The sequence below is a fragment of the Janthinobacterium sp. KBS0711 genome (assembly GCF_000988085.1).
Taxonomy (GTDB): domain Bacteria; phylum Pseudomonadota; class Gammaproteobacteria; order Burkholderiales; family Burkholderiaceae_D; genus Janthinobacterium; species Janthinobacterium lividum_E.
Genome location: NZ_LBCO01000033.1, coordinates 660,680 through 714,350 on the forward strand (window position 1 = coordinate 660,680; position 53,671 = coordinate 714,350).

The 53,671-nt window shown below is 63.1% G+C and carries 57 protein-coding genes, 1 other RNA gene and 1 pseudogene (1 of these 59 only partly in view); 20 read left to right on the forward strand and 39 right to left on the reverse strand.

What is annotated here, in order from left to right; translation table 11 throughout:
- The 3 genes from ssrA to VM94_RS27910 all read left to right on the forward strand — a co-directional run.
- Window positions 1-177, forward strand: a transfer-messenger RNA (tmRNA) gene (ssrA, locus tag VM94_RS29425) (it extends 107 nt beyond the left edge of the window).
- 400 nt (window positions 178-577) lie between these two features.
- A protein-coding gene (locus tag VM94_RS21540; protein ID WP_138829046.1) for an IS3 family transposase occupies window positions 578-1,740 on the forward strand; the annotation gives its coding sequence in 2 pieces (ribosomal slippage) (window positions 578-833 and window positions 833-1,740; 1,164 coding nt in all).
- Complete coding sequence (locus VM94_RS27910) at window positions 1,737-1,922, forward strand: GNAT family N-acetyltransferase (RefSeq protein ID WP_200899249.1); 186 nt, start codon at window positions 1,737-1,739, stop codon at window positions 1,920-1,922. Before VM94_RS21540 ends, VM94_RS27910 begins: the two co-directional genes overlap by 4 nt.
- Before the next feature lie 184 nt (window positions 1,923-2,106).
- On the opposite strand, the gene VM94_RS29405 is transcribed toward VM94_RS27910, so the two are convergent.
- The 3 genes from VM94_RS29405 to VM94_RS21555 form a co-directional block, all read right to left on the reverse strand.
- A complete protein-coding gene (locus tag VM94_RS29405) occupies window positions 2,107-2,556 on the reverse strand; it encodes an HD domain-containing protein (RefSeq protein ID WP_046685259.1) in 450 nt (149 codons plus the stop codon).
- A gap of 2 nt (window positions 2,557-2,558) precedes the next feature.
- Window positions 2,559-3,398: a hypothetical protein gene (locus VM94_RS21550; RefSeq protein ID WP_138828899.1), complete on the reverse strand. Its 840-nt coding sequence runs from the start codon at window positions 3,396-3,398 to the stop codon at window positions 2,559-2,561.
- A 134-nt stretch (window positions 3,399-3,532) separates the two neighbouring features.
- Window positions 3,533-5,134: a sensor domain-containing diguanylate cyclase gene (locus VM94_RS21555; protein ID WP_046685261.1), complete on the reverse strand. Its 1,602-nt coding sequence runs from the start codon at window positions 5,132-5,134 to the stop codon at window positions 3,533-3,535.
- 330 nt (window positions 5,135-5,464) lie between these two features.
- Between VM94_RS21555 and VM94_RS21560 the strand changes: the two genes are divergently transcribed.
- Window positions 5,465-6,619: a sensor histidine kinase gene (locus tag VM94_RS21560; RefSeq protein ID WP_046685262.1), complete on the forward strand. Its 1,155-nt coding sequence runs from the start codon at window positions 5,465-5,467 to the stop codon at window positions 6,617-6,619.
- 47 nt (window positions 6,620-6,666) lie between these two features.
- Here VM94_RS21560 and VM94_RS21565 read toward each other — a convergent pair whose 3' ends face one another.
- Window positions 6,667-6,909 carry a hypothetical protein gene (locus VM94_RS21565; protein WP_034759639.1) on the reverse strand — a complete coding sequence of 81 codons (243 nt, stop codon included), beginning with the start codon at window positions 6,907-6,909 and terminating at the stop codon, window positions 6,667-6,669.
- Between the two features lie 248 nt (window positions 6,910-7,157).
- Between VM94_RS21565 and VM94_RS21570 the strand changes: the two genes are divergently transcribed.
- Window positions 7,158-7,400 carry an Imm32 family immunity protein gene (locus tag VM94_RS21570; RefSeq protein ID WP_046685263.1) on the forward strand — a complete coding sequence of 81 codons (243 nt, stop codon included), beginning with the start codon at window positions 7,158-7,160 and terminating at the stop codon, window positions 7,398-7,400.
- Between the two features lie 63 nt (window positions 7,401-7,463).
- Entirely contained in the window at window positions 7,464-8,408 is a 945-nt protein-coding gene (locus tag VM94_RS21575; RefSeq protein ID WP_200899250.1) for an SMP-30/gluconolactonase/LRE family protein, read from the forward strand.
- 88 nt (window positions 8,409-8,496) lie between these two features.
- On the opposite strand, the gene VM94_RS21580 is transcribed toward VM94_RS21575, so the two are convergent.
- Window positions 8,497-9,564 (reverse strand): SDR family oxidoreductase, encoded by a 1,068-nt coding sequence (locus VM94_RS21580; RefSeq protein ID WP_046685264.1) that lies wholly within the window; start codon window positions 9,562-9,564, stop codon window positions 8,497-8,499.
- 98 nt (window positions 9,565-9,662) lie between these two features.
- Between VM94_RS21580 and VM94_RS21585 the strand changes: the two genes are divergently transcribed.
- Complete coding sequence (locus VM94_RS21585) at window positions 9,663-10,562, forward strand: LysR family transcriptional regulator (protein ID WP_046685265.1); 900 nt, start codon at window positions 9,663-9,665, stop codon at window positions 10,560-10,562.
- Between the two features lie 4 nt (window positions 10,563-10,566).
- On the opposite strand, the gene VM94_RS21590 is transcribed toward VM94_RS21585, so the two are convergent.
- The 13 genes from VM94_RS21590 to VM94_RS21650 form a co-directional block, all read right to left on the reverse strand.
- Complete coding sequence (locus VM94_RS21590; protein WP_034760291.1) at window positions 10,567-11,502, reverse strand: ABC transporter substrate-binding protein; 936 nt, start codon at window positions 11,500-11,502, stop codon at window positions 10,567-10,569.
- 80 nt (window positions 11,503-11,582) lie between these two features.
- Window positions 11,583-12,557, reverse strand: a complete 975-nt coding sequence (locus tag VM94_RS21595; protein ID WP_034759656.1) for an ABC transporter permease — start codon at window positions 12,555-12,557, stop codon at window positions 11,583-11,585.
- 20 nt (window positions 12,558-12,577) lie between these two features.
- Window positions 12,578-14,089 carry a sugar ABC transporter ATP-binding protein gene (locus tag VM94_RS21600; protein WP_235432981.1) on the reverse strand — a complete coding sequence of 504 codons (1,512 nt, stop codon included), beginning with the start codon at window positions 14,087-14,089 and terminating at the stop codon, window positions 12,578-12,580.
- An 81-nt stretch (window positions 14,090-14,170) separates the two neighbouring features.
- Window positions 14,171-15,037: a fumarylacetoacetate hydrolase family protein gene (locus VM94_RS21605; RefSeq protein WP_046685267.1), complete on the reverse strand. Its 867-nt coding sequence runs from the start codon at window positions 15,035-15,037 to the stop codon at window positions 14,171-14,173.
- Between the two features lie 21 nt (window positions 15,038-15,058).
- Complete coding sequence (locus tag VM94_RS21610) at window positions 15,059-15,814, reverse strand: SDR family oxidoreductase (RefSeq protein WP_046685268.1); 756 nt, start codon at window positions 15,812-15,814, stop codon at window positions 15,059-15,061.
- Between the two features lie 20 nt (window positions 15,815-15,834).
- Window positions 15,835-16,149, reverse strand: a complete 315-nt coding sequence (locus tag VM94_RS21615; RefSeq protein WP_235432982.1) for an L-rhamnose mutarotase — start codon at window positions 16,147-16,149, stop codon at window positions 15,835-15,837.
- 115 nt (window positions 16,150-16,264) lie between these two features.
- Window positions 16,265-17,095 carry an amidohydrolase family protein gene (locus VM94_RS21620; RefSeq protein WP_200899251.1) on the reverse strand — a complete coding sequence of 277 codons (831 nt, stop codon included), beginning with the start codon at window positions 17,093-17,095 and terminating at the stop codon, window positions 16,265-16,267.
- Window positions 17,092-18,111 (reverse strand): aldo/keto reductase, encoded by a 1,020-nt coding sequence (locus VM94_RS21625; RefSeq protein WP_046685270.1) that lies wholly within the window; start codon window positions 18,109-18,111, stop codon window positions 17,092-17,094. The genes VM94_RS21620 and VM94_RS21625 overlap by 4 nt, the downstream gene beginning before the upstream one ends.
- Window positions 18,112-18,122: 11 nt before the next feature.
- Window positions 18,123-19,346 carry a UxaA family hydrolase gene (locus VM94_RS21630; protein WP_046685271.1) on the reverse strand — a complete coding sequence of 408 codons (1,224 nt, stop codon included), beginning with the start codon at window positions 19,344-19,346 and terminating at the stop codon, window positions 18,123-18,125.
- Window positions 19,343-19,678: a UxaA family hydrolase gene (locus tag VM94_RS21635; RefSeq protein ID WP_046685272.1), complete on the reverse strand. Its 336-nt coding sequence runs from the start codon at window positions 19,676-19,678 to the stop codon at window positions 19,343-19,345. Before VM94_RS21635 ends, VM94_RS21630 begins: the two co-directional genes overlap by 4 nt.
- 25 nt (window positions 19,679-19,703) lie before the next feature.
- Complete coding sequence (locus tag VM94_RS21640) at window positions 19,704-20,621, reverse strand: GntR family transcriptional regulator (RefSeq protein WP_046685273.1); 918 nt, start codon at window positions 20,619-20,621, stop codon at window positions 19,704-19,706.
- Between the two features lie 114 nt (window positions 20,622-20,735).
- The gene (locus VM94_RS21645; protein WP_046685274.1) at window positions 20,736-21,872 is read right to left on the reverse strand and encodes a D-mannonate oxidoreductase; all 1,137 of its coding nucleotides are present in this window, start codon (window positions 21,870-21,872) and stop codon (window positions 20,736-20,738) included.
- Window position 21,873: 1 nt separating this feature from the next.
- Window positions 21,874-22,884: a zinc-binding alcohol dehydrogenase family protein gene (locus VM94_RS21650; protein WP_046685611.1), complete on the reverse strand. Its 1,011-nt coding sequence runs from the start codon at window positions 22,882-22,884 to the stop codon at window positions 21,874-21,876.
- Window positions 22,885-23,223: 339 nt separating this feature from the next.
- Here VM94_RS21650 and VM94_RS21655 point away from each other — a divergent pair, with 339 nt between their 5' ends.
- A complete protein-coding gene (locus VM94_RS21655; RefSeq protein ID WP_046685275.1) occupies window positions 23,224-24,258 on the forward strand; it encodes a MerR family transcriptional regulator in 1,035 nt (344 codons plus the stop codon).
- 65 nt (window positions 24,259-24,323) lie between these two features.
- Window positions 24,324-25,403, forward strand: coding sequence for a hypothetical protein (locus tag VM94_RS21660; protein WP_052755875.1), 1,080 nt, complete (start codon window positions 24,324-24,326; stop codon window positions 25,401-25,403).
- Here VM94_RS21660 and VM94_RS21665 read toward each other — a convergent pair.
- Both VM94_RS21665 and VM94_RS21670 read right to left on the reverse strand, forming a co-directional pair.
- Window positions 25,400-26,602, reverse strand: coding sequence for a D-amino acid dehydrogenase (locus VM94_RS21665; protein ID WP_046685276.1), 1,203 nt, complete (start codon window positions 26,600-26,602; stop codon window positions 25,400-25,402). The two genes, VM94_RS21660 and VM94_RS21665, sit on opposite strands and share 4 nt — an antisense overlap.
- Complete coding sequence (locus VM94_RS21670) at window positions 26,599-27,051, reverse strand: winged helix-turn-helix transcriptional regulator (protein ID WP_046685613.1); 453 nt, start codon at window positions 27,049-27,051, stop codon at window positions 26,599-26,601. Before VM94_RS21670 ends, VM94_RS21665 begins: the two co-directional genes overlap by 4 nt.
- Window positions 27,052-27,137: 86 nt before the next feature.
- On the opposite strand from VM94_RS21670, the gene VM94_RS21675 reads away from it, so the two are divergent.
- The gene (locus tag VM94_RS21675; protein ID WP_046685277.1) at window positions 27,138-28,328 is read left to right on the forward strand and encodes an MFS transporter; all 1,191 of its coding nucleotides are present in this window, start codon (window positions 27,138-27,140) and stop codon (window positions 28,326-28,328) included.
- Between the two features lie 10 nt (window positions 28,329-28,338).
- Here VM94_RS21675 and VM94_RS21680 read toward each other — a convergent pair whose 3' ends face one another.
- The 4 genes from VM94_RS21680 to VM94_RS21695 form a co-directional block, all read right to left on the reverse strand.
- A complete protein-coding gene (locus VM94_RS21680) occupies window positions 28,339-29,037 on the reverse strand; it encodes a Crp/Fnr family transcriptional regulator (RefSeq protein WP_046685278.1) in 699 nt (232 codons plus the stop codon).
- A 155-nt stretch (window positions 29,038-29,192) separates the two neighbouring features.
- Window positions 29,193-29,840: a response regulator gene (locus tag VM94_RS21685; RefSeq protein ID WP_046685279.1), complete on the reverse strand. Its 648-nt coding sequence runs from the start codon at window positions 29,838-29,840 to the stop codon at window positions 29,193-29,195.
- A 32-nt stretch (window positions 29,841-29,872) separates the two neighbouring features.
- A complete protein-coding gene (locus VM94_RS21690; protein ID WP_046685280.1) occupies window positions 29,873-31,105 on the reverse strand; it encodes a GAF domain-containing sensor histidine kinase in 1,233 nt (410 codons plus the stop codon).
- 64 nt (window positions 31,106-31,169) lie between these two features.
- Window positions 31,170-31,751 (reverse strand): DJ-1/PfpI family protein, encoded by a 582-nt coding sequence (locus tag VM94_RS21695; protein WP_046685281.1) that lies wholly within the window; start codon window positions 31,749-31,751, stop codon window positions 31,170-31,172.
- Between the two features lie 171 nt (window positions 31,752-31,922).
- Between VM94_RS21695 and VM94_RS28605 the strand changes: the two genes are divergently transcribed.
- From VM94_RS28605 to VM94_RS21710, 3 genes are all read left to right on the forward strand, one after another.
- Window positions 31,923-32,342: a hypothetical protein gene (locus VM94_RS28605; RefSeq protein WP_046685282.1), complete on the forward strand. Its 420-nt coding sequence runs from the start codon at window positions 31,923-31,925 to the stop codon at window positions 32,340-32,342.
- Between the two features lie 25 nt (window positions 32,343-32,367).
- Complete coding sequence (locus VM94_RS28610; RefSeq protein ID WP_046685283.1) at window positions 32,368-32,841, forward strand: host attachment protein; 474 nt, start codon at window positions 32,368-32,370, stop codon at window positions 32,839-32,841.
- An 83-nt stretch (window positions 32,842-32,924) separates the two neighbouring features.
- Window positions 32,925-33,224 carry an antibiotic biosynthesis monooxygenase family protein gene (locus VM94_RS21710; protein ID WP_046685284.1) on the forward strand — a complete coding sequence of 100 codons (300 nt, stop codon included), beginning with the start codon at window positions 32,925-32,927 and terminating at the stop codon, window positions 33,222-33,224.
- A gap of 114 nt (window positions 33,225-33,338) precedes the next feature.
- On the opposite strand, the gene pncB is transcribed toward VM94_RS21710, so the two are convergent.
- Entirely contained in the window at window positions 33,339-34,541 is a 1,203-nt protein-coding gene (pncB, locus tag VM94_RS21715) for a nicotinate phosphoribosyltransferase (RefSeq protein ID WP_046685285.1), read from the reverse strand.
- Window positions 34,542-34,620: 79 nt separating this feature from the next.
- Complete coding sequence (locus VM94_RS21720) at window positions 34,621-35,484, reverse strand: cysteine hydrolase (RefSeq protein ID WP_046685286.1); 864 nt, start codon at window positions 35,482-35,484, stop codon at window positions 34,621-34,623.
- Window positions 35,485-35,556: 72 nt separating this feature from the next.
- On the opposite strand from VM94_RS21720, the gene VM94_RS21725 reads away from it, so the two are divergent.
- A complete protein-coding gene (locus tag VM94_RS21725; RefSeq protein ID WP_046685287.1) occupies window positions 35,557-35,796 on the forward strand; it encodes a TIGR02450 family Trp-rich protein in 240 nt (79 codons plus the stop codon).
- Here the strand turns inward: VM94_RS21725 and VM94_RS29205 are convergent.
- The 3 genes from VM94_RS29205 to VM94_RS21740 form a co-directional block, all read right to left on the reverse strand.
- Window positions 35,778-35,921, reverse strand: a complete 144-nt coding sequence (locus tag VM94_RS29205; RefSeq protein WP_217916871.1) for a hypothetical protein — start codon at window positions 35,919-35,921, stop codon at window positions 35,778-35,780. The two genes, VM94_RS21725 and VM94_RS29205, sit on opposite strands and share 19 nt — an antisense overlap.
- A 360-nt stretch (window positions 35,922-36,281) precedes the next feature.
- The gene (locus tag VM94_RS27430) at window positions 36,282-36,788 is read right to left on the reverse strand and encodes a nuclear transport factor 2 family protein (protein ID WP_160309314.1); all 507 of its coding nucleotides are present in this window, start codon (window positions 36,786-36,788) and stop codon (window positions 36,282-36,284) included.
- 141 nt (window positions 36,789-36,929) lie between these two features.
- The gene (locus VM94_RS21740; RefSeq protein ID WP_046685289.1) at window positions 36,930-37,535 is read right to left on the reverse strand and encodes an FMN-dependent NADH-azoreductase; all 606 of its coding nucleotides are present in this window, start codon (window positions 37,533-37,535) and stop codon (window positions 36,930-36,932) included.
- Between the two features lie 134 nt (window positions 37,536-37,669).
- Between VM94_RS21740 and VM94_RS21745 the strand changes: the two genes are divergently transcribed.
- The gene (locus VM94_RS21745) at window positions 37,670-38,584 is read left to right on the forward strand and encodes a LysR family transcriptional regulator (RefSeq protein ID WP_046685290.1); all 915 of its coding nucleotides are present in this window, start codon (window positions 37,670-37,672) and stop codon (window positions 38,582-38,584) included.
- A gap of 146 nt (window positions 38,585-38,730) precedes the next feature.
- On the forward strand, window positions 38,731-38,958 hold the full coding sequence (locus VM94_RS21750; protein ID WP_046685291.1) for a hypothetical protein: 228 nt from the start codon (window positions 38,731-38,733) through the stop codon (window positions 38,956-38,958).
- Between the two features lie 3 nt (window positions 38,959-38,961).
- On the opposite strand, the gene VM94_RS21755 is transcribed toward VM94_RS21750, so the two are convergent.
- The 6 genes from VM94_RS21755 to VM94_RS21780 form a co-directional block, all read right to left on the reverse strand.
- Window positions 38,962-39,273 carry a MerR family transcriptional regulator gene (locus VM94_RS21755; protein WP_046685292.1) on the reverse strand — a complete coding sequence of 104 codons (312 nt, stop codon included), beginning with the start codon at window positions 39,271-39,273 and terminating at the stop codon, window positions 38,962-38,964.
- Between the two features lie 3 nt (window positions 39,274-39,276).
- Entirely contained in the window at window positions 39,277-40,197 is a 921-nt protein-coding gene (locus VM94_RS21760; protein WP_046685293.1) for a DnaJ C-terminal domain-containing protein, read from the reverse strand.
- A gap of 97 nt (window positions 40,198-40,294) precedes the next feature.
- Window positions 40,295-40,975 carry a beta/gamma crystallin-related protein gene (locus VM94_RS21765; protein ID WP_046685294.1) on the reverse strand — a complete coding sequence of 227 codons (681 nt, stop codon included), beginning with the start codon at window positions 40,973-40,975 and terminating at the stop codon, window positions 40,295-40,297.
- A 160-nt stretch (window positions 40,976-41,135) separates the two neighbouring features.
- Entirely contained in the window at window positions 41,136-42,128 is a 993-nt protein-coding gene (locus tag VM94_RS27435) for a beta/gamma crystallin-related protein (RefSeq protein ID WP_052755878.1), read from the reverse strand.
- A gap of 102 nt (window positions 42,129-42,230) precedes the next feature.
- Entirely contained in the window at window positions 42,231-43,100 is an 870-nt protein-coding gene (locus VM94_RS27440) for a beta/gamma crystallin-related protein (RefSeq protein WP_052755879.1), read from the reverse strand.
- 189 nt (window positions 43,101-43,289) lie between these two features.
- Window positions 43,290-43,955 carry a beta/gamma crystallin-related protein gene (locus VM94_RS21780; protein WP_046685295.1) on the reverse strand — a complete coding sequence of 222 codons (666 nt, stop codon included), beginning with the start codon at window positions 43,953-43,955 and terminating at the stop codon, window positions 43,290-43,292.
- Between the two features lie 189 nt (window positions 43,956-44,144).
- Between VM94_RS21780 and VM94_RS21785 the strand changes: the two genes are divergently transcribed.
- From VM94_RS21785 to VM94_RS21795, 3 genes are all read left to right on the forward strand, one after another.
- Window positions 44,145-45,539 (forward strand): MATE family efflux transporter, encoded by a 1,395-nt coding sequence (locus tag VM94_RS21785; RefSeq protein ID WP_046685296.1) that lies wholly within the window; start codon window positions 44,145-44,147, stop codon window positions 45,537-45,539.
- Between the two features lie 17 nt (window positions 45,540-45,556).
- Window positions 45,557-46,396 carry a PhzF family phenazine biosynthesis protein gene (locus VM94_RS21790; protein ID WP_046685297.1) on the forward strand — a complete coding sequence of 280 codons (840 nt, stop codon included), beginning with the start codon at window positions 45,557-45,559 and terminating at the stop codon, window positions 46,394-46,396.
- A 191-nt stretch (window positions 46,397-46,587) separates the two neighbouring features.
- Window positions 46,588-48,795, forward strand: a complete 2,208-nt coding sequence (locus tag VM94_RS21795; RefSeq protein WP_046685298.1) for a S9 family peptidase — start codon at window positions 46,588-46,590, stop codon at window positions 48,793-48,795.
- A 69-nt stretch (window positions 48,796-48,864) separates the two neighbouring features.
- Here VM94_RS21795 and VM94_RS21800 read toward each other — a convergent pair whose 3' ends face one another.
- The 3 genes from VM94_RS21800 to VM94_RS21810 all read right to left on the reverse strand — a co-directional run bounded on the left by VM94_RS21800 (window position 48,865) and on the right by VM94_RS21810 (window position 52,025).
- Window positions 48,865-49,050, reverse strand: coding sequence for a CsbD family protein (locus VM94_RS21800; protein WP_034759763.1), 186 nt, complete (start codon window positions 49,048-49,050; stop codon window positions 48,865-48,867).
- Window positions 49,051-49,225: 175 nt separating this feature from the next.
- Window positions 49,226-49,870, reverse strand: a complete 645-nt coding sequence (locus VM94_RS21805; RefSeq protein WP_046685617.1) for a class I SAM-dependent methyltransferase — start codon at window positions 49,868-49,870, stop codon at window positions 49,226-49,228.
- Window positions 49,871-49,940: 70 nt separating this feature from the next.
- A complete protein-coding gene (locus VM94_RS21810) occupies window positions 49,941-52,025 on the reverse strand; it encodes a M13 family metallopeptidase (protein ID WP_235432983.1) in 2,085 nt (694 codons plus the stop codon).
- A gap of 289 nt (window positions 52,026-52,314) precedes the next feature.
- On the opposite strand from VM94_RS21810, the gene VM94_RS21815 reads away from it, so the two are divergent.
- Window positions 52,315-52,566, forward strand: a complete 252-nt coding sequence (locus VM94_RS21815) for a flagellar protein FliT (RefSeq protein ID WP_313902965.1) — start codon at window positions 52,315-52,317, stop codon at window positions 52,564-52,566.
- A 395-nt stretch (window positions 52,567-52,961) separates the two neighbouring features.
- Here VM94_RS21815 and VM94_RS21820 read toward each other — a convergent pair.
- Window positions 52,962-53,671 (reverse strand): annotated as a pseudogene (locus VM94_RS21820) (hypothetical protein); the annotation flags it as partial.

Genomic DNA, 53,671 nt, shown 5'->3' on the forward strand with positions numbered 1-53,671 from the left:
TTTACAGGGACTCGTCGTATGCTGGGTTACTTAGCGTCCGACTAAATAATAGGTAACTCGCTTGCCCATAACGTGCACATCCGTGCTGGCTGAGTTAAATTAAATGATAGTGCTAAGTATGTAGAACTGTCTGTAGAGTGCTTGCGGACGCGGGTTCGATTCCCGCCGTCTCCACCACTGAATTTTTTAGAATCAAGTAGTTAGCAAGAAGAAGGCTGTCATTATTTGGGTTGTTTTTGGGCTGTTTAGCCTGGGAATGACAACAAAATGACAGCCTTTTTTGTTGAAGAAGACCATCGCCTGACTAACGCGTCCAATCATTTATTTATCGCAAAGCAATCTTAGATTTGCTAGAATTTCAACACTAAATCCCCCCTGTTTACAGAGGGAATGTGCTGGTAGTACGCCATAAACGACACATCAATACTTACCAAATGACAACAACGCAAGACCTTCGCATGCTAGCAAAAGTATTCACGCGGCCAGTCTTCGCGAATTTGGCACGAACTGGAGTGTAGTGGTTTAATGTACCCGGACACTGATTTAGGCGAGAATGCTCGCCATGGAGAGGTGTTTGATGAGCAAGCAAAGACGTACGTTTTCCCCTGAGTTCAAACAGCAGGCGGCATGCCTGGTACTGGATCAAGGATATAGCCATACGGAGGCAAGCCGTTCGGTCGGCATCGGCGAATCAGTGCTGCGCCGCTGGGTGCAGCAGCTTCAGTTGGAGCGGCAAGGCATCACGCCACAGAGTAAGGCAATGACGCCTGATCAGCAGCGAATACAGGAACTCGAAGCGCGCATTGAGCGTCTCGAGCGGGAGAAGTCCATTTTAAAAAAGGCTACCGCGCTCTTGATGTCGGAAGGGATAGAACGTACGAGGTAATCGATCAGATTTGTGGTAACGAATCAATCGAGTTGATCTGCGCGGTGTTCGACGTAGCGCGGTCATGCCTGTACGCGCATCGGGAGCGCGCCCGGCACATTGATGTTGAGCGCATGGCATTGCGTAGCCGCGTGCACGAGCTGTTTGTAGAGAGTCGCAGTTCGGCGGGAAGCCGTAGCATCATGGGCATGATGCGTGAGGAAGGCACGGCAATTGGCCGCTTCAAAGTCAGTCGTTTGATGGAAGAGCTGGGGCTGGTCTGCAAACAGCCTGGCAGCCATGCCTATAAGCAGGCTACGGTGGAGCGGGTCGATATTCCGAACCACCTCAATCGTGAATTCACAGTCGAGGCGCCAAATCAGGCCTGGTGCGGAGACATCACCTATGTCTGGGCGCAAGGCCGATGGTATTACTTGGCAGTGGTGTTGGATTTGTTCGCTCGCCGAGCGGTGGGCTGGGCATTCTCGCTACGGCCCGACGCCGACCTTGTTGTGCAAGCGCTGGAAATGGCTTACGAGCAGCGAGGTCGACCGCAGGGCCTGCTGTTTCATTCGGATCAAGGTAGCCAGTACGCCAGTCGAAAATTCCGTCAGCGCTTGTGGCGCTATCGGATACGACAAAGTATGAGCCGTCGGGGAAATTGTTGGGATAACTCCCCGATGGAACGGCTGTTCCGCAGCTTCAAAACTGAATGGCTGCCGTCAACTGGTTACATGACGGCACAGGAAGCACAACGGGACATCAGCCATTACCTGATGCACCGGTATAACAGGATACGGCCACATCAGTTTAATCACGGATTGGCACCGGCCGTCGCCGAAGAAAAACTTAACGTAGTGCCCGGGATGGGTTGACCACTACACTGGCGGTGGAGCGCAGGGAGAGATTGATATGGTTAGATGTGCTCAAAACCAACTTAAATGCTCGCCGCTTCTACGCGAAACAGGGTTTTCAAGAGCGCGGCGAAATCCCCTTCCAAACAGACAAAGTTGCTATTGGAATGGTGGTGATGGTATGCCAGCTTCCAATGGCGTGACGCCTCAGCTCGCGTTCACTGCGTACCGGTATGAGCGTCAACAAACCCGCGCACAGGAAAAAGAGAAGTATCGGCGACCGGGATCAGTTTTGCCATTTGCACAAGACCTCAACCTTGTACCAACATCTTCACAAGTGCGCCGAGGCTAAATTAAACATTCGAACACGATCTCGGCACACAAGAATCATTGCTGCGACATAAGTTGCTGAATCGCCCTCCGATACTTCTCCACCCTCTCCAAATCCTTCTCCGTCGGCCTATCTATCCTCGACAAATCGCTATTCTCAGCCAGATCAGCCAGCTTGACGGCCTTGCCCACCGGGTTCAACGCCGCGCGGGCGATGAACGCCTCATACGACTCGCCTTCGATCTTGCTCACGGCGCGCACGCCGTCGATGACTTCCTGGGAAAATCCTTCGCGCGCCAGGTCGTCGAATGTGACTTTGCCGTCGCTGTCTTCTACCACGTCATGCAGCACGGCGACGATCTGCTGGGCACCGGGGGCGACGCGCAGCATGACGCGCAGGGGGTGCAATATGTATGGCGCGCCGCCCTTGTCCGTCTGGCCGGCATGGGTGGCGGCGGCGATTTCAATCGCGCGCTCGAGGGTGCCTCGTCTTGCGTGTTCACTCATATTCACTCCACTTTGATTAATGCATGCGTTGCGCGCCAGCCGCGGCGCTGCAAATGGCAAACGCTGGTGCACAGCACGGCTGGCAACAGTAAATTGAGGACTGGGACGAGCATCAGCAAGCACAGCAGCAGGCCCAGAGCAAAAATCGCCGGGCGCTGTTCGCGGCGCAACGCCGCTTGCTGTTCCGCGCCGAGCACCTCCTCGGCCGCCGCGCCGTAGACCATCTGGACGTTCCAGGCCAGCAAGTACGAGATCAGCACGCACATGGCCCACACGGGAATCAAGAGGGAAAGCAGCAGCAACAGACGCCGCCGCCAGGCGGGGCGTGCGGAGGATGCATCCAGGCCGGCCGGAGGCTGCCACGCGATATAGCGTCGCGCCGCCACCGCCTTGGCGCGCTCCAGCAAGAGCCAGCGCAGCGGCAGGCGCGCCGTGCCGATGGCGCCGACGATAAAGACCATCACATAGAAAAAAGCAGCCAGCGCCAGCAACGCCAGGGCAATCTGGCCGATCGACAGCATGGCCTTGGCGGCGCTGCCCAGGCCGCCGGCAATATTGCCCATCTGCGACACGGTGGCCGGCCCGTTGGCAAGCGCCCCGACGCCATCCATCACGCCCAGACCCAGCAAGCCGGTGACGGACACCAGCGCCAGCATGGCGCTCAGCTCGACAAAAAAACGGCCAAAGTAGCCATACAGTCCCAGCCACAGGGCCACGACCGCCATGCACCACAGCGCGGAGCGCCACCACAGGCCCGCATGACGCGCATCGCGCAGCCCCAGGCCGACGCATGTGAAGGCTTCCCGCCAGGCCAGCAGCCAGGTTTGCAATGTTTGTGTCACGCTTGAACGTACTCCGCAATGAGAGGGCGGATACGTCGATCCGAATGTTGCCGATTGTACATGGACAGGGCTGGCGCACGCGCCACCGAGGACGCAGCCCAAAGCCGCCCCGGCTCATGCACCGTCAACAACGGCTATCGAAACGCAAAAGCAGTCGCGGCCTGCTCGGCACTTTTGTCAGAAGACTCATAACAGACCTGATTTCTCCCCGATGCCTTGGCCTTGTACAGTGCTCTATCAGCAAGCTCAACCAACTCGACCGGCAGGTTTTCCCGGTGCATCGGCATAAAAGCCGCCACGCCGACGCTGGCCGTCACTACGCCGAGAGGATTGCCACTATGCTCGATTCCCAGCGATTGCACGGCCTGGCGAACGCCTTCCGCCACCGCCAATGCGCCCTGCATATCCGTACCGGGCAATAAAACGACCATTTCCTCGCCGCCGTAGCGCGCCGCAAGGTCGCCCGGCCTGCGCATGCTGTAGCCGACCACTTTGCCGATTTTTCTCAGGCACTCGTCGCCGGCCACATGGCCATAGATATCGTTGTATTGCTTGAAGAAGTCGACGTCGATCAACACCAGCCCAAGCGAGCTGTCCTCACGCTGAGCACGGCTGAACTCGGCAAGCAGCGACTGGTCGAAGTGGCGCCGGTTCGCCAGCCCCGTCAACCCATCCTGATTGGCAAGGCGGGCCAGGGTTTCATTGATCATTTCCAGTTCATTGCGCGCCTCGACCAGTCCCGCCTCGCTCTTGACCCGCAAATCGATCTGCCGCACCACGCGGTATCCGATGAACGCGATCAGCAATACCAGCACGCCCCCCACCGCATTTTGCATCACCGCATCGACACACCACGCAGCGAGCACTTCATCCTGCGACAACGCGGCGGAGACCACCAGCGGGTATTCCTCGACTCTACGATAGCTATTGATACGCGTCACGCCATCGACTCGCGACTTGATCACAGCCGTCCCAACGGGACTTTTGGGCAAATAATCATGAAATAAGGGAAACTGCGAAAGATCGCGTCCCAGCAAACTTTCGTCGAACGGCCGTCTCAATAACAGAATACCGTTTCCATTTGCAATGAAAATGGCGCCTTTTTTTCCTATCGAAAAGCGCTCATAAAACAGCCTGAAATAATTCATGTCGATGGTCGCCAGCGCCACGCCGCCGAAACTGCCGTCAGGCATATTGATACGCCGCGACACCGTGACTATCCAGTGTCCCGTCGATTTGCTGCGCACGGGGGGCCCGACATAGGGGCCTCGATCTGCATGCGTTCGATGGTAGTTGAAGTAATCGCGATCGGAATTATTCAAATTGCTCAACAGCGTTTGCTGCGAGTTCACCAGCCAGCTGCCATCCCTGGCATAGATGAAGATGCCGTGCAACTGGCGCAGCTCGGCGACACGCGTGACCAGCAACTTGTGCATGCGGGCCAGTTCAGGATCGGAAACACCGTCTGTTTGCACCCGCTCCACCAGTCCGACCAGCACCGTATCGGCTTCCTTGATGGTGTCATAGGCATGCTGCGCAACAGATTGCGCCAGGTTGGCGCTTTCGCGCCCCGCTTCATTGAGTTGCACTTCGCGGGCGCGCCAGGTCATCCATAGCTGGATCGCCAGCAGCGACAGGCATACCAGCACGACAAATGAAATGGCCAGCGGCAGCAAGGAAAAGCCACGGAAGCGTGCTCCCAGCAATCGTGGCGGCAAGCTGCGTGACCTGGTCATGGCGGCACTCCCGGATTTATATCCGGCAAAGTGTGCACCAAATAGGCGGCAACATACTCACACATCGTCACAAACACGATATAAAAAAGTCACTACCATGGCATCGATGAATCCGATTCATGCTTGCCATTGTTTGCGATACCGCAACTCCAGCCACCTGCACAGCATGAACGCAAGATTTCTTTCATGGCCAAGGGGCCGTTGGCAAGGACATGTTTGACGCCATGGCGCCGGGTCACACGTAGATAACACCCGGCACAGGGAAGCAATCCCCCATCCCCGCCTCAACAGCGTACACTGGCTCCTCTTCCATCAACGCATTGGTCCTCCGTGAAACTATCGCGCTTTATTACCGGCCATCTGGAGCCGATCCTGGAAGAGTGGGAACTCTTCGCCAGGTCGCTGCCCATTCCGGGAGCCGCCATCTCGAAAGTGGAATTGCGCGATCATGCCAAGCAGATGCTGCAAACCATCGTGCGCGACATGGACGTCATCGAGAACGCGGCGCAGCGAAAAAAGAAATCGACCACGGGCGTATCGGAAATAACGGGCAAGGAAACGGCAGCCGCCACGCATGGCTCGCTGCGCCAGCAGATCGGCTTCACGCTGCCGCAGCTGACGGCGGAATTTCGCGCGATGCGGGCCAGCGTGCTGCGCCTGTGGATGGCACAGGTGCCGGTAACGTCGAAAACGGCAACGGACGACATCTTGCGCTTCAATGAAGCGATAGACCAGGCGCTGCAGGAATCAGCCATACGCTACTCGCAGCAGAGCGACCGCACCCGCAATACCTTTCTCGCCATCCTCAGCCACGATCTGCGCAGTCCGCTGAGCACGATGACGATGGCCGGTGCTCTGCTGAGCAGGCCGAGCGCGACCTCCGCTTCCACGGTGCAGATCGGTGCGCGGGTTGCCCGCAGCGCGGCCACCATGACAACCATGGTGAACGATCTGCTGGAGTTCGCCAGGACGCAGCTGGGGGGACACATGCCCATTTCACCCGCCTTGGGCGACCTGGGGGAAATCTGCAAGACGGCCGTCGAGGATGCATCGGCCGCTCACCCGCAATGCAAGTTTGAACTGAGCACCACGGGCGAAATGATTGGCGACTTCGATGCGGCCCGCCTGTCCCAGCTGTTTTCCAATTTGCTCAACAATGCTGCGCAATACCGCACCGACGACCAGCCGGTGACCATCACGGCTTTCGGCGATGCCGATACGACCGTGGTGCAAGTGAAGAATTTCGGCCGCCAGATCCCGGAAGCGTCGCTGAAAAGCATTTTCGATCCGCTGGTCCAGCTGGCCATTTCCGACGATCACAAGGCGCCCAATGCCACCAGCATCGGCCTGGGTCTGTTTATCGCGCGTGAGATCGCCAGCGCGCACGGCGGCACCATCGGCGCCGAGTCCAGCCTGGAAAGCGGCACGATATTTACCGTGCGCCTGCCCAGGGTATCGCTGAACGACACAGGGAACGGCGGCTAGGGACTATCCCGGCAGATATCTGCATCCCCTGCCGGGACAGGCTCGCCCTACCTGCGGTTGAGCGGCACATATTCCCCCGGCAAGCTGGCCGCTTCCAGCGCATCGGCAAACGCCAATAAAAACTTTGCAGGCCCATGCTCGGAAACGAGCAAGGAGGCGCCCTTGTGGCGCAGCAGTTTCAGCACTTCCTGCTGGTGCGCCTGGTATTCGCTGGAGTGGCCGTAAAACGTTTGATACATCTCCAGCGTTTCCATGGCCTTGGCGGCCAGGATGAATTCGGGTTTGTCCATGATGTCTCCTCGTTGTCATTGCTGCCAAAACCACGAAAAAAACCTGCAAGATGTGCGGCCCATGCCGATCGCACTGCCTTGCGGCAACCACATCCGTATTTCCATCATACGCCTCAACCCGGCCATTGCGCTGTCCTGTCGCGCATCTTTTTCCATTCCGCCCGTCCGGCGTCAATTGCAGCTCGTTCACCTTACAGATACTGCGCGCGCATGGCATCATGTGCGGTGCCCATCGACAACTGACACCCATGACCACACATTTATCGCTGCACTGCTATCTGCAAGACACACCGTCCGAGCAAGCTCTGCCCTGCTCCGACGTGACCATCCACGCCGACCCGGCCACCCTGCGCGCCATCGCCCATTTTCTGCTGGCTAGCGCGGACACCTTCGATCAGGCGCAAGAGCGCGCCGGCATGCACGCCCATCTGCAAGACGAGTGGGACGGCTGGCAGGACGACTTTCCCGACCTCGTCGTCGTGGCGGCCTAGCCAGGCGCCCCGGCTGGCACGCGTCGGGTAACATACGCCACCTTTGCCATACAGAGAACACCGATGCACCAATCCCGATATGCCCTGCCGTCGCTGCGCACGGCCGTAATGGCCGCCGCGCTGGCCAGCCTGTCCGCCTGCGCCAGCCAGCCCGCGCACGAGACGCTGTTCCTCGCCACCACCCTCACGCCCGCGCACTCCTTTACAAAAGGCATCGAAGGCCCGGCCGTGGATGCGGACGGCAATATCTATGCCGTCAACTTTGCGCGCCAGCAAACCATCGGCAAGGTCAGCCCCGGCGGCGCCGGCGAGGTGTACCTGACCCTGCCCGGCACCAGCATCGCCAACGGCATCCGCTTCGGCAGCCGCGGGCAGATGTATTTGGCCGACTACATGGAACACACGATCTACGTGGTCGACCCGGCCACGCGCGCGCTCACCATCCACGCGCGCGAGCCGCGCATGACGCAGCCGAACGACATCGCCATCACGGCCGACGACGTGCTGTATGCGAGCGACCCGAACTGGAAGGAAAACACGGGCCGCGTGTGGCGCATCGCGCAGGACGGCACGGTGACCCTGGCGCTCGACACCATGGGCACGGCCAACGGCATCGAGGTGAACCCCGACGGCAAGATCTTGTATGTGAATGAAAGCGTGCAGCGCAATATCTGGATGTACGACATCGCCGCGGACGGCAGCCTGAGCGGCAAGCGCTTGCTGATCAAGTTCGACGATTTCGGCATGGACGGCATGCGCGTCGATGTCGACGGCAACCTGTACGTGACGCGCTATGGCAAGGGCACGGTGGTGAAATTATCGCCTCAGGGACGCATCCTGCGCGAAATCAGCGTACCCGGCGCCAAGCCCAGCAACATCACCTTCGGCGGCCCCGATGGGCGTACGGCCTACGTGACGGAAGTGGTGCAGGGACGGCTGCTGCAATTTCGCGTCGACCGTCCGGGGCTGGAGTGGCAGCGGGCGCAGGAGAGGCGCAAGCCCGAATAGCATGTCGGCTTACGCACTACCACGATGGCCCGGTAGGTCGGCTTAGCGCGGAGCGCGTAAGCCGACGACATGGTTGGCCGCGACCAGGTCAGCGGGGAATGACGCGCTCCGCCTTCAGCTTGTCGAACAGATTGAAGAAGGCATCCTGCGTATCCTGGTAATCGAGGAAGCCCGCCTTGCGGCTTTTGCCCATGTCCGTCATCACTTCCATCGGCCGCCCAAGATCGGCATCCGTATGCCACCAGGAAGCAAGGCGGCCGACATCAGCCTCCACCAGGCCCTGCTGCTCGGCGATGGCGCGCCACTGTTCGGGGGCGTCCTGCATGCGGTCGGCCAGCGGCGCCATCGCCTCGGGCAGATCGGCCGCCTCGACGCCGAAATAAGCGGCCAGGCGCGGCCACAGCCACTTCCAGCGGAACACGTCGCCATTGACGATATTGAAGTCTTCGTTACGCGCGGCGGGACTGTCGGCCGCCCACGCCAGGTGGCGTGCGATCTGGCCCGCGTCCGTCATGTCGGAGAGGCCATGCCATTGCGCAGGCGAACCGGGAAAGACGAAGGGCTGGCCGCCGGCCTTGCACAGATTCGCATACACGGCCAGGGTCAGGCCCATGTTCATGGCATTGCCCAGCGCGTAGCCGATGATGGTGTGCGGACGGTGCACGCTCCACGTAAAACTATACCGCGCGGCCGCGTCGAACAGCCGGTCTTCCTGCTCATAGTAAAAGTTCTCGACCGTTTGCCGGCCCTGCTCTTCGCGGAACGGCGTGACTGGCACGCTGCCCTTGCCATAGGCGTCGAACGGTCCCAGGTAGTGCTTGAGGCCAGTGACCAGCGCCGCATGGCGCAAGTGGCCGGTGGGCCCCAGCGCGGCCAGCACATTGGCCACCATGGCGCCATTGACGCGGATGTTTTCCTGCTCGTTGGCCTGGCGCGCCCAGGCCGTGAAAAAGACGTGGCTGGCGTCCAGGCCCGCCAGGGCGGCGCTGACCGCCGCGCCATCCGTGGCATCGAGCGGCAGGAATGCGCAACCGGCAGGCACGGGGGTGCGGCCACGCGAGACGCCCGTCACCTGCCAGCCCTGCGCCAGCAAGTGCGTGGCCAGGTTGCTGCCGATAACGCCGCTGGCGCCGATAATCAATGCGTGCTTGTTCATGGATGCTCCAGTGCCTGTGTAAAAAGCCATGATATAGCGGACAGAAATTCTTATCCGCGATAGTATTTCACCTTATTCATGAAAAATATTCTGCAATCATGTCCGAACACTTGAAAGGCATCGCGCCTTTTCTTGCCACCGCCGACGCCGGCAGTTTCACCAAAGCTGCCGCACGGCTGCACCTGAGCAGCTCGGCCGTGAGCAAGAGCGTGGCGCGCCTGGAAGCGCGTCTGGGCGTGATGCTGTTCGAGCGCAGCACGCGGCGTTTGCAGTTGAGCAGCGCGGGGCATGCCTATTACGCCACCTGCAAGCGCGTGCTGCAGGAACTGGTCGAGGCGGAAAACGTGCTGGCCGAGCAGGATGGGGAACTGGCAGGCAAGGTGCGCATCGGCGTGCCCGCCTCGTATGGCCGCATGCGCGTGATGCCGGCGCTGATTGCACTGTGCGAAAAGTATCCGCAGCTGCAGCCGTCGATCAGTTTCAGCGACCGCTTTGCCGACCTGTTCGAAGAGCGCATCGATATCGCCGTGCGCATCGGCGCGCCTGGCAGCTGGCCGCCAACGCTGGGACAAATGCCCTTGGGCGAAGAACGCCTGATCTTTTGCGCGGCGCCCGCCTATCTGGCGCGGCGCGGCACGCCCGTCGCCATCGCGGACCTCGATGGCCACGACTGCATCGGCTATGGCCGCGGCGACGGCACGGCGGCGCCGTGGCTGTTTGCCGACGAGGACGGAGTGCAACGGAGGGCCGTCCATCCGCGCCTCACCGTGGGGGACGCCGAAGCGCAGACGGCCGCCGTGCTGGCCGGCCTGGGCATCGCGCAGCAGGCGACCTGGCTCGTGCACGAGCACCTGGCCAGCGGCGCCATCGTCGAAGTACTGCCGGCCTGCGCCACGCCAGGCTTGCCGCTCTCGCTGGCCTGGCCGCTGGCACGCCAGCTGAGTGCCAAGACGGGCACGCTGCTCAAGGAATTGAAGCAGCGCCTGACGATCAGCTGATCACTCAATACAAAACGTTCTTCGCTTCCGGCAGGTCGACATTGGCCTTGGTGACGATCACCACGCCCGTGTTGACGAACGGTGCGACCTTCTTGCCTTCGATCAGGCTGACGAGGGTTTTCACGCCCAGCGCGCCCATCGAGTACGAACCCTGCACGGCGGTCGCATACAGGGTGCCGTCCTTGACGAAGTTTTTCAGGTCTTCATTGCCGTCGAAGCCCACGGCGATCACCTTGCCGGCCTTGCCCGCCTGCGCGATGGCGCGGCCCATACCCACGGCCGTCGGTTCATTGGCGCCGAAGATGCCCTTCAAGTCCGGATTCGAGGCCAGCACGTCGGTCGTCTGGTTCAGCGCCGTGGCCATCTGCGACTGCGAGTAATACGTGCCGACGATCTGCAGCTGCGAGTTCTTTTCGATATAGCGCTTGAAGCCGCCCACCCTGCCCGTCTCGGAACCGGCGCCCGCCACGTACGACATCACGGCGATCTTGCCCGTCTTGCCAACTTGCGAGATAAGGGCCTTGGCGCTTTGCTCGCCGGCCGCTTCATTGTCGGTCGACAGGAAGGACTGGTAATAGCGCTTGCCGCTGTCGGCCACCAGCGAATCGATCAGCACGACGGGAATCTTCGCTTCCCACGCCTTCTTCAGGGCCGGCACCAGCGCGTCCGGGTCCGACGCGGCCAGCACGATGCCGGCCACCTTGCGCGTGACGGCGTTTTCCACCATGCTGACCTGGTCGGCAATCGCCGATTCCGAAGCCGGTCCCTGGAAGGTCAGGCTGTAGCCCTTGGCATCGGCGGCGCTGGCCGTGGCGCCCTTTTTCACGTTTTGCCAGTAGTTGGAATTGGTCGTCTTGACGATCACGGCGATTTCGCCCGGGGCGGCGAAGGCGGCGCTGGAGCTCAGGGCAAATGCTGCGGTCAACAGACCCAGCGACATGGCTTTGATGGTTTTCATTGTCGTCCTCATTTAATAATTATAGATTTGGTGGATTGACTTCATGCGTGCTGCTTGCTGCTTCAGGCGCGGTTGCGCTTCTGATCGATCCAGACGGTCAGCAAGATGACCAGTCCGATAATGATTTGCTGGATAAAGCTCGATACCCCGTTCATGTTCAAGCCGTTGCGCAGGATGCCGATGACGAAGGACCCGATGACGGTGCCGGAAATGGTGCCGATGCCGCCGATCAGCGAAGCGCCGCCGATCACGGCGCTGGCGATCGCATCGAGTTCATACATCACGCCCTCGTTCGGCTGCGCCGTCACCAGACGCGACATCAGCACGCAGCCCGTCAGGCCCGACAAGGCGCCGGACAGGGTATACACGAGCAGGGTCACGCGACCCACCTTCACGCCCGACAGGCGCGCCGCTTCCGCATTCGACCCGACGGCATAGATATGCCGGCCAAAGGTGGTACGGCTGAGCATGATGGACACGGCCACGGCGATCACCACCATCAGCACCACCGGATACGGAATGCCGGGAAAGACGACCTCGGGAAAAGTGCCGCCCGTGTCGCGCTCGATGCGCCACAACACGCCGTTACCGAGTTCGCCGAACGACTCGCCCAGGCCGGAAATGGCGCGCGCCCCCGTCACCTGCAGCGCCAGGCCGCGCGCGATCAGCATCATGCCCAGGGTGGCGATGAAGGGCGGCAGCTTCAGTTGCGTGATGCAGAAACCGTTGACGGCGCCGCACATGGCGCCCACCACGACGCCGCCCAGCATGGCGACGGGCACGGGCACGCCGCTCTTGACCAGCAGCGCGGCGGCCACGCCGGCCAGCGCCAGCACGGAGCCGGAACTCAAGTCGATGCCGCCCGTGATGATGACGCAGGTGGCGGCAATGCCCAGGTAAGCGATCGACGTCACTTGCAAGGCCACGCTCATGCCGTTGCTGACGGAGAAAAAGGCGTTGCTGGTGAGGGAAAACACCAACAACAGCAAGGACAGGCTGCCCAGCGCGGCGAATTTTTGGATCAGTTCTTTATTCATTTTCTTGTGGCTTTCTGATGTTAATGCATTGCTGCCTGGCGGCCCGATGCGAGCTGCATGATCTCTTCCTGCGACGACTCGCGCGTATTGACGATGCCGCTGATGCGCCCTTCATGGAACACGGCCACCCGGTCCGTCATGCCCATGATCTCGGGCAGCTCGGACGTGATCAGCACCACGCCGATGCCTTCCGACGCGAGCTTGTCGAGCAGCTGGTAGATGGCGAACTTGGCGCCCACGTCGATGCCGCGCGTGGGTTCGTCGAAGAAGATGATTTTCGATTCGCGGTACAGCCATTTGCTGATGACAATCTTTTGCTGGTTGCCGCCCGAGAGGTTGCGCGCGATCTGTTTCGAGGTTGGCGTCTTGATGCCCAGCGCCGCAATGTACTGCTGCGCCACCGCCTCTTCCCTGGCGAAATCGATGAAGCCGAAGCGGTTCGCCAGCCCCGATACATTCGTCAAGGTCAGGTTGGCCGCCACCGACATGCGGATCGCCAGGCCGTGGCTCTTGCGGTCTTCCGACAGGTAGGCGATGCCGTGGCCGATGGCGTCGATGGGGCTGTCGATCGTCACCGCCACGTCGCCCAGGTGGATGGCGCCGCTGGTGAGAGGATCGGCGCCAAAGATGGCGCGCGCCACTTCCGTGCGCCCCGCCCCCATCAGGCCGGAAAAGCCGAGGATCTCGCCGCGCCGCAAATCAAAACTCAGCGGGCCGAAGACATCCTTGCGGTGCAAATCGGTCACGCGCAGCAGTACGTCAGCCGTCGGCGCCGAGACGCGGTCGGGAAATTTTTCATCGAGGGTGCGGCCCACCATCTTGGCCACGATGGCGTCCAGGCTGGTGGCGGCAAAATCGTCGGTGCAGACGAATTTACCGTCGCGCAGCACCGTCACCCTGTCGATGATGTGCTGCATCTCTTCCAGGCGGTGCGAGATGTAGACCACGCTCACGCCATTGCGCTTGAGTTCATTGATGATGTCGAACAGCTGGCCCGTCTCGCTCTCCGTCAGCGACGACGTGGGCTCGTCCATGATCAGCACTTCCGTATTGAGCGACAGCGCCTTGGCGATTTCCACCATCTGCTGCTGCGCGCAGGACAGGTTTTTCACCAGCTGGCGCGGGTCGATGCGCAGCTTCAACCGGTCCAGCAACGCCTGCGCGTCGGCGCGCATTTTCTTGCGGTCGATGAAAATGCCGCGCACCGGTTCGCGCGCCAGGAAAATATTCTCGGCCACGCTCAGGTGCGGGATCAGGTTCAGTTCCTGGTGGATGATGGCGATGCCGGCCGCCTCCGCATCCACGCTGCAGGAAAAACTGCACACCTTGCCCTTGTAGACGAGTTCTCCCTCGTCGGCCTGGTACACGCCGCTCATCACCTTCATCAGGGTGGACTTGCCGGCGCCGTTTTCGCCGCACAGCGCATGGGCTTCGCCCTTGCGCAGGCTGAAACTGACGTTGTCCAGCGCCAGCACGCCGGGAAAGCGCTTGCTGACCTTGTTCAGGGCCAGTATCTCTTCGGATTGATTCATGGTGTGTCTCCTCCACTCCACTGCCATAGGCCGGCGCGCCGATGTCTGAGCACCTTGGCGGCACGCCGGTCTGCTACTCGTTTAACCGTCGATCAGTTCCGGATTCCACCCATGCACGGTCTGCTTCTGTTCACCAAGTCCGCTGATCCCCAGGCGCATGGTGTCGCCCGGCTTCAGGTACACGGCCGCCGGTTTCTGTCCCATGCCCACGCCTGGTGGCGTGCCGGTGCTGATGATGTCGCCCGGGTACAAGGTCATGAAGCGGCTGATGTAGCTGACCAGATTGGCCACGCCGAAGACCATGGTTCTGGTATTGCCATCCTGGACGCGCTTGCCGTTCACTTCCAGCCACAGGCCCAGGTTTTGCGGGTCCGCCACTTCGTCGCGTGTGACCAGCCAGGGGCCGATCGGGCCGAAGGTGTCGCAGCCCTTGCCCTTGTCCCACTGGCCGCCGCGTTCGAGCTGGTACTCGCGTTCGGACAAATCGTTCACCACGCAGTAGCCGGCCACGTGCGACAGCGCATCGGCTTCGCTCACATAGCGCGCGGTGGTGCCGATCACCACGCCCAGCTCCACTTCCCAGTCGCTTTTCTTCGAATCCTGCGGCATCACCACGGCGTCGTTGGCGCCGATGATGGCGCTGGTGGCCTTCATGAACAGCACCGGTTCAGCCGGCACGGCCATGCCCGATTCGGCCGCATGGTCGGCATAGTTCAAGCCCACGCACAAAAACTTGCCCACGCCCTTCCACGGCGGCGCGATGCGGCCAGGATTCGCCACCACCGGCAGGCTGGAGATATCGAGGGCGGCCAGGGTCGCCAGGCCATCCTTGCCCAAGGTCGCGCCGGTAATGTCAAGCAGCACACCGGACAGGTCGCGCACGGCGCCGTCGGCATCGATCAGTGCAGGTTTTTCAGCGCCCTTGGCGCCATAACGCATCAGTTTCATGTGTGTCTCTCGTCGTTGTAATTAGTTTGACCAGCCACCGTCGATCACATGGACCATGCCGGTGGTAAAAGCGGATTCATCGGAAGCCAGGTAGACGGCCAGCGCGGCGATTTCCTCTGCCCTGCCCACTCTGCCCATCGGCTGGCGGGCGACAAACGCGGCCTGCACTTCATCGATGCTCACGCCCGTCGCTGCCGCCTGCGCGGCAATGCGTTCCTTCAGCGAGGGCGACTCGATGGTGCCGGGGCAGATCGCATTGCAGCGGATGCCGCGCGTGACAAAGTCCGCCGCCACCGACTTGGTCATGCCCACCACGGCCGCCTTCGAGGTGCCATAGATAAAGCGGTTCGGCGCGCCCTTCACGCTCGACGCCACGGACGACATATTGACGATGGAGCCGGCGCCCCTGGCCAGCATGCCGGGCAGCACGGCGCGCATCAACCGGTACATGGAGCGCGCGTTGATGTCGAAGGAACGGTCCCAGGCCGCATCGTCGCAGTCGAGGATGGTGCCGCCGTCGACGAAGCCGGCGCAGTTGAACAGGATATCGACGGGGCCGATCTCGTCGGCCAGCGCGGTGATGGCCGCGCCATCGGTCACGTCGAGCCGGCGGATGGCGCAACCCGTTGCTTCCTTCAGCGCGTCGAGCTGGGCCTGGTTGATATCGGTGGCGATCACGGTAGCGCCTTCGCGCACGAACGCTTCGGCCGTGGCGCGGCCGATGCCCTGGCCGGCGGCGGTGAGCAGGGCGATTTTGCCTTGTAGTCTGGCGGTCATGTTGTCTCCTTTTTTTAGGCCTAAACCATATGAAATACGTGTTCCATCATCGCCCAGTGCTCGCCCTCGGCACGCGAAGCCAGCGGCTCCTGGCACGGTGCGCAAAAGGTCCACCAGCGCTGCGTTTCCGGGTCGGCGGCAATGGCCGCCATGTCGGCCTCAAAATCCTCGCCGTGGTATTCCCAATAACCGAACAACAGGTTTTCCGGCTCGCGCAGGAAGATCGAATAATTGCCAACATGCGCGGCAGCCAGTCTGGCCAGCACCTGCGGCCAGACTGCGGCGTGCAGGGTTTTGTATTCAGCGATGCGCTCCGGCGCGATGCCGATGACCATGCCCATTCTTTGCATTGCGACTCCTTTTTGCTGGCTTACGCCAACCTACCAATACCGTTGACGATGACCGTAGGTCGGCTTAGCCGGAACGGCGTAAGCCGACACGCCCACCACCTCATTCAAAACCATAAAACCGGCACGCATTGCGTCCGAAAATATCGTCCCTGTCCTCTTGCCCCAGATGCGCCAGCAGCGCCTCGCTGGCGGCCAGCCATGCCGGATAGCCGCCGGCCAGGTCGACCACGGGCCAGTCGCTGCCCCAGATCACGCGCCGGGGACCGAACACGTCCAGCACATGTGCGGCATAGGGGCGCAGGTCGTCCACGTTCCAGCCGGGCCGCGCTTCCGTCACCAGCCCGGACAGCTTGCAGTGCACGTTCGGCAGCGCGGCCAGTTGCGCCGTGTCTGCACGCCAGGTGCCGAACGCGGCATCGGCGATCGGCGGCTTGGCCGCATGGTCGATCACGATGGCCAGTTGCGGATAAGCGCGCGCGCAATGCAGCAGCGCGGGCAAGTGGCGCGGCAGCACCAGCGCGTCCAGCCGCAAACCGTGTTCCACCATGGCGGCCAAGGCCGGCGCCAGCGCGGGATTGGCGATCCATTGATCATCTTCGATATCCTGCAGCATGGGCCGCAAGCCTTTGAGCTTGCCGTGCGACGCCAGACGGGCGATAGTGGCCGGCGCGTCAGGCGCCAGCAGATCGGTCCAGCCCACGACGGCCCGAATAAAGCTGTTCTGTTCCGCCAGCGCCAGCAGGTAGTCGGTATCGGCAGCCGACGGCAGCGACTGCACCAGCACCGTGCCGGCGATGCCGTGCGCCGCCAGCAGCGGCGCCAGGTCGGCCGGTGCAAAATCGCGGTGGATGGCGCCCAAGGATAGCGGCGGCCAGCTGCCGGCACGCGCGGCCAGCTGCCAGAAGTGCTGGTGGGCGTCGATGCGCATCATGCGGCCACTCCCGCAGGCAGCGGCGCGCGCGCATCGAGCAAGTCCGCGTCCCGCAGCGCCAGCCACAGGGCGTCGGGCAGCGGCGTGGCGAACCAGTCCAGGTTTTGCCGCAGCTGCGCCAGGTCCTGGCCGCCCGGGATGCAGGAAGCGACGGCCGGATGGGCAAGCGGGAACTGCAGTGCGGCAGCCTGCAGCGGCACGCCGAATTCACGGCAGACGGCGTCCAGGCGCGCCACGCGCTGGAGTATGGCGGCCGGCGCATCGGCGTAGTTGAACTTGCCGTTCCCGGCCAGCACGCCCGAGTTGAACGGGCCGCCGATCACGATGGCGTTGCCGCGTTCCACGCAGGCGTCCAGCAACGGCGACAGCGAGGCCTGTTCCAACAAGGTGTAGCGGCCGGCCAGCAAGGTGCAATCGAGGTCGAATTCCGCCATTGCGCGCAGCACGATTTCGCATTCGTTCACGCCCAGGCCCACGGCCTTCACCTGGCCGGTGGCGCGCAATTGGTCCAGCGCGCGAAAACCGCCACCGTGCGTCAGCTGGCGCCAGTATTGCTGATCGTGTTCGCCATGCGTGGCCTTGCCGATATCGTGCACGAACAGGATATCGATGCGCTCGAGCCCCAAGCGCTGCAGGCTGTCGTCGTGCGAACGCAGCACGCCGTCATACGTGTAGTCGTAATGGGGGCGGAACGGCAACGGCGCGGCAAAGCCGTCGTCGCCGGGGCGCACGGAAGCGTCGGGCCGCATCAGCCGTCCCACCTTGGTGCTAATCACAAATTCATGGCGGGGCCGCTCGCGCAGCGCCGCGCCGAGGCGGCGTTCGGACTGGGTATAGCCATAGAACGGCGCCGTGTCGAAGAAGCGCACGCCGGCATCCCAGGCGCCATCCAAGGTGGCGCGCGCCTGCGCGTCGCTGACGGGCTGGTACAAGCCGCCTATCGGGGCGCAGCCCATGCCGATGCAGGGCAGCGACAGGCCCCCGCGCGGCAAGGTATGCAATTGTGTGACATCCATGAATCAGGCCCTCAAGCGGCGCGCAATGGGAAGCAGCCTGGCCCCACCGCGTCGAATTGTTTATAGGTCAGCACGAATTCCTGGTGGCCCAGGTCTTCCGAGCGGCTCAGTTCCCCGTTGGCCACGTTCAGCACGGCGGCGACGATCTCCGCGCCCACTTCTTCCAGGGTGGCTTCGCCCGTGAGGATCTTGCCCGCATTGATATCCATGTCGTCGGCCAGGCGTTCGAAGGTTTGCGGATTGGCGCACACCTTGATGACGGGCGAGATCGCCGAGCCGACCACGGAACCGCGTCCGGTCGTGAACAAGGTGATGTGGGCGCCGCAGGAAATCAGTTCGACGATCTCCGCGTTGTCGGACACGTTCGGGAAGCCGAAGCGCGGCTCTCCGTCCGGCACCACGTCGAGCAGGTACAGGCCGCCGCCGGCCGGCTGGTCGCCCGGTTTCAAAATGCCGACGATGGGCGAGGATCCGCTCTTGGCGTAGGCGCCCAGCGACTTTTCTTCCTGCGTGGTGAGGCCGCCATCGGCGTTCCCCGGCGAGAAGCTGCCATGGCCCATGATGGTGTAGTAGCGGGCTGCCTTGGCTACGGTTTCCACGATGGCGTTGCCCAGCTCCGGACTGACGGCGCGCCGCTGCATGTGGTATTCGCAGCCCACCAGTTCGCCCGTCTCTTCGAAGATGCAGGGGCTGCCGGCCGCGATCAGGGTGTCGAACGCGACGCCGACGGCCGGGTTGGCGCTGATGCCGCTGGTGCTGTCGGAGCCGCCGCAGATGGTGGCGACGACCAGTTCATCGATCCCCATCGGCACGCGCTCCTGCCGCGCCAAAAGCTCGAGTGCCCAGCTGATCCACTCGACGCCGCTGCTCACGCTGGGGCGCGTGCCGCTGTTTTCCTGGATCGTGATCGTGTGCACGGGACGGTCGCTGTCGGTCACGGCGCTGGAGAGGCCATATTTGTTGAATCCTTCGCAGCCCAGGGACACCAGCAGCACGGCGCCCACGTTCGGGTGCGTCAGCAGACGGCGCATCACCTGGTCCGCGTATTCGTTGGGGAAGCAGCCCGTAAAGCCGATCAGGTGCACGGGCTGGCCGGGAAAGGCGTTGACCATCAGGCGCGCCACATGGTGCGCGCATTCGACCATATAGGCCACCACCACGATATTGCGGATGCCCTTGCGGCCATCGGCGCGCAGATAGCCCGACAGGGCCGGTGTCGTTACGGGAGCGTTCATGCTTGGTCGTCCTTGTCCAGGAAATGGTGGCCGTCCTGGCCCAGGGTAAACGTGGGGATGTAATCGCTTGCCAGATTGTGCGTGTGGATATGCTCGCCGATGGCGACGGGGGCCGTGATGCTGCCGATTAGGGCGCCGTAGCGCAGCACCTTGTCGCCCACGGCCAGCGCGCGGCGCGCCACCTTGTGGCCGATGTGGATATTTTGCGCCAGGGTGACGGGCACGCCGTCGATGGCGACGACGTCGCCGCTGGCCAAGGCTGTCCTGGCGATCAGGCAGTTATCCTCGGGCGACATCAACAGCAGGCTGGCAGGTTGGGAAGCGAGGCTCATGGCGCACCCTCCCCGGCAAAGACGGTTAAATACCCGGCTGGCTCAGTTTTTCCCGCGTGCCGATCGAGGACAGCATGGTGCTGCGCGAGGAATCGAGGTGGGAGCGCATGGCCTCGAGCGCCTTCGGTATGTCGTGCTCGGCCAGCGCGCGTAGGATGGCCAGGTGCTCCTGCACCGCGTACTGGTTGCGGCCCTTTTCCTCGCCCTTGTCCCACTGGTAGTGATAGTGAAACACGAACGAGACGATATCGTAGAAGCCCTGCGCGAAGCGGTTGTTCAAGAGGCCGATCAGGAAGGTGTGGAACTCGCGGTCCAGCGCCGGAAACGCATTGTGGCGCGTGTCTATCCTGGCCGCCAGCTTCTCGTGCTGCTTGATCAGCCGCGCCAGTTCCGCATACGCCGGATCGCCATGCGGCAAGTGCGCAAACTGCTCCACGGCCGCCATCTCGAACATGCGCCGCATGTCCGCCAGTTCGGTGGCGAACGAGCGGTCGAACGCGCACAGGCGCCAGCCGCCGCGCGGCTTCTTTTCGATCAGGCCGAAGCGCGAAAAGCCGATCAAGAATTCGCGCACGCTGACGGTACTGGCGCCCGCCTCGCGCGCCAGCTCCGCTTCCGAAAATTCCGCGCCGGGCGGCATGTCGCGCTGGTACACGCGTTCCATCAGCACTTGCTGGATGCGCTCCGCCCCCGACTGCAATTCGGAGATATCGAAGTAGTCGCCTGGTATGGGTTTGCGCAGCAGGCGCCGGTCCGCCGGACTGGCGATCAGGCGCCGCGTCGACAGATACGCGATCGCGCTGCGAATCGCCGTGCGGCTGCCCTGGCAGATGGTGGTCAGGAACTGCTCCGTCGGCAGCATCTCGCCCACTGCGACATTCTCGGCGAGAAATTGCAACAGCAGATTGGTACTGCGCTTGAAGACGGTGGCGGGTTTGGACATGGATGAATGAACGCGCTATGCCAGCGAAAGGGAAAGTGGATGAGTGGGCCATTTTAGTCGATATCGGATTGGATCGGCATGCTAAAAAAGAAACAACTGCGCTGAGCGGGGCGTTCATGGCTGCGCTCCCGGCGCCAGCATGGCGCACAGTCGCGGCTGCGCCAGGGCGGGACACAGCTGCCGCGCCAGCGCCGCCACGGGCGCCATGCGCCGCTCGATCTTGCCGGCGTGGTGCTGGGCGATGTCGGCCAGGCGGTGCGCGAGGAAGGGATTGCCGAAGCGTTCCCTGACCTGCGCCACATAGGCCAGCGCGGCGTCACCGTGCCGCGCGCCCATGGCGGCAAACACGGGCAGCACCTCCTCGTGCCACACGGCTTCCAGCGCGGCGCGCATGGCGCCATCGTCCATCGCCTCGCGCACCGTCATGCCGGCCGGGCTGCCCCGTTCCAGCCACAGCTGCGCCAGATAGGTGTGGCCCAGGTTGAGCAAAAATAGCTTGCGCTGCTCATACTCGCGCAGGCTGTCCGTCACCACCAGTTGCGGATGGCGGCACGGCAGCAGCATGCCTTCCTGCGCCTCGACGGCCCACAGCGCATAGGGTTCGGCCACCGCGCCTATTGGTTCGATCGGTTCGGAAACGATGCGGTCGACGAGGGAATTGATCCACAGGCAGCCCGTTTGCAGGTAGGCGATGAACGCGGCATCGCAGCGCCACTGCCGCGCCAGGGTCACGACCACCTGGCGCAATACATGACCGTTGTCGGCCACCAGTTCGCACGGAAAAATCGAGATGGGCGCGGCGCCGGCCAGAAAGCGGCCGTGCAGCAGCACCAGCAGCTTGGCGGGAAAGCTGGCGGGAACGGTCGCGCCATCGAGCATGCCGGCGTGGTCGGCGTCATCGAGCTGGTAGCCCGTGTCGCCCGTATTCGAGACCATCACGCGCGCGGCCAAGGCCGCATCGCGCACCTGTCGCCAGTCGCTGCCGGCCTGCCACGCCTGCGTGACGGCGTCGGCGCGGCGCTTTTCATCGACTTGCGCGCCGCCCTGCCAGCCGCGGATGCGCACCGGGTAGCCGCCGGCCTGGCGAAACGCCGCCACCCGCGCCGCGCCCTGCGCGCTGCCGGTCGTTTGCACGACGGTGATATGGCCCAGCGCCTCGCCAGCCTTGGCCGCTTCGCTGACGAACAGGTCGGCGTGCGCCTGCAGGAAGCGGCTGGTGCCGAACTGCAGTATGGGATTGAGATCGTTCATCTCAGACCTCGACGATGGCCTTGATGACGCCAGCTTCTGGCTGCATCCAGCGATCGAGCACGCCTGTAAATTCATCGAGCGTGGTGCGGTGGGTATTGAGCAGCGCGGTGGGGACTTTCCCCGCCTTCATGGCCGCCACCACTTCCTCAAAATCGTCGACGGTGGCGTTGCGGCTGCCCAGCAAGGTCGTTTCGCGCTTGTGGAATTCCGGGTCGGAAAAGGACAGGCGGTCGCGCACGATGGACACCAGCACATAGGAGCCGCCATGGGCGACGAAATCGAGGCCCCGCTCCATGGCGGCGATATTGCCGGTGGCGTCAAACACCACGTCGAAGAATTCGCCGCCGGTGGCGTCCGACAACTGTTCCTTGTCGCCGTCGCCCAGCTGCACCGTGCGGGCGATGCCGAGTGCGTCGCGGCAGAACTGCAAACGGTCGGCGCGGCCGTCGAGCACCGTCACGTCGGCGCCTTTCAACGATGCGAACAGCATCACGGCCATGCCGATCGGACCGGCACCCACCACCAGCACGCGCTTGACGGCATCGACCGCGCCGCGCTTGACGGCATGCGCGCCGATGGCGAGGAATTCGATCATGGCCGCATCGTCGAGCGAAATGCCTTCCGTCTTGAAGACAAAGCGCTCGGGCAGCGCCAGGTATTCCGTCATGCCGCCGTCGCGGTGCACGCCCAGCACTTCGATGCGGGTGCAGCAGTTGGTCTTGCCCTGGCGGCAGGCCACGCAAGTACCGCACGACAGGTAGGGCATCACGTAGACCTGGTCGCCCACGGCCAGGCGCGAGCCGGCTGGCGCGCTATCGATATGGCCGGACAATTCATGGCCCATCACGCGCGGATAGCTGAGAAAAGGCTGGGTGCCGCGGAAGATATGCATGTCGGTGCCGCAGATGCCGACGCGGCGTATGCGCAGCAGCACTTCGCCCTCGGCGGGCACGGGCACGGCGCGCTGCTCCATGCGCAAACTGCCGGGCGTATCGCAAACGATACTTTTCATCATGGTCGTCTCTCTCGCCGCCCGGGTCTTGCCGGTGGCATATTATATTTAACGTACAAAGCAACTGTGAAAAAAATCCGTCTGCGCGGATTGTCTTTCCAGTCCTGCCAACGGCGCCTCTTGCTGCGCCGCACAACGATTTTTTCGTCATTCCATGTGGCTCGAACGCGCCGATCATGCTGCAGTCGTCGTTCGGTTTTATAAATATACCGTACAAAAAAATGAAGGTCAACGGATTCTTTTTACGGTTTTTTTGAGGTCTCTGCTACATTCCTGCTTGACCCTGACGTTACGTCAGGCGCCATCGTGGCGGCACGCACTGAAGACAAGGAGTAGACGATGCTGTTGAAAATCGGGGAACTGGCCAGGCTCACGGGCCTGACTGTCCGCACCCTGCACCACTACGACAGCATCGGCCTGCTCTCGCCTTCGGCGCGCACGCAAGCTGGCTACCGCCTGTACCAGCACGGCGACATGGACCGGCTGCACCGGATCATGGCGCTGCGCAAGTTCGGACTGTCGCTGGCCGATATCGCCAACGCCCTCGCCGGCCCGGAGCTGCCGCTCTCCTCCATTGTGGCGCGGCAAATCGCCATGCTGGAACGCCAGATTGCGCAAGCTTCCACCCTGCGCGAACGCCTGCGTACCCTGCAAACGCAGCTGACGCAGGGGCAGGCGCCGGAACTGGCCGAGTGGCTCACCACTATGGAGTTGATGACCATGTACGACAAATACTTTAGTCACGAAGAACTGCAACAACTGCCGCTGCTGTCCGATGCGGCCGTGGAACAGGAATGGAAAGCACTGGTAATGAGAGTGCGCGCCGCCAAGGACGCGGGCGCGGACCCCGGCGATGCGCCAGCACAGGCGCTGGCCACGGAATGGATGGTCAAGCTGGTCCGCGACACGGGCGCCCACCCTGGCCTGTTCGCGCGCCTGAACGACATGCATGCGCAGGAACCATCGATGCAGGCGACGACCAGCATCGATGCGGACCTGATGCAGTTCATCCTCGCCGCCTTCAACGCCTCGCGCATGGCGCTGTACAAACCCTTCCTCGACGAGCAGGAATACGCGCACCTGGTGGCCAACTACGGCAAGCGTTCGGGCGAGTGGCCAGCCCTGATCGCCGCCGTGCGCGCCGCCATCGATGCGCGCACGCCGCCCACCGATCCGGCCGTGCTGCAACTGGCGCGGCAGTGGCTGGAACTGTTCCGCTCCTATGCGGGCACGGACCCGGCCACGCAGCTGAAATTCCGCCAGGCGCACCAGCAGGAACCGCGTCTGATGGAAGGCAGCTTCGTCGACGCAGCCATGCTGCAGTACCTGGGCGCGGCGATGGCGATCGTGGCGCAGGAGCGTCCCGGCGCATAGCAGCGTGTGGCATCTCGTGGGTGGGGCCATGTAGAATCGGCCTTCGCCCACGAGAGGATTAACCGATGCGCCGCTTTCTGTTTGCTTGCCTGACCCTGCCCGCCCTGAACCTCGCCATGGCTGGCGATACGCCCGCGCAAGGGGTATGGCAGGGCACCGTTGGCAAGGCCAATATCGTGGCGTGCTTCAACCAGCCCAGCCCCACGCAAGAGTCTGACCGCAGCGGCAGCTATTACTACACGCGCTACAAGACGCCGATCATGCTGTCCAAGCCGAACGGCAAGACCTTGTGGCAGGAACTCGACGCCAAAGGCAATACGACGGGCACGTGGTCGCTGAACGCACTGCAAGGCGGAAAACTCGTCGGCACCTGGACGGAGCCGAAAACTGGCAAGACCCTGCCCCTGGCCTTGACCCTGCTGGAAGCGGCGGGCGACCGCGAACACCCATCCTGCGCCAGCGACGCCTACAACCTGGCGCTGGAAGACTTTCCCGCCACCAAGGTGAGCAAACCCGTCACCTTCGAAGACAAGCAATACCGCAACCTGCAAGTGGGCGACACCATCACCGTGGAACTGATGGCGCCCGGCGACGGCGTCGCGAAAATCAATGCGCAGCTGCGCGCCGTGCTGGCGAAGAATAAAAAGGACTTGGAAGACTTCTATGCCACGCGCCGCGAATACCTGGGCCGCAACGGTTTCACGACGGAAGACGAAGTGTATGCGGATCCCACCTACTGGTCGCCGCGCTGGGTGACGGTCAAGTTCTACCGCTGGGCGGCCGGCTATGGCGCCAGCGGCATCTCCATCAAGTTCCGTACCTGGGATGTGAAAACGGGCCAGGAAACGGACGTGTGGAACTGGTTTGGCGCCAGCGCCAGCGATGGCGACGACAAGGCCGCATTGCCGGACCGCCTGCGCCAGGCCCTCTTCAAGGGCGTGAAAATCGACGCCGAATGCAAGGGCACGGATTACGATGGCCGCGGCCGCTTCCACCTGTCATTGAAACCGGAAGGCGTATCGTTCTGGGAAGATCCGAACGGCAGCGGCTGCGAAAACGACTTTTTAATGCCCTACAGCAAGGTCGGCCCCTTCCTCACCGTCAAGGGCCGAGCCGCGCTCAGCGATTTGCTGCCGAAGAACTAGCCAGCACCAATCATCGCGGCCACCATCTCCGCCGTGGCGGCCGCCAGGGTCCAGCCCAGGTGGCCGTGGCCCGTGTTGTAGTACACGCCCGGCGCCTTGCCCGGCCCCACTTTCGGCAGCATGTCGGGCAGCATGGGACGCAAGCCGGCCCAGGGCACGACCTTGCGCGTATTCACGCCAGGAAAGCACTGCTCCACCCATCCCAATAGCGGGCGGATGCGGTCGGCGCGGATGTCGTAATTGACGCCGTTGAATTCCGCCGTGCCCGCCACCCTGAGCCGGTCTTCGCCCAGGCGGCTGCTGACCAGCTTGGTCGCGTCGTCAAGCAGGCTGACCTTCGGCGCCGCCGCGCGGCTGGCGGCGTCATCCAATTGCACGGTAATCGAATAGCCTTTCACGGGATACACGTTGACATGGTCGCCCAGGCTGGCCGCCAGGGCGCGGCTGGCCGTGCCCGCGCAAATGACGACGGCGTCGAACAGGCTGCTGTCCTCCCTCATGGCGACGCGCACCTTGCCGTGTTCGCGCGCCAGCGCCGTGACTTCCTCGCCATAGCGGCACGCCACGCCCAGGCGGACGCAGGCGTCGGCCAGGCCGCTGGTGAATTTGTGGATATCGCCCGTGGAATCGCTGTCCGTGTAGTAGCCGCCGTAAAAGTCGCCAGCCAGGGCCGGTTCGATGGCGCGCATTTCCTGCGGCGTGACGGCGCGCCGCTGCAAGCCGCCCTGCGCCAGCAGGCGCGACACGCCGGCCGCCCGCTCGAAACCGGTCTTGTCACGGTAGACGTGCAGGATGCCGGCGCGGCGGTGATCGAAGTCGATGTTTTCCGCTTGCGCCCACGCAAACAAATGTTCACGCGCGGCAATCGCCATGCGGGCCGTCGCGATGGTGTTGCGCTCGTAGGCCGGCATGGCGGCGAGAAACTGCGCAAACCAGCTCAGCTTGTGCCAGCTGGGCCAGGGATGCAGCAGCAAGGGCGCATCGCGCCGCGCCATCCATTTCAGGGCGTTCAAAATCGTTGCCTTGTGGTTCCACACTTCCGCGTGCGAGGCCGACAATTGCCCGCCGTTCGCATACGACGTTTCCATGGCGGCGTAGCGGTGGCGTTCGATCAGGGTCACGTCCACGCCCCGTTTCGCCAATGCATACGCCGTCGTCACGCCCGTGATCCCTGCGCCCAGCACGGCCACGCGCTTCATTGCGGCAACACCTTGTGCACGACCGTGTCGCCCGCCTGCAATACGCGGCCGTCCGGCGCCAGCACGTCCATGCGGCGCACGGGGGCGTGCGTATCGCGTTGCAGCAAGGTCGAATGCGCCTCGCCCGCTTCAAACAATTGATCCTCGCTCCACTGGCGCAAGCCGACGACGACGGGAAACAGCGCCAGCCCCTTTTGCGTCAGCACGTATTCCTGGTAAGCCGTGCCGTCCGAGGCGGGCGCAACCGTAAAGATGCCCTCTTCCACCAGGGTGTGCAGGCGGTCGGCCAGGATGTTCTTTGCCACGCCCAGGCTTTTCTGGAATTCGCCAAAGCGGCGCATGCCGTCGAAGGCGTCGCGCACGATCAGGAGCGACCAGCGCTCGCCGATCACGTCGAGCGCGCGCGCCACGGGACAGGAATCGGTTTTCAGGCTCTTGCGCTTGGCCACGGGCATTCTCCAGGGTTGAGTGGTTGCATTTTAAAACTTCTCGGCGTAGACTCCAACTGGTTTTAATTTGAAACCACTTAAATACCATGCGCGATACGAACTCCCCCATCACGACAGCACTTCCCCCCACCCTCGTCTGGCTGTTTGCCACGGCGGCCGGCCTCAGCGTGGCCAATGTGTATTACGCCCAGCCCTTGCTCGCCACCCTGGCGCACGAGTTCGGCATGACGGAGGCGGCCAGCGGCATGGTCATCACGGCCACGCAGATCGGCTGCGCGCTGGCCCTGCTGCTGCTCGTGCCCCTGGGTGACATGCTGAACCGGCGCCGTTTGACCCTGTTCCAGCTGGGCATGCTTGCCATCACCCTGGTGGCGCTGGGCTGCGCCCGTTCCACGGCAGCCTTGCTGGGCGGCATGCTGCTGGTGGGCTTGCTGGGCACGGCCATGACGCAGGGTTTGATCGCCTACGCGGCCAGCGCGGCGGCCAGCCATGAGCGGGGAAGAGTCGTCGGCATGGCGCAGGGCGGCGTGGTGATCGGCTTGCTGCTGGCGCGCACCCTGTCCGGCGTGGTGGCCGATGTGGCCGACTGGCGAGCTGTGTATTTTGTTTCGGCGGCCATCGCTTGCGCCCTGTTGCTGCTGCTGTGGCGCATGCTGCCGCCGCCGGCGCTGTCCAGCAAAAAGCTCGCGTATGGCGCCCTGCTCGCCTCGATGCTGGACATGCTGCTGCACAACAAGGTCTTGCGCGTGCGCGGCATGCTGGCCCTGCTGATGTTTGCCGTCTTCAATATTTTCTGGAGCGCCCTGGTGCTGCCTTTGACGGCACAAGGCTATAGCCATGCGGCCATCGGCGCGTTTGGCCTGGTGGGCGTGATCGGCGCGCTGGGCGCGGCGCGCGCGGGCGCCATGGCGGACCAGGGCCGCGCGCAATGGACGACGGGCGCGGCCCTGCTGCTGCTGCTGGCCGCGTGGCTGCCGCTCAGTTTTGCGGGCGCGGCCCTGTGGCCGTTAATCGTTGGCATCATCGCGCTGGATCTGGCGGGCCAGGCCATCCACGTGACGAACCAGAGCCTGATTTTCAAGCAGGATAGCGACGCGCACAGCCGCCTGGTGGCGTGCTACATGCTGTTTTATGCGGTGGGAAGCGGACTCGGTGCGATTGCCGCCACCAGCGTGTATGCGCTGGCGGGCTGGCATGGGGTATGCGCGCTGGGCGCGGCGGTCAGCTTGCTCGCCCTGCTGTTCTGGCGGCTGACCTTGCCTGCTGAAAAAACCTAGTGATAAACGCTTAGTTCAACATGGCCGCAGTGGCAGAACCATGGCGGTAGGTTTTCAAGGCATCGGGCTGGATCTGGATCAGCGAACCGCTGACTTTAATCAGGTGCAAGTCCGTCAGCTGGTGCAGCACGCGCGACAGGGTGGCGGGCGCCAGGTTCAGGAACGATGCCAGCAGACTTTTCTTCAGGTCCAGCTTGACCTCGTTCGAACGCTGCTGGTCCGAGGCCTGCAGCAAATACTCGACCACGCGCTGGGTCGCGTTCTGCACGGAGCAGCGCTCCACGTTGCGGATGAAACCCATCAGGTGATGCGACAGGCTGTTCATCATCTGGCGCGCGATGCGGGGCGACTGGTCCAGCAGGCGCAGCAGCGCGTGCGGCGGGATGCGCAGCAGCAAACAGTGCTCGAGCGCTTCGGCGCAGAATGGATACGGTTCATCGAGGAAAATCATGGCTTCGCCGAAACTCTGGCCCGGACGAATCAGTTCCAGTACCTTGTCGGTCCCTTCCATGGAAAACACGCTCAGCTTGACGAGGCCGAAGACCACCACATAGGCGCCTTCCGCCACTTCGCCCTTGCGGAACAGCACTTTGCCTTTTTCCACTTCGACGCGCACGACATCCTGGCGCAATTGCTCTAATTGCGAAGGGGAAATATGGCGGAACAGAGCCTGGCTCGATAGCAAGCCATCGACGTTGACCTTATGCATGACACTCTCTTATTAGATTAGCGAATGACTAAGAGTGTAATGGGCCGGCACGGTCAAGGCCATACGTCAAAGGAACTAGGGTTGTCTAGGCCGGAACGCCATGCAGATCAAACAATCGCGGATTCCTTGCGCACTAATTTCGCTTTGTTTGATCTTTATTTGCTCAACTCGCGCTCGACGGCGTAGACGGCAATCTGCACGCGGCTGCTGAGCTTAAGCTTTTTGAGGATGTTTTGCACGTGGATTTTCACCGTGCTTTCGGCCACGTCCAGCTGGCGCGCGATTTCCTTGTTGCTCAGCCCTTGCGCCAGGCAAGCCATGGCTTCGCGTTCGCGCGGCGTCAGTTTGTCATAGTCTTGCTGGGGCGCGTTCTGCCCCGCGCGGAATTGCGACACGAGCTTGGCCGTCATGGCGTCGGCAATCACGGATTCGCCGGCGGCGGCGCGGCAAATGGCCTGGCCCAGCTGCTCGGCCTCGATATTTTTCAGCAAATAGCCGCGTGCGCCCGCGCGCAGGGCAGCGCCCAGGTCGGCCGCGTTTTCCGACACGGTCAGCATCAGCACCACCATCTGCGGCAGATCCTGCAAGATCAGCTGCAGCGCCTCGACACCGGACACGCCGGGCATGTTCAAGTCCATCAGCACCACGTCGGGCTGCAGTTCGGCCGCAAGGCGTACGCCGTCCAGCCCGTTCGATGCCTCGCCCACCACCTGGAATTGAGGATTGCGCTGCAGCAGCAGCTTGACGCCGCTGCGCAGCAAGGTGTGGTCGTCGACCAGCAGGATTTTGATTGGTGCGTTCACGTGTTTGTTGCCTGATAGAGATGATTCATTTGTTACGCGGCCTGGCGCCGGGCTGCCGGCAAGGCCAGCGAGATCGTCGTGCCGCCACCGGGCGTGCTGTCGATGGCAAATTGCGCACCGAGCCGCTCGGCCCGTTCCTGCATGATACGCAAGCCGATCTGCAATTCCGTTTTCTTGTCGCGCAGGTTGGCGGCGAAACCTTCGCCATCGTCGCGCACTTGCAGCGCAAAATCGCGCCCGTTGTCCACGCGCAGCGCCACATTGCTCGCCTGCGCGTGCTTGCGGATATTCGACAGCGCTTCCTGCACGATGAACAGGATCTGCAACTGCTGCTCGGGCGCCAGCGGCGCACCGTTGCCGCTCATCTCCAGCGTGCCCACCACGCCCGTCTGCAGCTCGAACTTGGCCAGCACTTCCGACAGCTTGCTTTCCAGGTCGCTGCCATGCCAGCGCGTGCGGAAATTGACGAGCAATTCGCGCACGTCCTGGTAGCTTTGCTCGACGCCCATGCGCATCAGCGGCAACACTTCGGCCGCTTCGTCGAGCTGGCCACGGCGCACGGAATCGTCGAGCATCTGCACTTGCAGGCTGATGAAGTTCAGGCTTTGCGCGATGCTGTCATGCAAGCCTTCGGCCAGCAGGCTGCGTTCGCGCGCCACGGCAAATTCCTTTTCGCGCGCGATCAGGCGCTGGTTTTCAATGGCGATGCCCAGGCTCTGGCCCAGGGTTTCCAGCCAGCCCTGCTGCTGCGCATGCACGGCTTGCGGACGCGCAAAGTGCAGCGAAAAACTGCCGACCACCTGCTCGCGCGCAAGGATGGGAAAGACGGCGATGGCGATGAACCCTTCTTCCTGGCAACGGTAGCGCTGCAGCGCATCGACCTGGCGGAAATCGCGAATCTGGATCACGCCTTGCGCCACGGCCGCACCGCACAGACAATCGTTGTTGCGGATGCAGTGCTCCTCTTCCACCATCGCATCGGAAATGCCTTCATGCACGATGATATGCACGGTATCCTGCTGCGGGTCGAGGATGCGCACGGTGCCGCCCTCGGCCTGCGCGAACTGCATCACGTGGCGCAAAAAACCGCGGCATAGCGCATCGATGGCGTGCTGTCCCGCCAGCAAGGTGGAAATCTCGTGCAGGGTGGCCAGCTGGCGTTCCTGCGCGGCGCTCAGGCCCGATGCGGCTTGCGCCAGGCGGCGCTGGCGCCAGCGTGACGCTGGAAGTTGTTTGCGGGAAGGTTGACTGCGCGGCGCATGCATGAAGAACTCGAATCTGAAAAGTGATGCGCCCGGCAAGCGCTGCGGCCCGCCGGGCTGGTGAAGGTTACAAATGAATCTCGGTACCGAGCAGCTTGACGAACTGCGCCAGCCAGGCCGGATGCGCGGGCCAGGCGGGCGCCGTGACGAACTGGCCATCCGTGACGGCGTCCGTGACGGCGATGTCGGCATACGTGCCGCCTGCCAGTTTCACTTCCGGCGCGCAGGCTGGATAGGCGGAAATGCGCTTGCCGCGGATGACGTCGGCGGCAGCCAGCAATTGCGCGCCGTGACAGACGGCGGCGACGGGCTTGCCCGCCTCGGCGAAATGGCGCACGGCGGCGATGACTTTTTCGTTCAGGCGCAGGTATTCGGGGGCGCGGCCGCCGGCGATCATCACGGCGTCATAGTCGGCCGGGTCGAGCTCGTCGAAGCTGGCGTTCAGGGTGAACAGATGGCCCGGCTTTTCCGTGTAGGTCTGGTCGCCCTCGAAATCGTGGATAGCCGTCTTGATCGTCTCGCCGCTTTTCTTGCCGGGACAAACGGCATGCACCGTATGACCGAGCATCAGCAGGGCCTGGAACGGCACCATCGTTTCATAATCTTCTGCAAAATCGCCGGTCAAAAACAGAATTTTTTTCGCTGCCATTTGGTTCTCCTATGAAAGATTGATTCCCCAAGACGTATCTTAGCGCGACTTGGCAGCCATACTGGATATTTATCAAACTTTTACCTCTTGATCGAGGATTTTACAGGCTGAGGCAGAATTATTTGCAGCCTCGCCGGTCCAATCAGGCATACCTCCTTGAAAGGCCGGGCCATGGACAGCAACAGCGGCAGCACCCTGATACGTATCTTCGACCATTTGCCCGATGCCGAGCACGCCCGCAACCGGCTGCTGGCCGAGGGCTTTCCCCCTCACGCCGTGCAGCTGGACGCGGGCGACGACGAGGCGGGCCCCGTGCAGGGCAATTTCACGGTCGGCAATCGCGACACCCTCAGCGGCTGGCTGGAACGGGCCGTCCATGCTTTGTTTGGCGGCGACAACGATCTGTACCGGCGCCACTACGGCAAGACGGCGTTTCGCGGCATGGTCCGCCTGGTGGTGGCCACGCGCCACGCCGATGAACAGGAGCGCGCACACGCCATCGTGCAAGCTTGCGGCGGCAGCGATATCGAACAGCGCACGGCCCGCTGCGGACAGGACGGGCACGATGGCGTGGCGGCCCTGTCCCACTAGCCAGGCGCACAGCAAGGAGAACGAGATGGACGTCACGTGGGTGGTAGTGGCCGACAGTAGCCGGGCGCGGCTGTTTGCGCTGGGGCAGCAAAACCAGCTGGGCGAACTGCAAGATTTTGTCAATCCGGCGGGCCGCGAAACGGAGAACGCCTTGAACAGCGACGCCAGCGGACGCTTCGGCAGCGGCATGCGCGCCGGTACCCAGGCGGGCACGCAGGCGCATACGACCGAGCCCAGGGTGGCGCCGGTCGAGCATGCGAACGAACAGTTTGCCCGGCAGATCGCGCAAGTGCTGCAGCAGGGCTTGCAACAGCGGCGCTACAGCAAGCTGTGCCTCGTCGCCGCGCCCAAGTTCCTGGGGCAGTTGCGTCTAAGCCTCGACGCCCAAGTGGAAAAGCGGCTCAACCATGCCCTGGCCAGGGATGTCGCCAGCATGAACGTGCCCCAGCTGGAAGCCTATTTGCAGCAAGCACTGGACAGGGACGGCGGCGACAACTGAACGGCAGGTGGCCCGGCGCCACCCGCAAGCGGGCACAATCTGTGGCAAGATCTGCGTTCTTTCTTTCAAAACCGGAACTTGCCATGATTTTTGAAATTGCCCACATCCAGATCAAATCGGCCACGCACACTGCCTTCGAAGCGGCCGTGGCGAAAGCCGTCCCCCTGTTCCAGCGCGCACGCGGCTGCGAATCGATGCGCCTGGAGCGCTCGATCGAAAACGGCGATGCCTACCGCCTGGTCGTGGGCTGGACAACCCTGGAAGACCATACCGTGCATTTCCGCGGCAGCGACGACTTCCAGGCATGGCGCGGCCTCGTCGGTGAATTTTTCGCCGCACCGCCGCAGGTGGAGCACATGGATACAGTGGTGACGGGGTTTTAAAGCGGGGTTGCACACACACTAGAGTACACGGGCTGCCCGCCGGGCTTGTCAGCTTTGTCGGATTACGCGCGGCTTTGCCCCACCTCGGCGGCCCCGCTAATCCGACCTACCTCACTAGACAGGCGCCTGGACGGCGGGATGGTGGAACACCTGTCGCAGGTACGCGAGGAAGGTTTCATCCTTGCACAGGGTCTTGCCCGGCGAATCGGACAGTTTCGCCACGGACTGGCCATTGCAGCGCACCAGTTTCATGACGATGTTGAGCGGCGTCAAGCCGACGTCGTTGGTGAGATTGGTGCCGATGCCAAAGCCTGTCATGATGCGGTCGGCAAAGTGCTGGTACAAGGCAAACGCCTTGTCCAGGTCCAGGCCGTCGGAAAACACGAGGCGCTTGGTATTGGCGTCGATGCGCAGGGCCGCGTAGTGGGCCAGCGCCTTCTCTCCCCACTCGACAGGATCGCCCGAATCGTGGCGCAAGCCGTCGAACAGCTTGGCGAAATACAGGTCGAAGTCGGCCAAAAACGCATCCATGCCCACCACGTCCGTCAGGGCGATACCCAGGTCGCCCCGGTATTCCTGCACCCAGTCTTCCAGTGCCGCCTTTTGAAAATCGCGCAGGCGCACGCCGAAGGACTGGAACGACTGCATGTATTCATGCGCCATGGTGCCGATCGGCACGATGCCCAGCTTTTTCGCCAGGTAGACATTCGACGTGCCCTTGAAATACTCGGGCACTTCGCGCGCCAGGCGCTGCACCACCTCGTCGTGCCAGGCGCCGGAAAAACGCCGGCGCACGCCGAAGTCGGAAAATTCAAATGGATGCTTGCGCCGCGGCAGCTTGCCGAATTCCTTGACGGCTTCCACTTTCAAGCCCAGGCGGTGGCGCCCTTCGCGCATGGCCGCATCGAGGTCGAAGCGGCGGAAATACAGTTCATTGATGATGTACAGCACGAAAATCTCGAAGCCCATCACATGCACCTGCGGCCCGGCCGCATGCACGAGCAAGGTGTCGCCATCCGTGCTCACGTCGATGAACTTGCGCTGGAAGCGGAACACCGTCAGGAAATCGACAAAGTCGCTCTTCATGAAGCGCAGGGTACGCAGATAAGCCAGCTCGTCGTCCGCAAACGACATCGAACACAGGTGGTCGAGCTGTTCCTCCAGCTCGCCCTTCAGTTCGGCCAGGGGAAAAGCGGTGGCGTTGCGGCAGACAAATTCGTATTCGGTATGGGTATTCGGATGACCGTGCAGCAAGGCTTGCCACATTGTAAATTTATACAGATCGGTTTCCAGCAAACTGCGCACTATCGGGGTCATGTGTGTTTTCTCCAACTTCCTGAAGCCAGAATAGTACGCCACTGCAAGCATTTCAGCAGAGTCCGCTTGCAGGACAGTCTCAATCGCCTGCGTTGACCAGCAACTCGGGCAAGACGTCGGCCGACGTGGCCAGCCGCGCGCCGCGCTCGTGCATGGCTGCAAGGAAGTCGCGCTGCTGCGCTTCAAAGCCCGTGACGGGACTCATGCAGTCCGTCAGCAGGACCAGCCGCGACAGGGCCTGCTTGCCTTGCTGCCCTTCCAGGTAATCGGCGATGTGCTCGGTGCTGGCTTTCACGCAATGGCTGCCCGCTTCGCCGGTGACGTAAATCTGCTGTGCCGGCAGCAAGGTGGCGAGGAAATCCAGGTTGAGCTGGGTGGCCGCATCCTGCGCATCGGGCACTTCCGCCATGACGGCCGAGTAATGTTCGGTCCACGGATTGGAACCCTTGCTCAGTTTGGCCACCACTTGCAGGTGATCCACTTCCCAGGCGTTGTAGGCGGCGCGCACGGCCGCGTGGATATTCTGGCCCCAGCTGCCGATCTCGCAGTGCACGGGCCACACCATCAATTGATAGCGCCCCGCTTGCTCCAGCGCGTCGAGGTAGGCCAGCGCGCGCGGCAAGGCGCCGCTGGCGGCGGGCAGGAACAATCGGTCGCGCACTTGCCGGGCGCTGATCTGCGTAAATGGCGCGACCGGGCCGCCGTCGCCCGTACGCCAGAAGGCGGGGTGGGCGATGTCGTAGCGGTGGTGGGCGTCGAGCGTCACGCTGATCTGCGTCAAGCCGTTGCCCCCTTCGCGTATCAGCTGGGCCACGCGCAGCATGTCGGCGTGGGCGCCGGGCACGGCCAGGGCCGGTGCGGCACCTGGCGGCAGCCATTCGGCGGGCAAGTCGCAAAAATCGTTTTGCGGGTCGATGACAAGCAGGTGCAGCTGGCGTTTCATGGCGGTCCTCGTGCGTGGCGGTAACTTGCATGATAATGGCAAGATCGCCATCACGCCAATCCGGGGCCTACCATGCACCTTCCACATCGCAATAACTTGCGTCCAAACAAATTACTCAACAGCAAATGGACGGCGGTGACACCGGCCAACAAGGAAAAGCATTTTCTTGTCATCAAGGTGTGCGCCGCGGCCACGCCGGATGAACCCGTCACGCACGTGGAACTGGAAGCCGTGCATTCCGGCCGCGTGCAAATCCTGCCCTGGCGCGCGCTGCAGGACGCGGCGCAGTGGCATCAGGGGTGGAAGACGTAACGGCGCTGGCGCCGCTCGACCAGCTGCAATGCCACCTCGGCCGCCTCGCTGACGGCTTCAGCTTCCGTGGCGAACGGATGGTCGGCCAGCACGCGGTGCTTTTTGACGATATTGTTCCTGTGCATGGGGTTGCTCGATGGGGTGTACAGGGACACATAAGCGCCCCACAGTTTGCAACCGCGCAAGGGTTCCGCCGTGTAATTTATTTCATACGTATCAACGTACTTTATCGGCACGATGTTTGCTCCAAAAATGACATCCCCGGGCAGCCTGTCTCAACGGCCCTGCCCGGCGTAGGGTTGGAATACATGCAATCGCGCTTGCTCAGGATACTGACTCACTTATCTGCTTTTTATTACGCGGCACAGGGAAAAACTTGAACACCTGCCTGGTTTCCAGGCATGGCGGCACGCCCACTGAAAGTATAGACGATGCGAAAAAATTATGAGAAGGCAACTCTGTACTGAACGCCGTTGGCGCCTGCCTTATTTCGCCGCCTCGGCTGCGGCATGCATGGACCAGACGACGCTGAGGATTCTCCATTGACCGTCGCGCTTGACCATCTGCCACGCTTCGACGCCATAGTTCGACAGTTTGTCGCCGACGAGAAATTCGTAGTCGAAGTTGACCCACGCCACATGGCGGTCCTGGGTGATCTTGACGTTGTAGAATTTTTCTTCCGTGCGCAGGGGTTCGCGCTTGATGTAGTTGGCGAAACCGACGTAGCCGGCCGCCGCGACGCCGTCGAAGTGGACGTCCGTCGTGTCGCGCATTTTCTGGATGAAAGCGTCATCGGCCGGCGAGGCGAACAGGATGTTCGTGTGCAGCATCAGCGACGACAGCAGCTTGACATCCTTGGCGATCAGCGCCGCCTGGAAGTCGGCGACGACTTTTTCAATGGCGCGGATATCCTCGGGCGTGGAGGCGTGGCGGCCCACGTGGGACGGCGCCGGGGGCACAGTCTGCGCCGGCGCAATACCTGCTGAAAACAAGGAACATCCGAACAATACTGCACTGGCCAACTTGTGCATAAGGGACTTTCATGGCGAACGGCTCGCCGGGCTGGCACGGGGCGTGCCGCCGGCAAGCTTATGCCAAGCATGCCAGCTTGGCAATCCCTCGAAAGGCGTATATCAGGCAGCCAGGGCCTCGATCGACGCGCGACCCTTGGCGATCGCGCTGGTGACGGCGTCCTCGCCCATGGCCACGCCTTCGGCTTGCACGAACTCGATGTCGGTGATACCGATAAAGCCCAGCGCCGTGCGCAGATAGGTGCTCAGGTAGTCATACGCGGCGCCCGGGCCTTCGCTGTAGACGCCGCCGCTGGCCGTGAAAATAACGGCTTTCTTGCCCTTGGCCAGGCCAACGGGGCCATTGGCCGTGTACTGGAAGGTGCGGCCCGCGCGCGCCACGTGGTCGATCCACGCCTTCAGGGTCGAAGGCACTGAAAAGTTGTACATGGGCGCGGCCAGCACCAGCACGTCGGCGGCCAGCAATTCATCGACCAGGGTATCGGACAATTGCACGGCCGCGGCCGCCTGCGCGCTGCGCTGCTCGGCTGGCGTGAAGAACGCGCCCATGACTTCTTCCGTCAGGTGCGGCACCGGTTGCGCCGCCAGGTCGCGCACGACAATGGCATCGCCTTGCGCGGCCAGTTTGGCGACGAATTCGCCCGACAACTGGCGCGACAGGGAACCGCTGTTGCGCACGCTGCTATTGATGTGTAGTACGTTTGCCATGATGCACTCCTTCAAGAACGATAGATGGGGGTGCGGCGTTTGCTGCACTTGCACACATCATAGTTCGGGTCTACTATCGATGAAACCGTGTAAAAATAAATGGTTAGCATCGAATTTTTAGATATGGAGTTGTCATGAGAGAACCGGGCCAGCCTTCGCTCGACCAGTTGCGCGTCTTTGTCGCCGTCATCGACGCGGGCGGCTTCGCCCACGCGGCGCGCCAGCTGCACCGCACGCAATCGGTGATCAGCTACACCATCGCCAACCTGGAAGAACAACTGAACGTCGTGCTGCTCGACCGCGGCAAGCGCAAGCCCACCCTGACGGACGCGGGCAAGGCCCTACTGGCCGACGCGCGCGCCGTGGCCCTGAAGGTCGACGGCATGCGCGCGCGGGCCAAGGCGCTGGCCGGCGGGCTGGAAGCGGAAGTGTCGGTGGTGGTCGACGTGATGTTTCCCACCTGCGTGCTGGTGCGCGTGCTCGAAGCGTTCCAGGCGCAGTTCCCCACCGTCGCCCTGCGCCTGCGCATCGAGGCGATGGGCGCCGTGGCGCAGCTGGTGATGGATGGCAGCTGCCACATCGGCCTCGGTGGCTGGATGACCTCCACTGCCAGCGTCTTCGAGCGCTTGGCCGTCGGCCACGTGCGCCTGATTCCCGTGGCCGCCCCCAGCCACGCGCTGGCGCAGCTGGCCGGGCCGATTGCCTCCAACGTGGCGCGCGAACACGTGCAGCTGGTGCTCAGCGACCGCAGCGTGCTGACGCAGGGCCAGGATTTCGGCGTGCTGGGATTGCGCAACTGGCGCCTGGGCGACCTCGGCTCCAAGCACGCGCTGCTGCGCGCGGGCCTGGGCTGGGGCAACATGCCCGAAGCGATGGTGCGCGAGGACCTGGCCGAAGGCCGTTTGGTGCACCTGCCGCTGGCCGTCGACAATGGCGAGAATTACCCGATTTATTTGATCCAGCGCGCCGACACGCCGCCGGGCCAGGCGGGCAAGTGGCTCACTGAACGTTTTGCGGAGCAGTTGCCGTTGCTGGTGCAGGGGTTTTAGATGCGCGCGGGGACAGGTATCATGCCTCAGCAAACCCCAAACAAGTGCTGGGGTCAGTCCCTGCGGGATCGCAACCCGTCCCATTGGGACTGGTTGCCCCGACGGGTCGCCCCCCGAATTCAGACACAACCTTGAAGAGACTCACCATGGCCGGCATCGACGACTTCGTCAACAAACAAAAACCTGGCGCGCGTTTCGTCATCACGGCGCAGATGCTGCGCATGACGCCGCAGCAGTTCGACTCGCTGGCGCAGGAATGGATGGAAGACGGCGGCCCCGGCTTCGACGTGGCCGGCATACCGCACCGTGTCGTCGTCGACGGGCAGTTTTATATCGGCAGGATCACCGTGCAGCGGCACGGCGATCCTGACTAAGGCCTACTCGACGCCCAGCACGTGCAGGCGGCGGCGCAGGCGCGCCACTTCTTCCGACAGGTCGACCACCAGCGCGGCCAGTTCGGCGTTCGCGTCGAACACGGATTCGATTTCATGCAGGCGGCGCGCACGCACCAGGTCCAGGCTCGTGAAACGCCAGGCCGTCAGCTGGCCCGCCGGCGGGCCATTTTGCAGCAGCACGCCCGTCTGCACGTGCTGCACCACCCAGTCCGGCTCCACGGCGCAGGCGCGCGCCAGTTCTTCCAGGCTCAGGGCACGATCTTCGAGCAACTCGCCAATTACCTTGTTTGTCATGATTTACCCTCCCAGCTTCTGGCGTGGATTGAAAGCCATCTCGCGCGCCATGGTTGCATACAGTTCGCGCGCCTTGTCGTCGTTCGCCGGCGGCAGCACCACTTCCAGCAGCAGATACAGGTCGCCCGGCTGGGCGGCGGGAATGCCGCGTCCCTTCAGACGCAGCTTGCGTCCCGTCTGCGAATTGGGCGGCACGGTGACGGTCACCGTGCCCGATGGCGTGGGCACGTCGATGTCGCCGCCCAGCGCCGCTTCCCATGGCGTGACGGGCACCGTCTCGAACACGTCGCGCCCTTCCACCTTGTAGCGCGCGTCGGGCCGGAAGCGGATTTCCAGGTATAAATCGCCGGCGGGCGCGCCGCCACTGCCGGGATTGCCCTGCCCCTTCATGCGCAGCTGCTGGCCTTCCGTGACGCCTTTCGGTATCGTTACTTCCAGGGTGCGCTCGCGCGTCACCACGTGGCCTTGCGCATCCGCTTCGGGCACGCGCATGACGATGTGGCGCTTGGCGCCCTGGTAGCTGTCCTGCAAATCGATGGTGATGGCGGCGTGGCTGTCCTCGCCCTGCATCTGGAAGGTGCTGTTGGTGCGGCGGCGCCCGCCCACGTGGGCGAACAGGTCGGCAAAGAAATCGCTGTCGTCGACGCCCGACGATTCGTAGCCGGAACCCCAGTCCGGCGGTGGCCTGAACGGCTGGCCCTGCGCGCCCTGGTTACGGCCCAGTTCATCGTAGGCGGCGCGCTTTTCCGCGTCGCCCAGCACGCCGTAGGCTTCGTTGAGAGCCTTGGTGCGCTTGTCGGCGTCCGGCTCCTTGCTCACGTCGGGATGGTATTTGCGCACCAGCTTGCGGTACGCCTTCTTGATATCGGCCTCGGACGCCGTCTTCTCGACGCCAAGCTCCTTGTAGTAGTCCTTGTATTCCACCGTGCCTGCTCCCCATGGTTGAAGTGCCTATGGGAAGAGTACACGAATTGGTCAAAGAACAGCGTGCGCACAATACGGCGCCCGCCCTGCGGCACGATCAGCGCACGCGGCGCACCGAAGAAATGCGGCGGTCGAGGCCACCGTGCAAACGGCCGTAGCTGCCGGGTCCCATCACCACGCAGCGGCCGCGAAAATTGGCGTCGACGCAGAATTCCCAGCGGCCGTAATTGACGACGACCGATTCGGCGCGGTCATTGAAGCCATGGCGGCTCAAGTCGTGCACTTCGCGGTCCAGGCGCACGGGGCGGCCGCGCATGCCGGCGTCGGGGAACAGCAGCACGGCGCCATTCGCGTCGGGACGGTGGCCGCCGCCGTGGCCGGGATAACCGGGATAGGGGCGCTCCGGCTCCGGACGCGGTGGGCGCGGGGGATAGGGACGGTGGTCGCCGCCGCCATGGCCCGGGCGGCCCACTTCGCGCACGGAGGAAACGGCGTCGTTCATGCCCGGCATGCTGCCGTAGCGACCAGGTCCGAGGGTACGGCAGTTGCCCCGGTAATTGGCGTCCTTGCACACTTCCCAGGTGCCCGAGCGCACGATGATGCTCGAGGTCTTGTCGTTAAAGCCCATGCGCGACAGGTCGCCCGTGTCGGAACGCAGGGTGACGGGACGGCCGCGGAAACCGGCGTCCTCGAACAGGGTGATTTCGCCTGCGGATGCGGCAAGGGGGGCGAGGAAGGTGGCGGCGCACAACAGCGCGGGCCGGAAAGATCGAACCATGACAACTCCAATACTGATGACATTTTCGCCAGTGTAGACCAGGCGGCAGGCGGCGAGTGTAACAAAGGGCAAGCAAATGTCAGCGCACGGCAGCGAATGTAAAAACCGCCTGGCGGGATCAACCCGGCAGGCGGCCTGTCAACACTGAGTCAGGAAGGAATCAGCGTACGCGGCGCAGCGAGGAAATCTGGTTTTCCATGGCGTTCAGGCGGCCGTATTCGCCCGGCCCGATCACTTCGCAGCGGCCATGGAAGTTCGAATCGCTGCACACTTCCCACTGGCCCTCGTTGACGACGATGGACGAGGCGCGGTCGTTGAAGTTATAGCGCACCAGGTCTTCCGCATTGCGGTCCAGCGCCAGCGGTTCGCCGCGCATGCCCGCTTCGGGGAACAGCAGCACGGCGCCCCGCTGCTGGTACTGCGGCTGCTGGTATTGCGGATATTGCGGCTGGTCGTATTGCGGCCGCTGGTACTGGTTATCGTACTGCTGCTGGCGGCGCGCTTCGCGCTCGTCGACCATGCGCGCCGACGAGACGCGCCCATCGAGGCCGCGTCCCAGGTCATCGTGGCGGCCAGGGCCGAAGATGCGGCACACGCCGTTGTAGTTCGAATCGCTGCACAGCTGCCAGTAGCCGTTATAGACGACGATGCTGCTGGTGCGGTCGTTGAAACCGATATTGACGAAATCGTCCGTGTCGCGGTTCAGGCGCGCCGAGCCGCCATTCTGGCCCGCGCCCGAATACACTTCCAGGGTGCCGCCACGGCCATAGCCGCCATGACCCCGGTCGGGATCGCGCCCAGGGCGTCCCGGATTGTTGCCATCGCCGCGGCCCGACTCGCGCACCGAACTGATGGCGTCGTTCATTCCGGGCATCGAACGGTATTCGCCTGGCCCCAGGGTGCGGCAATTGCCGCGAAAACCGGCATCGGTACACACATCCCACGTGCCCGAGCGCACCAGGATGCTCGACACCTTGTCGTTGAAGCCCATGCGCGACAGATCATCCGTCGTCTCGCGCAGGTTCACTGCGCGGCCACGCAGATCAACGTCTTCGAACAAGGTGATATCGCCCGCATGGGCGGCCGCATGGGCCCCCAGCGAGAGCAGCAAGGTGGCCGCGCATGCCAGCGTGTGTTTGAAAGGGCCCGTCATGATTAACTCCATTCTTCATTCTTTGGTGATGATTTGCCTGGCTATTGTGCCAGGATGCTAGTGTAACAAATACAAGGCCACGGGACAGGCCCGATCAAGCGTTCAGTACAGGCGGCGCAGCGAGGAAATGCGCTTGTCGAGCGCCGTGTTCAACACTTCATACTTGCCCGGCCCCATGCGCTCGCAGGTGCCGTTGAACTGCGAATTCGTGCACACTTCCCAGGTGCCTTCGTTGATGGCGATGGATTCGGCCTGGTCGTTGAAGTTCAGGAGCACCAGGTCGCTGACGTCGCGGTTCACCTGCAGCCCTCGCCCCTTCAGGAACGCGCGGCCATACAGCACCACCAGACCCTCGTCATTTTGCGGACGGTTCTCCTCGCGTGGATCGACCAGGCGCGCCGACGACACACGCCCATTCAGGCTGCCCAGGTCATCGTGGCTGCCAGGCCCGAACACGCGGCAGCTGCCATGGTAGTTGGAATCGCTGCACAGTTGCCAGTAGCCGTACTCGACGCGCGCGCTGCTGGCGCGGTCGTTGAAGCTGATGTCGACCAGGTCGTCGCGGTCCGCATTCACGCCGGCCGACGCGCCGCGCTGGCCGCGGTCGGCGAACAGCTCCAGCGCCGCGCGGCGGCCACCGCTGCCGCTGCCCTGCCCGCTGCCGATTTCGCGCACGGATGAAATTTTATCGTTCATGCCCGGCATGGAGCGGTAGTCGCCCCGTTCCAGTGTCTTGCAATCGCCCTTGAAATCGCCATGCGTGCACACTTCCCAGCTGCCCGAATCGACCTGGATGCTCGAGACGGTATCATTGAAATTGACGCGCGACAGGTCGTCCGTCGTATCGCGCAAGACGACGACGCGCCCCTTGAAATTGTCATCGGTGTACAGGCGGATCTCGCCGGCCTGCGCCGCGAGGTGGACAAACAGCGAACTGGCGCACAGCAAGGCAAAAGTCAGCGGGCGATTCATGGGAAGGTCTCCGGTGGCGGCAAAGGCAAGTGATCTACATGACAACTGATGCCAGTGTAGCCATCCGCAGAAAAAACGGTGTAACAAAGTATGGAAAAAGCACAATAAATTGTTACCAAAAGCAATAACAGGCTCCTGCGGAGCCCGTTATTGCCACTTGACGTACTAGCCGCCTCGTGTCAGCCCACTTCAGCGCACTTCGCGTACCGACGAGATGCGGTTGCTCATGCGCTCCAGGCTCGCATATTCGCCCGGTTGCAAGGTGCGGCAGCGGCCACGGAAGCCCACGTCCTCGCACACTTCCCAATAGCCGGAGCGCACGCGCACGCTTTGCACCGTGTCGTTGAAGTCGCGCTCGCGCAAGTCGGCTGAAGCGTTGCGCACGCTCAAGCTGCGGCCGGCGAAATCGTCGCGCGTGTAGAAGGTCAGTTCGCCGCCCAGCGAGCGCCCTGGCAAATGGCCGTGCTCCCGGTCACGTTCCCAGCGGCCGTCCCGGTCTCGCCCACGGTCACGATCGCGGCCCGGATGACCATCCCAGCCGCCGCGTACTTCGCGCAGCGACGTGATTTTGTTGGCATGGCCATCGAGCGACGGGTACTCTCCCGTCGAGAGCAGGAAGCAATCGCCGCGGAAATCGGCTTCCTCGCACGCTTCCCAGCGGCCCGAGCGCACGCGGATGCTTTGCGTCGTGTCGTTAAAATTGACGTCTTCCAGGTCGGCGACCGTATCGCGTACGGTCTGCGAGCGGCCGTGATAATCGTCGCGCGAATACAGGGTCAGTTCGCCGGCGCCGGCCAGTTCAGCCGTCATGGCGGCGCCCAGCAACAGGGCGCAGTTCAAGGCTTTCTTCAACATGGTCTTACTCCATAGTCAGGGTACTGCGGTTGACTATTTGGTCATTTTGCCAAATAGAGCGCGCAGTCTATCCGCGACTGGCCCACTTAGCTGTAACAAATGATTACCGTGCCCTAGCGCCTTGGGCGCCACGGCGGACAAGCACGGCGAATGCCGGTAGAATCTTGTGTTTAGTCAAGCTTGCCGCCCATGCCACACACTACCTCGTTCACCCTGCCCGCCATCCGCACTGAAGTCTCGTCGCTGTGGAAGCTGGCCTGGCCCATCCTGATCGGCCAGCTGGCCACCGTCGGCATGGGCGCGGCCGACGTGGCGATGACGGGCCACACGAACCCCGAGGAACTGGCGGCCGTGTCGCTGGGCGCGGCCATCTGGTCCATCGTGCTCGTCACCGTGAGCGGCATCATGATGGCGATCAATACCCTGGTGGCGCATGAAATCGGCGCCGCGCGCCACGACAAGGTGCCGCACATCGTGCGCCAGTCGCTGTGGAAGGCGCTGCTCGTGGGCCTGGTGGCCTGCCTGCTGACGAACATGGCGGCGCTGGTGTTCGACCACCTGATGCTCGAACCGGCCGTGGCATCGAAGGCCAAGCTGTTCGTGCACATCATCAGCTGCGCGCTGCCGCCGTTCGCCGCCTACCGCGCGCTGTATGGCTACAGCACCAGCATCAACCAGACCAAGCCCGTGATGGTCATCGCGCTGGCGGCGCTGGGCCTCAACATCCTCGTCAACTACCTGCTGATCTACGGCCACTGGGGCATGCCGAAGCTGGGCGGCGTGGGCTGCGCCGTGGCCACCACCTGCTGCGTGTGGATGATGCTGTTGGCCATGCTGGCCTGGATCCGGATCGCGCCCGCCTACCGCGCCACGTATCCGTTCACGCACTGGGAATGGCCGCAGCTGTCGTCCATCGGTCCCATGCTGCGCCTGGGCCTGCCCATCGGCGTCACCTACTTTGCCGAAGTAAGCGCCTTTGGCGTCATCAGCCTGCTGGTGGCCCGCTTCGGCGTGATCCAGGTGTCGGCGCACCAGATCGCCCTGAATTTCTCGTCCGTCGTCTTCATGGTGCCGCTCACGTTCGGCATCGCGCTCGTCACGCGCGTGGGTCACGCCGTGGGCGAAGCCAATTTGCGCAAGGCGCGCTTCATTTCGTGGGTGGGCGTGGCCATGTCGCTGACGGCGGCCATCGTCTCGGCCGCCGTCATCACCATCTTCCGTCACCAGATCGCGCAAGCCTACACGTCCGATCCGCAGGTGAAGGCGCTGTGCGCGCAGCTGCTGCTGTTTGCCGCCCTGTTCCAGCTGTCCGACGCGACGCAGGTGGCGACGTCCTGCGCCATCCGCGGCTACAAGGTGACGCGCCAGCCGATGCTGATACAGCTGCTGGCCTTCTGGGGCTTCTCGCTGCCGATCGGCTATGTGCTGGGCCTCGCGCCGGCTGGCTTCATCTGGTCGCCGGCCGAGCCGATGGCCGCCGCCGGTTTCTGGATCGGCCTCGTCACGGGTTTGACGGTGGCCGCCGTGCTGCTGACCTGGTATCTGAACCGGCTGTCGCTGCAGCGCCTGCGCGCGGTGCCATAACTTTCAAGGAATTCGCCATGCCGCAGCCGCGCCCCTTCAGGCAGGTCGATGTCTTCAGCAAGGTGCCCTTCATGGGCAATCCGCTGGCCGTGGTGCTCGACGCCGACGGTCTCGATGACGCGCAGATGCAGGCGATTGCGCGCTGGACGGGTTTGTCGGAAACCACCTTCGTGCTGGCGCCGCGCGACCTGGCAGCCGACTACCGCGTGCGGATCTTTTCGCCCGAGATGGAATTCCCGTTCGCCGGCCACCCGACCCTGGGCACGGCGCACGCCCTGCTCGATGCGGGCATGCAGCCGAAAGGCGCGCGCATCGTGCAGGAATGCGGCGTCGGCCTGATTCAAATTGAACGGCAGGCGGGCGGCGTGCTGGCGTTCCAGGCGCCGCCGTGCAGCAAGCGCGCGCTCGACCCGGCGCTGCTGCCGCTGCTGCAAACCACACTGGCCGGCGCTCCGGCTCCTGCCGGCACCGTCGTCGAGATGGGCATACGCTGGCTGTGCGTACCGCTGGCAAGCGCCGCCGCCTGCCTGGCCGTGCGCGCCGACATCGCCGCGCTGACGGCCATGCTGGCCGCAGCCAGAGCGGACGGCCTGGCGCTGTATGGCCCGCACGCCGCAGGCGGGCCAGCCGATTACGAAGTGCGCGCGCTGCTCAGCGAGCATGGCGCGCTGGTGGAAGACCCCGTCACGGGCAGCGCCAACGCCTGCATCGCGCAGCTGCTGGCGGGCGGCGACTACACTGTCCGCCAGGGCACCTGCCTGCAGCGCGACGGCCGCGTGTCCATCAGCTTCCGCGATGGCCACGCCTGGATAGGCGGCGCGTGCCTGACCGTCATCGCAGGGTCGATATTAGCCTGAACAGTGTAAAGCGCCATGGAATGAGTGGCGCTTGGATATTTTTCACGAAGGAAATACGGCCGGCACGCCCATATTCCGTGGCCGGGACTATCGCATAAAGAGGCACGCTCTGGTATCGTCTTACGCTTAGGCAACGCTCAAGTTCGCCTATGCATGCAGTGCCCTTCATTCTTCCAACTACCGAGACATCCATGCGTTTTATTCTTTGTTTTCTGGCCGCGATGGCCAGCGTTCCCGCATCGGCTGAAAAGCTGACCCTGGAACGCATCCACGCCGATCCGGCGCTGGCCGGCCCCGGCGTGCGCAACCTGAAGGTCTCGCCCGATGGCGAGCGCGTCACGTTCCTGCGCGGCCGCGCCGACAACCAGTTCCAGCTCGACCTGTGGGAATTCAAGCTGAAGGACAAGAGCACGCACCGCCTGGTCGACTCGAAGGCGCTGGTGCCGAATGAAACGATTTCGCCCGAAGAGCAGGCGCGCCGCGAACGCGAGCGCACGGCCAGCCTGAACGGCATTCTCAGCTACAGCTGGTCGCCCGATGGCAAGCAGCTGCTGGTGCCGCTGGCCGGCAATCTGTACCTGGTCGACGCGGCCCACCCGGACAAGGCGCGCCTGGTCGCCAAGGGCAATGTGCTCGACCCGAAAATCTCGCCGAAAGGCCGCTACGTCTCGTTCGTACGCGACCAGAACATCTATGTGATCGACCTGAAGTCGGGCCAGGAACGCCAGTTGACGACCGATGGCAAGGGCGCCACCCACAATGGCGAAGCCGAATTCGTGGCGCAGGAAGAAATGGGCCAGCGCACCGGCTACTACTGGGCCCCGGACGATTCCGCCATCGCCTACAAGCGCTATGACGAAGCACCGGTGCCCGTCGTGCGCCGCTTTGAAATCTTCGCCGACCGCACCGACGTCGTCGAGCAGCGCTATCCTGCCGCCGGCGACCCGAACGTGCTGGTGCAGCTGCTGATCGTTTCACCGGAAACGGGCGTGCAGCGCCAGGTGGACCTGGGCACGAACCCGGACATCTACCTGGTGCGCGCCGACTGGAGCGCGGACAGCAAGTCCCTTGTGTACCAGCGCCAGTCGCGCGACCAGAAAACCCTCGACCTGGTGGCCGTCGATGCCGGTACTTTGGCGCAGCGCACCTTGCTGACGGAAACGTCTAAGACCTGGGTCAGCATCCATGACGACCTGCGCTTCCTGTCGAACGGCACCTTCCTGTGGTCGTCCGAGCGCACGGGCCGCAACCACCTGTATTTGTACGACATGAGCGGCAAGCTGCTGCACCCGGTCACTTCCGGCGAATGGGGCATCGACAGCGTGCTGGCCGTGAACCAGAAGACGGGTAAAGTATTTGTCGCGTCGAACCGCGATGCCGTGATCGACAAGCAGACCTACGCCCTGGCGCTGGACGGCAGCACGGCCGACAAGCCGCAGCGCGTGACGAAAGCCGATGGCTGGCACGACACGACGTTCTCGCGCAATGGCGAAGTCTTCGTCGACACGTATTCCGACCCGGCCACGCCGCCGCAAGTGAGCATCCGCCGCCCTGACGGCGCCATGGTGGGCTGGCTGGAAGAAAATGCGCTGAACGCCAGCCACCCGTATTTCAAGTACAAGGCGGACCACCTGCCGACGGAATATGGCACCTTGAAGGCCAACGATGGCCAGACCTTGCATTACTCGCTGGTGAAACCGTCGAACTTCGACGCGGGCAAACGCTATCCCGTCTACCTGTCGACGTATGGCGGCCCGCACTCGCAGCACGTGGCTCGCCGCTGGGGCAACAACTTCGACCAGTACATGGCGCAGCAGGGCTTTGTCGTCTTCCGCCTCGATAACCGCGGCTCGTCGCGCCGCGAGCGCGCGTTCACGGACGCCATCTACCACAACCTGGGCGCGGCCGAAGTGGCCGATCAACTGGTGGGCATCGACTGGCTGGGCAAGCAAAGCTTCGTCGATGCCAAACGCATCGGCGTATTCGGCTGGAGCTACGGCGGTTTCATGACCCTGCGCCTGCTGTCGGCAGCATCCGACAAGATCGCCATGGGCGTCTCGGTGGCGCCCGTCACCGACTGGTCGCTGTACGACACCCACTACACGGAACAATTCCTCGGCATGCCAAAGGAAAACGTGGACGGCTACAAGGCCAGCACCGTGTTCGCCCACCTCGACGGCTTGAAGTCGCCGCTGCTGCTTGTGCACGGCATGGCCGACGACAACGTCTTGTTCAGCAACAGCACGCGCTTGATCGACGCGCTGGTGAACCGCGGCGTGCAGTTCGACCTGATGACGTACCCGGGCGCCAAGCACGGCATCTCGTCGCGCGCAGGCCAGCGCCACGTGTACAAGAAAATCGAGATGTTCTTCAAGCAGAATCTGGGCGTAGCGAAGTAAAGCGCGCCCGCAAATGAAAACCGCCGCCTGTCTCGCGACAGGCGGCGGTTTTTTTATGCGTGCGTCAGATTACGGCTTGCGCGTGACGGTTTCCACCGCGTCTTTCACATCGCCAACCTTCTTCTGCACTTTGCCTTCGACCTGGTTTGCCAGGCCCTTGGCTTGCTGTTCTTCGCTGCCGACGACCTTGCCAGCGGCCTCCTGGATTTTACCGCCGACTTCCTTCAGTTTACCTTCGACTTGATCTTTGTTCATGATAAATCCTCACTGTAGTTGGTACATCTGTTGTCCTGCCCCGAAGGGCCGGTACTGCGGCTCACACGCTGTTGCAAACTGCTTGCTGCGTGTCGATGTGTCCATACTACGCTTGAGGTTGCAAAAACTATGTACGGTCCCTAACACATGCCAAAAATCAGCTAATTACGCGAAATCAGTCCGCTTTGCGCCATACCGTCGCCAGCCACGGCTGCTGCTCGCGCGGCAAGCCGGGGGGACGGTAGTATTGCTCGACCAGGGTAAAACCGGCCGCCTGCACGTACGCGGCCCACGTCGCTTCGTCGTGGTAGCTGCCGTAGCGCGCGCCGTTCCAGCCCTCCTGGTTCTGCCCGCGCGGATTCGAACTGAACAGCACGCCGCCCTCCTTCAGGCACGCGCACAAAGCGCGCAGCACGCCGGGCAGAACAGCGCTGGGCACGTGGAACAGCACGGCATTCGCGAATACGCCGTCGAAGTGCCCGGCAGGCAAATCGAGGTCGACGAAATCCTGCTGCCACACGGTGCAGCCGCTGTAGGCGCGCGCCATCTCGACGAAGCGGGGGCAGCCATCGACACCGGTGGCGTGGTGGCCCATGGCCGTGAACGCCTTCAGATCGCGGCCCGGGCCGCAACCGAGGTCGAGAATCGCCAAAGGCGCCGGCTTGCCGATGGCGTTCAGCAACGCGCTGATGTTCTGGCTGACGTCGTGGTCGCGCGTGCCTTCGAAAAACTGCTCGGCGCTGGCGTCGTAATGGGCCAGGGTGCGCCCGGTGATGGCGTGGATGGGGTCTTGCTGATCTTGCGGTGGGGTCGGATTCATGGCGGTCCTGTCGATATGTTCCGCCATTTTACGGTGCCGGCGCGCTGCGTGCCGGCACCGTCACCATTTGCTACCAGACGCGCACGCGCTGTTCCGGCGCCAGGTACAGCTGCTGCCCCGGCTTGACGTCGAAGGCCGGGTACCAGGCGTCGAGGTTGCGCACGGTGGCGGCGCGGTATTGCGCCGGCGCATGGCCATCCGTGAGGATTTGCTGGCGCGCCGCCGCTTCGCGCGCCTTGCTGCGCCAGCTGACGCCGTAACCGGTGAAGAAATCGCGGTCCACACCCGGCTGCGCCGGCTTGCCCTGCTGCGACAGGGTGAACGCGTCATGCGCGGCCGCCACGCCGGCCAGGTCGGCCAGGTTTTCGCTCAAGGTCAGCTGGCCATTCACGGTCAGGTCGGGGAACGGCTTGTAGGCCGCGAACTGCGCCACCAGTTGCTTCGAGGCAGCCTGGAAATGCGCCAGGTCCGCTGGCGTCCACCAGTCGCGCAACTTGCCCTGGGCGTCGAACTGCGCGCCCTGGTCGTCGAAACTGTGGCTGATCTCGTGGCCGATGGTGGCGCCGATGCCGCCATAGTTGGCCGCGTCGGACGCTGTCGGATCGAAGAACGGCGGCTGCAGGATGGCGGCCGGGAAGTTCAGCGCATTTTGCAGCGGCAGGTTGACGGCGTTGACCAGCTGCGCCGGCATGGCCCAGGCCTTGCGGTCGGGCGACTGGCCCAGCTTGGCCAGCTCCTGCTGGTAGTGAAACTGTTCCGCCCGCTGCACATTGCCCAGCGCATCGCCGCGCACGACGCGCAAGCCCGCATAATTTTCCCAGCGTTCTGGATAGCCGACGCCCACGTACAAGGTCTTGAGTTTTTCCTGCGCTTGCGCCTTGGTGGCGGGCGCCATCCAGTCCAGCTTGTCGATGCGGCGCGAGAAGGCGGCGACGATATTCGTCACCATGTCTTGCACGCGGGCTTTCGACTCAGCCGGGAAATAGCGGTCCACGTACAGCTTGCCGACGGCGTCGCTCAGGGCCGCATTCGTCGCGGCCAGCGCGCGCTTGCTGCGCGGCGACTGCTGCGGCGTGCCGCTCAGGGCGCTGCCATAGAAGGCAAAACGCTGGTCGGCGGCCGCCTTCGGCAAGGTGGTGCTGAAATGGTTGATCGCGTGGAAAGCCAGGAAATCCTTCCACGTGGCCAACGGCACGCTACCCACCAGCGCCGCGCTGCCCGTCATGGCCGTCGGGTGCCAGACGATGAAATCCCCCTGCTTGCCCAGGCCGGCCGCCTGGAAGAAGACTTTCCAGTCCAGCCCAGGCGCCTTGCTGGCGAAGTCGGCGGCGCGCCACGCGTTATTGCCCTTGGCGACATCGGCCGAATCCTCGCGGCTGGCATGGCTGGTGGCAATTTGCTGCTCCAGCGCAAACACGCGCGCGGCGCGGGCCGGCGCATCGCTGTAGCCGGCCTGCTTGAGCATGGCGGCGATATGCGCCTGGTATCCCGCGCGCAAGCCCTGCATGCGGGCGCTGTCGCTCTGGTAGAAGGCGCGGTCGGGCAAGCCCAGTCCGCCCTGCAGCAGATAGGCCACATTGCGCGTGGTGTCGTTCAAGTCTTGCGCCACCCACAGGCCGAACAGGTTTTCCGTATAAAAATTGGTGGCGTTGAGCGGGTCGACATCGGCGCGCAGGCTCTCGCCCAGCGCGCGGGCCAGTCCTGCCTGGTCGCGTATGCCATCGATCTTCTTCAATAGCGGCTTGATCGGCGCCCAGCCTTTCGCTTCGATAGCCGATTCATCCATCCAGGAACGGTAAAAATCGCTGACCTGGCGCGCCGAGGCATCGGCCTGCGGCGCCGCCGCCAGGCCTTCGACGAGAGCGATGATGCGCTCGTTGGTGGCGTTGGCGAGGATGGCGAACGAGCCCCAGCTGCTGCGGTCGGCGGGAATTTCCGTGTTGCGCAGCCAGTCGCCATTCACGTAATCATAGAAATCGTCGCCGGGCAAGACAGCCGTGGGCGCCGCCATCGCGGCGGCGGGACTGGCGGCCGCCTCCTGGCCATGCGCGTGGACGGCGCCCCCGGCCAGCGCGATGCCGGACAGGGCCAGCACCATGGCGCGCTTGCGCCAGGGACCGTGGAAAGAGGAAGCGGCAGCAGTGACAACGCGCATGGTGATCCTTTCAGGCAAAGTAACGACAGTAGTGTGCAAAATCATAACGCGTTTTGAGGCGCCGCAACACACTCCCCTGTCACTACGACGCCAGCAGGCATGCGGCTTGGCAGGCGATTCCGGCAGCAGCCAAGCAATCATCTAAATTATTTTCACTTTTTTTTCAAAAACACCCTCAAGTTCCCCTAGGACCTGCCGTTAATCTGGACAAGCGGTAATCCATTCACTAGTTACGGGTGTGCTCATGACCTCCAACGACGTTCTTTCGATGTATGAAAATATTGCAGGAATGACCAACAAAATGGTCGTGGCCGCACGTTCGAGCGACTGGGATGGCTTGGATACCCTGGAAAACCAGTGCGCCAGCGCCGCCAGCGCGACCGTGACGGGCAAGGTGCCTGCCCTGGCCGGCGCCTCGCGCCTGCGCAAGATCGACTTGCTCAAGCAAATCCTGGCCAACGACCGCGAAATCCGCGCCATCACGGAACCATGGATGACGCAACTGCCGAACGCCATGCAGGGTTCGCGCGCCCGCATGTAAGAAAGCTTGCAGCACCGGAAACGACAAAAGCACCCGCGGGTGCTTTTTTTACGTCTGCCGCCATGCCTGGAGCAAGGAGGCGGGAATGTGGAAGGCGAGCCCCAGGTATCTCCTGGCGTCGCCTCGCTGCCGGTTGCATCCGGCGTTCGCGAGCACATCGTCGGCATCGCGAACCGCTTCCAGACCCAGGCGTTTATGCAACGCTACACCTGGTTTGCCGCGCCACACTATCGTTGGTGACTGCGCCAGGCTGGGGCTGTTTTGTCGTAGAGCAAGTCCACTGAATTAATCATAGCACCATCTTTGAGAAATAGGCAACGCGATTGGCCAGTGTTTCCATGTATTTTTTCAATATCTTTTTTTATATCAAATTGTAGTGCAGCCTTGCAGCACAATTATCGCGAGAACGGCTCCGGCTCCGGTTCGCTCGCCCCCTCGTCCACCGCCTCCGTCAGTACGGGCACATCCTTTTTCTTGCGGCCGAATGGCTTGCGCAGCAAGACCCAGTATTTCGACGGCGCGCCAGGCCCCGTCGCCTGCTTGCGTTTGCGCACGATATACACGATGACCGCCGTCAACAGCAGGAAGAGCAAGGTGCCGATACCGAGCCACAGCAGGCCGTTCCCGCCCGCCTTCTTGTCCTTGTCAGCGGCTGGCGCCGCGTGCAATGGCTTGGGCTTGGCATGGGGCGTCTGCGCCTCGGCGGGCGCGGCGACTGGCGCAACGGCAACTGTGGCGGGCAGCGCCAGCGCCTTTTGCAAGGCGCCGAGCTTGCCTTCCAATTCACCGAGCTTTGCATTCAGGGCCGTGTTTTTCTCATCCAGCGCCATGCACGCTTGCGCCTGCTCCATATCGGCTTGCGGCGCGCAAGCGGCCACGGGCGCCGTGGCGCGGCGCGGCGGACGCAACACGGGAGCCATCTGAGTGGGCGCGGCGGGCGGCGGCACGAACACACGCGGCGGGCGCACGAGGCCCTCGGCGCGCGCGCGGGCCGCGAGTGCGGCGGCGTCGGGCGACGGCGCCAAGGGGGCAGGACGCGGTAACGGCAACGACGTTGGCATGGCCGCCGTAACGGCAGGCCGGACTGGCGCACTGACGGGGGCGG

What these genes read in the sequence shown, in the direction of transcription:
- VM94_RS29405 (WP_046685259.1), bottom strand. Translation starts at nt 2,556, where the DNA reads ATGAGTGAACACGCAAGACGAGGCACCCTCGAGCGCGCGATTGAAATC.
- VM94_RS21555 (WP_046685261.1), bottom strand. Translation starts at nt 5,134, where the DNA reads ATGACCAGGTCACGCAGCTTGCCGCCACGATTGCTGGGAGCACGCTTC.
- VM94_RS21565 (WP_034759639.1), bottom strand. Translation starts at nt 6,909, where the DNA reads ATGGACAAACCCGAATTCATCCTGGCCGCCAAGGCCATGGAAACGCTG.
- VM94_RS21570 (WP_046685263.1), top strand. Translation starts at nt 7,158, where the DNA reads ATGACCACACATTTATCGCTGCACTGCTATCTGCAAGACACACCGTCC.
- VM94_RS21575 (WP_200899250.1), top strand. Translation starts at nt 7,464, where the DNA reads ATGCACCAATCCCGATATGCCCTGCCGTCGCTGCGCACGGCCGTAATG.
- VM94_RS21580 (WP_046685264.1), bottom strand. Translation starts at nt 9,564, where the DNA reads ATGAACAAGCACGCATTGATTATCGGCGCCAGCGGCGTTATCGGCAGC.
- VM94_RS21585 (WP_046685265.1), top strand. Translation starts at nt 9,663, where the DNA reads ATGTCCGAACACTTGAAAGGCATCGCGCCTTTTCTTGCCACCGCCGAC.
- VM94_RS21590 (WP_034760291.1), bottom strand. Translation starts at nt 11,502, where the DNA reads ATGTCGCTGGGTCTGTTGACCGCAGCATTTGCCCTGAGCTCCAGCGCC.
- VM94_RS21595 (WP_034759656.1), bottom strand. Translation starts at nt 12,557, where the DNA reads ATGAATAAAGAACTGATCCAAAAATTCGCCGCGCTGGGCAGCCTGTCC.
- VM94_RS21600 (WP_235432981.1), bottom strand. Translation starts at nt 14,089, where the DNA reads ATGAATCAATCCGAAGAGATACTGGCCCTGAACAAGGTCAGCAAGCGC.
- VM94_RS21605 (WP_046685267.1), bottom strand. Translation starts at nt 15,037, where the DNA reads ATGAAACTGATGCGTTATGGCGCCAAGGGCGCTGAAAAACCTGCACTG.
- VM94_RS21610 (WP_046685268.1), bottom strand. Translation starts at nt 15,814, where the DNA reads ATGACCGCCAGACTACAAGGCAAAATCGCCCTGCTCACCGCCGCCGGC.
- VM94_RS21615 (WP_235432982.1), bottom strand. Translation starts at nt 16,149, where the DNA reads ATGGTCATCGGCATCGCGCCGGAGCGCATCGCTGAATACAAAACCCTG.
- VM94_RS21620 (WP_200899251.1), bottom strand. Translation starts at nt 17,095, where the DNA reads ATGATGCGCATCGACGCCCACCAGCACTTCTGGCAGCTGGCCGCGCGT.
- VM94_RS21625 (WP_046685270.1), bottom strand. Translation starts at nt 18,111, where the DNA reads ATGGATGTCACACAATTGCATACCTTGCCGCGCGGGGGCCTGTCGCTG.
- VM94_RS21630 (WP_046685271.1), bottom strand. Translation starts at nt 19,346, where the DNA reads ATGAACGCTCCCGTAACGACACCGGCCCTGTCGGGCTATCTGCGCGCC.
- VM94_RS21635 (WP_046685272.1), bottom strand. Translation starts at nt 19,678, where the DNA reads ATGAGCCTCGCTTCCCAACCTGCCAGCCTGCTGTTGATGTCGCCCGAG.
- VM94_RS21640 (WP_046685273.1), bottom strand. Translation starts at nt 20,621, where the DNA reads ATGTCCAAACCCGCCACCGTCTTCAAGCGCAGTACCAATCTGCTGTTG.
- VM94_RS21645 (WP_046685274.1), bottom strand. Translation starts at nt 21,872, where the DNA reads ATGAACGATCTCAATCCCATACTGCAGTTCGGCACCAGCCGCTTCCTG.
- VM94_RS21650 (WP_046685611.1), bottom strand. Translation starts at nt 22,884, where the DNA reads ATGAAAAGTATCGTTTGCGATACGCCCGGCAGTTTGCGCATGGAGCAG.
- VM94_RS21655 (WP_046685275.1), top strand. Translation starts at nt 23,224, where the DNA reads ATGCTGTTGAAAATCGGGGAACTGGCCAGGCTCACGGGCCTGACTGTC.
- VM94_RS21660 (WP_052755875.1), top strand. Translation starts at nt 24,324, where the DNA reads ATGCGCCGCTTTCTGTTTGCTTGCCTGACCCTGCCCGCCCTGAACCTC.
- VM94_RS21665 (WP_046685276.1), bottom strand. Translation starts at nt 26,602, where the DNA reads ATGAAGCGCGTGGCCGTGCTGGGCGCAGGGATCACGGGCGTGACGACG.
- VM94_RS21675 (WP_046685277.1), top strand. Translation starts at nt 27,138, where the DNA reads ATGCGCGATACGAACTCCCCCATCACGACAGCACTTCCCCCCACCCTC.
- VM94_RS21680 (WP_046685278.1), bottom strand. Translation starts at nt 29,037, where the DNA reads ATGCATAAGGTCAACGTCGATGGCTTGCTATCGAGCCAGGCTCTGTTC.
- VM94_RS21690 (WP_046685280.1), bottom strand. Translation starts at nt 31,105, where the DNA reads ATGCATGCGCCGCGCAGTCAACCTTCCCGCAAACAACTTCCAGCGTCA.
- VM94_RS21695 (WP_046685281.1), bottom strand. Translation starts at nt 31,751, where the DNA reads ATGGCAGCGAAAAAAATTCTGTTTTTGACCGGCGATTTTGCAGAAGAT.
- VM94_RS28605 (WP_046685282.1), top strand. Translation starts at nt 31,923, where the DNA reads ATGGACAGCAACAGCGGCAGCACCCTGATACGTATCTTCGACCATTTG.
- VM94_RS28610 (WP_046685283.1), top strand. Translation starts at nt 32,368, where the DNA reads ATGGACGTCACGTGGGTGGTAGTGGCCGACAGTAGCCGGGCGCGGCTG.
- VM94_RS21710 (WP_046685284.1), top strand. Translation starts at nt 32,925, where the DNA reads ATGATTTTTGAAATTGCCCACATCCAGATCAAATCGGCCACGCACACT.
- pncB (WP_046685285.1), bottom strand. Translation starts at nt 34,541, where the DNA reads ATGACCCCGATAGTGCGCAGTTTGCTGGAAACCGATCTGTATAAATTT.
- VM94_RS21720 (WP_046685286.1), bottom strand. Translation starts at nt 35,484, where the DNA reads ATGAAACGCCAGCTGCACCTGCTTGTCATCGACCCGCAAAACGATTTT.
- VM94_RS21725 (WP_046685287.1), top strand. Translation starts at nt 35,557, where the DNA reads ATGCACCTTCCACATCGCAATAACTTGCGTCCAAACAAATTACTCAAC.
- VM94_RS29205 (WP_217916871.1), bottom strand. Translation starts at nt 35,921, where the DNA reads ATGCACAGGAACAATATCGTCAAAAAGCACCGCGTGCTGGCCGACCAT.
- VM94_RS21740 (WP_046685289.1), bottom strand. Translation starts at nt 37,535, where the DNA reads ATGGCAAACGTACTACACATCAATAGCAGCGTGCGCAACAGCGGTTCC.
- VM94_RS21745 (WP_046685290.1), top strand. Translation starts at nt 37,670, where the DNA reads ATGAGAGAACCGGGCCAGCCTTCGCTCGACCAGTTGCGCGTCTTTGTC.
- VM94_RS21750 (WP_046685291.1), top strand. Translation starts at nt 38,731, where the DNA reads ATGGCCGGCATCGACGACTTCGTCAACAAACAAAAACCTGGCGCGCGT.
- VM94_RS21755 (WP_046685292.1), bottom strand. Translation starts at nt 39,273, where the DNA reads ATGACAAACAAGGTAATTGGCGAGTTGCTCGAAGATCGTGCCCTGAGC.
- VM94_RS21765 (WP_046685294.1), bottom strand. Translation starts at nt 40,975, where the DNA reads ATGGTTCGATCTTTCCGGCCCGCGCTGTTGTGCGCCGCCACCTTCCTC.
- VM94_RS27435 (WP_052755878.1), bottom strand. Translation starts at nt 42,128, where the DNA reads ATGACGGGCCCTTTCAAACACACGCTGGCATGCGCGGCCACCTTGCTG.
- VM94_RS27440 (WP_052755879.1), bottom strand. Translation starts at nt 43,100, where the DNA reads ATGAATCGCCCGCTGACTTTTGCCTTGCTGTGCGCCAGTTCGCTGTTT.
- VM94_RS21780 (WP_046685295.1), bottom strand. Translation starts at nt 43,955, where the DNA reads ATGTTGAAGAAAGCCTTGAACTGCGCCCTGTTGCTGGGCGCCGCCATG.
- VM94_RS21785 (WP_046685296.1), top strand. Translation starts at nt 44,145, where the DNA reads ATGCCACACACTACCTCGTTCACCCTGCCCGCCATCCGCACTGAAGTC.
- VM94_RS21790 (WP_046685297.1), top strand. Translation starts at nt 45,557, where the DNA reads ATGCCGCAGCCGCGCCCCTTCAGGCAGGTCGATGTCTTCAGCAAGGTG.
- VM94_RS21795 (WP_046685298.1), top strand. Translation starts at nt 46,588, where the DNA reads ATGCGTTTTATTCTTTGTTTTCTGGCCGCGATGGCCAGCGTTCCCGCA.
- VM94_RS21800 (WP_034759763.1), bottom strand. Translation starts at nt 49,050, where the DNA reads ATGAACAAAGATCAAGTCGAAGGTAAACTGAAGGAAGTCGGCGGTAAA.
- VM94_RS21805 (WP_046685617.1), bottom strand. Translation starts at nt 49,870, where the DNA reads ATGAATCCGACCCCACCGCAAGATCAGCAAGACCCCATCCACGCCATC.
- VM94_RS21810 (WP_235432983.1), bottom strand. Translation starts at nt 52,025, where the DNA reads ATGCGCGTTGTCACTGCTGCCGCTTCCTCTTTCCACGGTCCCTGGCGC.
- VM94_RS21815 (WP_313902965.1), top strand. Translation starts at nt 52,315, where the DNA reads ATGACCAACAAAATGGTCGTGGCCGCACGTTCGAGCGACTGGGATGGC.